The sequence below is a fragment of the Microbispora sp. CA-135349 genome, assembly GCF_050947365.1.
Taxonomy (GTDB): domain Bacteria; phylum Actinomycetota; class Actinomycetes; order Streptosporangiales; family Streptosporangiaceae; genus Microbispora.
This window is the reverse complement of the sequence record NZ_CP192001.1, coordinates 7,114,476-7,169,632: the sequence shown is the minus strand read 5'-3', so window position 1 is coordinate 7,169,632 and position 55,157 is coordinate 7,114,476. Positions and strand designations below refer to the sequence as shown.

At 70.0% G+C, this 55,157-nt stretch carries 57 protein-coding genes and 1 pseudogene (2 of these 58 cut by a window edge); 35 read left to right on the top strand and 23 right to left on the bottom strand.

Features of this window, described 5'->3' with window-relative positions; translation table 11 throughout:
- From rsmD to ftsY, 10 genes are all read left to right on the top strand, one after another.
- Positions 1-198: the end of a 16S rRNA (guanine(966)-N(2))-methyltransferase RsmD gene (gene rsmD / locus ACQPZZ_RS33065; RefSeq protein ID WP_432925561.1), read on the top strand. It extends 372 nt beyond the left edge of the window; only the last 198 of its 570 coding nucleotides appear in the window; its start codon lies beyond the left edge, outside the window; it ends in the stop codon at positions 196-198.
- 16 nt (positions 199-214) lie between these two features.
- Positions 215-691, top strand: a complete 477-nt coding sequence (coaD, locus tag ACQPZZ_RS33060; RefSeq protein WP_432925559.1) for a pantetheine-phosphate adenylyltransferase — start codon at positions 215-217, stop codon at positions 689-691.
- A 70-nt stretch (positions 692-761) separates the two neighbouring features.
- A complete protein-coding gene (locus tag ACQPZZ_RS33055; protein ID WP_363644082.1) occupies positions 762-1,316 on the top strand; it encodes a YceD family protein in 555 nt (184 codons plus the stop codon).
- 1 nt (position 1,317) lies between these two features.
- The gene (gene rpmF, locus ACQPZZ_RS33050) at positions 1,318-1,497 is read left to right on the top strand and encodes a 50S ribosomal protein L32 (protein ID WP_030506036.1); all 180 of its coding nucleotides are present in this window, start codon (positions 1,318-1,320) and stop codon (positions 1,495-1,497) included.
- Positions 1,498-1,775: 278 nt separating this feature from the next.
- Positions 1,776-2,525 carry a ribonuclease III gene (gene rnc, locus ACQPZZ_RS33045; protein ID WP_363644085.1) on the top strand — a complete coding sequence of 250 codons (750 nt, stop codon included), beginning with the start codon at positions 1,776-1,778 and terminating at the stop codon, positions 2,523-2,525.
- A gap of 15 nt (positions 2,526-2,540) precedes the next feature.
- Positions 2,541-3,416, top strand: coding sequence for a bifunctional DNA-formamidopyrimidine glycosylase/DNA-(apurinic or apyrimidinic site) lyase (gene mutM / locus ACQPZZ_RS33040; protein ID WP_432925556.1), 876 nt, complete (start codon positions 2,541-2,543; stop codon positions 3,414-3,416).
- Positions 3,417-3,475: 59 nt separating this feature from the next.
- Complete coding sequence (locus tag ACQPZZ_RS33035; RefSeq protein WP_363644089.1) at positions 3,476-3,736, top strand: acylphosphatase; 261 nt, start codon at positions 3,476-3,478, stop codon at positions 3,734-3,736.
- 188 nt (positions 3,737-3,924) lie between these two features.
- Positions 3,925-4,119 carry a hypothetical protein gene (locus tag ACQPZZ_RS33030; RefSeq protein ID WP_363644091.1) on the top strand — a complete coding sequence of 65 codons (195 nt, stop codon included), beginning with the start codon at positions 3,925-3,927 and terminating at the stop codon, positions 4,117-4,119.
- A 265-nt stretch (positions 4,120-4,384) separates the two neighbouring features.
- A complete protein-coding gene (locus ACQPZZ_RS33025) occupies positions 4,385-8,098 on the top strand; it encodes an AAA family ATPase (RefSeq protein ID WP_432925555.1) in 3,714 nt (1,237 codons plus the stop codon).
- A 51-nt stretch (positions 8,099-8,149) separates the two neighbouring features.
- The gene (ftsY, locus tag ACQPZZ_RS33020; RefSeq protein WP_363644095.1) at positions 8,150-9,331 is read left to right on the top strand and encodes a signal recognition particle-docking protein FtsY; all 1,182 of its coding nucleotides are present in this window, start codon (positions 8,150-8,152) and stop codon (positions 9,329-9,331) included.
- A gap of 71 nt (positions 9,332-9,402) precedes the next feature.
- Here ftsY and ACQPZZ_RS33015 read toward each other — a convergent pair whose 3' ends face one another.
- Positions 9,403-10,473, bottom strand: coding sequence for a PLP-dependent cysteine synthase family protein (locus tag ACQPZZ_RS33015; protein ID WP_432925553.1), 1,071 nt, complete (start codon positions 10,471-10,473; stop codon positions 9,403-9,405).
- A 328-nt stretch (positions 10,474-10,801) separates the two neighbouring features.
- Between ACQPZZ_RS33015 and ACQPZZ_RS33010 the strand changes: the two genes are divergently transcribed.
- Positions 10,802-11,395, top strand: a complete 594-nt coding sequence (locus ACQPZZ_RS33010) for a sigma-70 family RNA polymerase sigma factor (protein ID WP_363644099.1) — start codon at positions 10,802-10,804, stop codon at positions 11,393-11,395.
- A 62-nt stretch (positions 11,396-11,457) separates the two neighbouring features.
- Here ACQPZZ_RS33010 and ACQPZZ_RS33005 read toward each other — a convergent pair whose 3' ends face one another.
- On the bottom strand, positions 11,458-12,309 hold the full coding sequence (locus tag ACQPZZ_RS33005) for a hypothetical protein (protein ID WP_432925551.1): 852 nt from the start codon (positions 12,307-12,309) through the stop codon (positions 11,458-11,460).
- Between the two features lie 167 nt (positions 12,310-12,476).
- Positions 12,477-13,334, bottom strand: a complete 858-nt coding sequence (locus tag ACQPZZ_RS33000; protein ID WP_363644107.1) for a DMT family transporter — start codon at positions 13,332-13,334, stop codon at positions 12,477-12,479.
- Positions 13,335-13,378: 44 nt separating this feature from the next.
- On the opposite strand from ACQPZZ_RS33000, the gene ACQPZZ_RS32995 reads away from it, so the two are divergent.
- From ACQPZZ_RS32995 to ACQPZZ_RS32980, 4 genes are all read left to right on the top strand, one after another.
- Positions 13,379-13,984 carry a helix-turn-helix domain-containing protein gene (locus ACQPZZ_RS32995; protein WP_363644109.1) on the top strand — a complete coding sequence of 202 codons (606 nt, stop codon included), beginning with the start codon at positions 13,379-13,381 and terminating at the stop codon, positions 13,982-13,984.
- Between the two features lie 121 nt (positions 13,985-14,105).
- Positions 14,106-14,411: a hypothetical protein gene (locus tag ACQPZZ_RS32990; RefSeq protein ID WP_079312678.1), complete on the top strand. Its 306-nt coding sequence runs from the start codon at positions 14,106-14,108 to the stop codon at positions 14,409-14,411.
- 34 nt (positions 14,412-14,445) lie between these two features.
- Entirely contained in the window at positions 14,446-15,270 is an 825-nt protein-coding gene (locus ACQPZZ_RS32985) for a polysaccharide deacetylase family protein (RefSeq protein ID WP_432925548.1), read from the top strand.
- Between the two features lie 92 nt (positions 15,271-15,362).
- Positions 15,363-15,989 (top strand): DUF2461 domain-containing protein, encoded by a 627-nt coding sequence (locus ACQPZZ_RS32980; RefSeq protein WP_432925546.1) that lies wholly within the window; start codon positions 15,363-15,365, stop codon positions 15,987-15,989.
- A 145-nt stretch (positions 15,990-16,134) separates the two neighbouring features.
- Here ACQPZZ_RS32980 and ACQPZZ_RS32975 read toward each other — a convergent pair whose 3' ends face one another.
- Together ACQPZZ_RS32975 and ACQPZZ_RS32970 are read right to left on the bottom strand one after the other, a co-directional pair.
- The gene (locus ACQPZZ_RS32975) at positions 16,135-16,836 is read right to left on the bottom strand and encodes a superoxide dismutase family protein (RefSeq protein WP_432925544.1); all 702 of its coding nucleotides are present in this window, start codon (positions 16,834-16,836) and stop codon (positions 16,135-16,137) included.
- A gap of 92 nt (positions 16,837-16,928) precedes the next feature.
- Positions 16,929-17,087 (bottom strand): hypothetical protein, encoded by a 159-nt coding sequence (locus ACQPZZ_RS32970; RefSeq protein ID WP_432925542.1) that lies wholly within the window; start codon positions 17,085-17,087, stop codon positions 16,929-16,931.
- 33 nt (positions 17,088-17,120) lie between these two features.
- Here ACQPZZ_RS32970 and ACQPZZ_RS32965 point away from each other — a divergent pair, with 33 nt between their 5' ends.
- Positions 17,121-17,411, top strand: a complete 291-nt coding sequence (locus tag ACQPZZ_RS32965) for a hypothetical protein (RefSeq protein WP_432925540.1) — start codon at positions 17,121-17,123, stop codon at positions 17,409-17,411.
- Positions 17,412-17,502: 91 nt separating this feature from the next.
- Here ACQPZZ_RS32965 and typA read toward each other — a convergent pair whose 3' ends face one another.
- On the bottom strand, positions 17,503-19,353 hold the full coding sequence (gene typA / locus ACQPZZ_RS32960) for a translational GTPase TypA (RefSeq protein ID WP_432925538.1): 1,851 nt from the start codon (positions 19,351-19,353) through the stop codon (positions 17,503-17,505).
- A 315-nt stretch (positions 19,354-19,668) separates the two neighbouring features.
- Here typA and ACQPZZ_RS32955 point away from each other — a divergent pair, with 315 nt between their 5' ends.
- From ACQPZZ_RS32955 to ACQPZZ_RS32940, 4 genes are all read left to right on the top strand, one after another.
- Positions 19,669-20,112 (top strand): hypothetical protein, encoded by a 444-nt coding sequence (locus ACQPZZ_RS32955; RefSeq protein WP_432925536.1) that lies wholly within the window; start codon positions 19,669-19,671, stop codon positions 20,110-20,112.
- Complete coding sequence (locus ACQPZZ_RS32950) at positions 20,109-21,332, top strand: NRAMP family divalent metal transporter (RefSeq protein ID WP_432925534.1); 1,224 nt, start codon at positions 20,109-20,111, stop codon at positions 21,330-21,332. Before ACQPZZ_RS32955 ends, ACQPZZ_RS32950 begins: the two co-directional genes overlap by 4 nt.
- 135 nt (positions 21,333-21,467) lie before the next feature.
- Entirely contained in the window at positions 21,468-22,274 is an 807-nt protein-coding gene (locus ACQPZZ_RS32945; protein ID WP_432925532.1) for a hypothetical protein, read from the top strand.
- A 66-nt stretch (positions 22,275-22,340) separates the two neighbouring features.
- Positions 22,341-23,111 carry an alpha/beta hydrolase gene (locus ACQPZZ_RS32940; RefSeq protein WP_432925530.1) on the top strand — a complete coding sequence of 257 codons (771 nt, stop codon included), beginning with the start codon at positions 22,341-22,343 and terminating at the stop codon, positions 23,109-23,111.
- A 199-nt stretch (positions 23,112-23,310) separates the two neighbouring features.
- Here ACQPZZ_RS32940 and ACQPZZ_RS32935 read toward each other — a convergent pair whose 3' ends face one another.
- The 5 genes and pseudogenes from ACQPZZ_RS32935 to ACQPZZ_RS32915 form a co-directional block, all read right to left on the bottom strand.
- Complete coding sequence (locus tag ACQPZZ_RS32935; RefSeq protein ID WP_432934630.1) at positions 23,311-24,747, bottom strand: aldehyde dehydrogenase; 1,437 nt, start codon at positions 24,745-24,747, stop codon at positions 23,311-23,313.
- A gap of 258 nt (positions 24,748-25,005) precedes the next feature.
- A pseudogene (locus ACQPZZ_RS32930) lies at positions 25,006-25,293 on the bottom strand (L-lactate permease); the annotation flags it as partial.
- A gap of 37 nt (positions 25,294-25,330) precedes the next feature.
- Positions 25,331-25,612, bottom strand: coding sequence for a hypothetical protein (locus tag ACQPZZ_RS32925; protein WP_432925528.1), 282 nt, complete (start codon positions 25,610-25,612; stop codon positions 25,331-25,333).
- An 8-nt stretch (positions 25,613-25,620) separates the two neighbouring features.
- Positions 25,621-26,346 (bottom strand): L-lactate permease, encoded by a 726-nt coding sequence (locus tag ACQPZZ_RS32920; protein WP_432925526.1) that lies wholly within the window; start codon positions 26,344-26,346, stop codon positions 25,621-25,623.
- Positions 26,347-26,383: 37 nt separating this feature from the next.
- The gene (locus ACQPZZ_RS32915) at positions 26,384-27,466 is read right to left on the bottom strand and encodes a zinc-dependent alcohol dehydrogenase (RefSeq protein ID WP_432925524.1); all 1,083 of its coding nucleotides are present in this window, start codon (positions 27,464-27,466) and stop codon (positions 26,384-26,386) included.
- A gap of 245 nt (positions 27,467-27,711) precedes the next feature.
- Here ACQPZZ_RS32915 and ACQPZZ_RS32910 point away from each other — a divergent pair, with 245 nt between their 5' ends.
- A complete protein-coding gene (locus ACQPZZ_RS32910; RefSeq protein ID WP_363644135.1) occupies positions 27,712-28,602 on the top strand; it encodes a coiled-coil domain-containing protein in 891 nt (296 codons plus the stop codon).
- On the opposite strand, the gene ACQPZZ_RS32905 is transcribed toward ACQPZZ_RS32910, so the two are convergent.
- Positions 28,584-29,864: a GH1 family beta-glucosidase gene (locus tag ACQPZZ_RS32905; RefSeq protein ID WP_432925521.1), complete on the bottom strand. Its 1,281-nt coding sequence runs from the start codon at positions 29,862-29,864 to the stop codon at positions 28,584-28,586. The two genes, ACQPZZ_RS32910 and ACQPZZ_RS32905, sit on opposite strands and share 19 nt — an antisense overlap.
- A 74-nt stretch (positions 29,865-29,938) precedes the next feature.
- On the opposite strand from ACQPZZ_RS32905, the gene ACQPZZ_RS32900 reads away from it, so the two are divergent.
- A complete protein-coding gene (locus ACQPZZ_RS32900; protein ID WP_432925519.1) occupies positions 29,939-30,583 on the top strand; it encodes a TetR family transcriptional regulator in 645 nt (214 codons plus the stop codon).
- 92 nt (positions 30,584-30,675) lie between these two features.
- Here ACQPZZ_RS32900 and ACQPZZ_RS32895 read toward each other — a convergent pair whose 3' ends face one another.
- The 3 genes from ACQPZZ_RS32895 to ACQPZZ_RS32885 form a co-directional block, all read right to left on the bottom strand.
- A complete protein-coding gene (locus ACQPZZ_RS32895; RefSeq protein WP_432925517.1) occupies positions 30,676-30,948 on the bottom strand; it encodes a hypothetical protein in 273 nt (90 codons plus the stop codon).
- 470 nt (positions 30,949-31,418) lie between these two features.
- Complete coding sequence (locus tag ACQPZZ_RS32890; RefSeq protein WP_432925515.1) at positions 31,419-32,330, bottom strand: aldo/keto reductase; 912 nt, start codon at positions 32,328-32,330, stop codon at positions 31,419-31,421.
- A 45-nt stretch (positions 32,331-32,375) separates the two neighbouring features.
- Positions 32,376-34,073: a pentapeptide repeat-containing protein gene (locus ACQPZZ_RS32885; protein WP_432925513.1), complete on the bottom strand. Its 1,698-nt coding sequence runs from the start codon at positions 34,071-34,073 to the stop codon at positions 32,376-32,378.
- 170 nt (positions 34,074-34,243) lie between these two features.
- Here ACQPZZ_RS32885 and ACQPZZ_RS32880 point away from each other — a divergent pair, with 170 nt between their 5' ends.
- Positions 34,244-34,636 (top strand): MerR family transcriptional regulator, encoded by a 393-nt coding sequence (locus ACQPZZ_RS32880; RefSeq protein WP_432925511.1) that lies wholly within the window; start codon positions 34,244-34,246, stop codon positions 34,634-34,636.
- 54 nt (positions 34,637-34,690) lie between these two features.
- Here the strand turns inward: ACQPZZ_RS32880 and ACQPZZ_RS32875 are convergent, their stop codons facing one another.
- Positions 34,691-36,595, bottom strand: coding sequence for an ABC transporter ATP-binding protein (locus ACQPZZ_RS32875; protein ID WP_432925509.1), 1,905 nt, complete (start codon positions 36,593-36,595; stop codon positions 34,691-34,693).
- Positions 36,596-36,825: 230 nt separating this feature from the next.
- Here ACQPZZ_RS32875 and ACQPZZ_RS32870 point away from each other — a divergent pair, with 230 nt between their 5' ends.
- The 3 genes from ACQPZZ_RS32870 (at position 36,826) to ACQPZZ_RS32860 (ending at position 39,965) form a co-directional block, all read left to right on the top strand.
- Positions 36,826-38,109: an ABC transporter substrate-binding protein gene (locus ACQPZZ_RS32870; protein ID WP_432925507.1), complete on the top strand. Its 1,284-nt coding sequence runs from the start codon at positions 36,826-36,828 to the stop codon at positions 38,107-38,109.
- A gap of 81 nt (positions 38,110-38,190) precedes the next feature.
- A complete protein-coding gene (locus ACQPZZ_RS32865; RefSeq protein WP_432925505.1) occupies positions 38,191-39,075 on the top strand; it encodes a carbohydrate ABC transporter permease in 885 nt (294 codons plus the stop codon).
- Positions 39,072-39,965, top strand: coding sequence for a carbohydrate ABC transporter permease (locus tag ACQPZZ_RS32860; RefSeq protein WP_432925503.1), 894 nt, complete (start codon positions 39,072-39,074; stop codon positions 39,963-39,965). The genes ACQPZZ_RS32865 and ACQPZZ_RS32860 overlap by 4 nt, the downstream gene beginning before the upstream one ends.
- A gap of 19 nt (positions 39,966-39,984) precedes the next feature.
- Here ACQPZZ_RS32860 and ACQPZZ_RS32855 read toward each other — a convergent pair whose 3' ends face one another.
- The 3 genes from ACQPZZ_RS32855 to ACQPZZ_RS32845 form a co-directional block, all read right to left on the bottom strand.
- A complete protein-coding gene (locus tag ACQPZZ_RS32855) occupies positions 39,985-41,061 on the bottom strand; it encodes a LacI family DNA-binding transcriptional regulator (protein ID WP_432925501.1) in 1,077 nt (358 codons plus the stop codon).
- 74 nt (positions 41,062-41,135) lie between these two features.
- Positions 41,136-41,942, bottom strand: a complete 807-nt coding sequence (locus tag ACQPZZ_RS32850) for an IclR family transcriptional regulator (protein WP_432925499.1) — start codon at positions 41,940-41,942, stop codon at positions 41,136-41,138.
- Between the two features lie 91 nt (positions 41,943-42,033).
- Positions 42,034-42,672: an MBL fold metallo-hydrolase gene (locus tag ACQPZZ_RS32845; protein ID WP_432925497.1), complete on the bottom strand. Its 639-nt coding sequence runs from the start codon at positions 42,670-42,672 to the stop codon at positions 42,034-42,036.
- On the opposite strand from ACQPZZ_RS32845, the gene ACQPZZ_RS32840 reads away from it, so the two are divergent.
- Together ACQPZZ_RS32840 and ACQPZZ_RS32835 are read left to right on the top strand one after the other, a co-directional pair.
- Entirely contained in the window at positions 42,659-42,991 is a 333-nt protein-coding gene (locus tag ACQPZZ_RS32840; protein WP_432925495.1) for a MarR family winged helix-turn-helix transcriptional regulator, read from the top strand. The two genes, ACQPZZ_RS32845 and ACQPZZ_RS32840, sit on opposite strands and share 14 nt — an antisense overlap.
- A 50-nt stretch (positions 42,992-43,041) precedes the next feature.
- A complete protein-coding gene (locus ACQPZZ_RS32835; RefSeq protein ID WP_432934628.1) occupies positions 43,042-44,241 on the top strand; it encodes an MFS transporter in 1,200 nt (399 codons plus the stop codon).
- On the opposite strand, the gene ACQPZZ_RS32830 is transcribed toward ACQPZZ_RS32835, so the two are convergent.
- The 4 genes from ACQPZZ_RS32830 to ACQPZZ_RS32815 form a co-directional block, all read right to left on the bottom strand.
- Positions 44,242-44,889, bottom strand: a complete 648-nt coding sequence (locus ACQPZZ_RS32830; protein WP_432925493.1) for a Uma2 family endonuclease — start codon at positions 44,887-44,889, stop codon at positions 44,242-44,244. It abuts the gene before it with no gap.
- A 50-nt stretch (positions 44,890-44,939) separates the two neighbouring features.
- Entirely contained in the window at positions 44,940-45,533 is a 594-nt protein-coding gene (locus tag ACQPZZ_RS32825) for a cysteine dioxygenase (RefSeq protein WP_432925490.1), read from the bottom strand.
- Positions 45,530-46,429 (bottom strand): amidohydrolase, encoded by a 900-nt coding sequence (locus ACQPZZ_RS32820; RefSeq protein WP_363644171.1) that lies wholly within the window; start codon positions 46,427-46,429, stop codon positions 45,530-45,532. Before ACQPZZ_RS32820 ends, ACQPZZ_RS32825 begins: the two co-directional genes overlap by 4 nt.
- A 104-nt stretch (positions 46,430-46,533) precedes the next feature.
- The gene (locus ACQPZZ_RS32815; protein ID WP_363644173.1) at positions 46,534-46,908 is read right to left on the bottom strand and encodes a phage holin family protein; all 375 of its coding nucleotides are present in this window, start codon (positions 46,906-46,908) and stop codon (positions 46,534-46,536) included.
- Positions 46,909-47,089: 181 nt separating this feature from the next.
- On the opposite strand from ACQPZZ_RS32815, the gene ACQPZZ_RS32810 reads away from it, so the two are divergent.
- From ACQPZZ_RS32810 to ACQPZZ_RS32780, 7 genes are all read left to right on the top strand, one after another.
- The gene (locus tag ACQPZZ_RS32810) at positions 47,090-47,365 is read left to right on the top strand and encodes a hypothetical protein (RefSeq protein ID WP_432925487.1); all 276 of its coding nucleotides are present in this window, start codon (positions 47,090-47,092) and stop codon (positions 47,363-47,365) included.
- Between the two features lie 52 nt (positions 47,366-47,417).
- Positions 47,418-48,122 (top strand): response regulator transcription factor, encoded by a 705-nt coding sequence (locus tag ACQPZZ_RS32805; protein ID WP_363644177.1) that lies wholly within the window; start codon positions 47,418-47,420, stop codon positions 48,120-48,122.
- Positions 48,119-49,183, top strand: coding sequence for a HAMP domain-containing sensor histidine kinase (locus tag ACQPZZ_RS32800; protein WP_363644179.1), 1,065 nt, complete (start codon positions 48,119-48,121; stop codon positions 49,181-49,183). The genes ACQPZZ_RS32805 and ACQPZZ_RS32800 overlap by 4 nt, the downstream gene beginning before the upstream one ends.
- Before the next feature lie 4 nt (positions 49,184-49,187).
- Entirely contained in the window at positions 49,188-49,574 is a 387-nt protein-coding gene (locus tag ACQPZZ_RS32795; RefSeq protein ID WP_432925484.1) for an OsmC family protein, read from the top strand.
- Positions 49,575-50,925: 1,351 nt separating this feature from the next.
- Complete coding sequence (locus ACQPZZ_RS32790) at positions 50,926-51,153, top strand: MbtH family protein (RefSeq protein ID WP_432925482.1); 228 nt, start codon at positions 50,926-50,928, stop codon at positions 51,151-51,153.
- A 170-nt stretch (positions 51,154-51,323) separates the two neighbouring features.
- Positions 51,324-54,518 (top strand): non-ribosomal peptide synthetase, encoded by a 3,195-nt coding sequence (locus tag ACQPZZ_RS32785; protein WP_432925480.1) that lies wholly within the window; start codon positions 51,324-51,326, stop codon positions 54,516-54,518.
- A 20-nt stretch (positions 54,519-54,538) separates the two neighbouring features.
- Positions 54,539-55,157 carry the 5' portion of an amino acid adenylation domain-containing protein gene (locus ACQPZZ_RS32780; protein WP_432925478.1) on the top strand. Its footprint extends 6,644 nt past the window's final position, so only the first 619 of its 7,263 coding nucleotides appear in the window; the start codon lies at positions 54,539-54,541; the stop codon falls past the right edge of the window.

Below are 55,157 nucleotides of genomic sequence, written 5' to 3'. Positions count from 1 at the left end.
GCCGTCTCGGACGAGGCGGTCTCGCGGGTGCTGCTGGCGCTGCACGACAACGGCTGGCTGGCCGAGGGCGCGCTGGTGGCCGTCGAGCGGGAGTCGAGGGGTAAGGACCTGATGTGGCCCGTGGGCTTCACGGAAGACAGGGTCCGTCGGTACGGTGAGGCGGCCGTTTGGTACGGTCACGCAGCCGGGAACCCGTAGATCATGGGGGTGCGCCTTGCGTCGCGTCGTCTGCCCGGGGTCGTTCGATCCCGTCACCAACGGACATCTGGACATCATCGGCCGGACGTCACGGCTGTACGACGAGGTCGTCGTGGCCGTGCTCATCAACGTCGAGAAGCACAGCCTGTTCACCGTCGACGAGCGCATCGAGATGCTGCAGGCGGTGACGAAGGAGTACGGCAACGTCCGCGTCGAGAAGTTCCACGGCCTGCTGGTCGACTTCTGCAGGCAGCAGGGCATCCCGGCCATCGTGAAGGGTCTGCGGGCGGTCAGCGACTTCGACTACGAGCTGCAGATGGCCCAGCTCAACTATCGGATGTCGGGCGTCGAGACGCTGTTCATGTCCACCAACCCGGAATACTCGTTCCTGTCGTCCAGCAGGCTCAAGGAGATAGCCCGGTACGGCGGGGACGTCTCCGGCCTGGTCCCCGACCTCGTTCGCCAGCTGCTCGTGGAGCGGCTCAGAGGCTGAACCGGGGCTGGTATTCTTGCCTTTCAGCCTTGCACGACGGCGGTGATTCGCCATGCCTAACGAGAGCAGGATGAGTCTGCACAGCCTCGATCCCCGAGCCCCCTGGGTGATCTCCACCCATGACCTGGGGCGCCGACCGGGATCGATGCGCACGCTCAGCCCGGTCCTCCCGGCACCGGCGGACCTCGCGGTCGGAATGATCGGCGTTCCCAAGGACGCCGACGTCGAGCTGGACATCCGGCTCGAGGCGGTGATGGAGGGTGTGCTCGTCACGGGCACGGCGCAGGCTCCCCTGACGGGGGAGTGCTCGCGCTGCCTGGACCCGTTGACCTCGGAGATCGAGGTCGACTTCCAGGAGCTCTACTTCTACTCGGCGGAGGACGCCGGAGAGGACGATCTGCTCCTCGACGGCGAACTGCTCGATCTCGAGCCGGTATTCCGTGACGCGGTGGTGCTCGCACTGCCGCTGAGCCCGGTGTGCGGTGAGGACTGCCCCGGTCTCTGTGCGGAGTGCGGGATCAGGCTGGCGGAGGCCGGCCCTGACCACCGGCACGAAACCGTCGACGCCCGCTGGGCGGCGCTGCAGGGTTTGGTTGTGGAACAGGAAGACGATCAGGAGGGTTGACGTGGCCGTCCCCAAGCGGAAGATGTCGCGGAGCAACACCCGCGCCCGCAGGTCCCAGTGGAAGGCGGCGGCGGTCGCACTCGTGAGCTGCCCGCAGTGCCGCTCGCCCAAGCGCCCGCACGTGGCGTGCCCGACCTGCGGCACCTACAACCGCCGTCAGGTCGTCGAGCCGTCGGCCTGATCGCGCGTAGAGCGTTGCCTCACGCAGCAATCGGAAACGCCGGCCGGATCGTCAAGGCGAGCCGGTCGGCGTTACCGTGCTCTTAAGGAACGTGCGGCTTTCAGGGAACGTGCGGTGGCGGTTGGACGGTACGCACCGACATGCACGCCCGCGGCCGTGGTGGACGCCGGGGCCATCGGCTCCCGGCGGACCGGCGTCCACCACGCCTTCGGGCCTTCGGCCGGTCCACCTGCCTCCCGTGCACGGCCTTGCCTGCACATAGGAGTTGGGAGGATTTCATGGCCGCGCCGTCTGTAAAGCCCGTGCCCGTCGAGGTCGCCAGAGACGAGCTGTTCCAGACTCTGGACGTCCGGCTCAGCACCGGCATCCTTGAGCGGGCGCTGACGCACCGCTCGTACGCCTACGAGAACGGCGGGCTGCCGACGAACGAGCGCCTGGAGTTCCTGGGCGACTCGGTGCTGGGTCTCGTGGTGACGGACACGCTGTTCCGCAACCACCCGGACCTGCCGGAGGGCCAGCTCGCCAAGCTGCGCGCCGCCGTGGTCAACATGCGGGCGCTCGCGGACGTCGCCAGGACGCTCGACCTCGGCAAGTACCTGCGGCTCGGCCGCGGCGAGGAGGGCACGGGCGGCCGGGACAAGTCGTCCATCCTGGCCGACACGCTGGAGGCCCTGATCGGCACCGTGTACGTCGACAAGGGCCTCGACGAGGCGTTCCGGGTCGTCCACCTGCTGTTCGACCCGCTCATCACGCGCTCGGCGTCGCTCGGCGCCGGGCTCGACTGGAAGACGTCCCTGCAGGAGCTCACCGCCGCCGAGATGCTCGGCGTGCCGGAGTATCACGTGGACGAGAGCGGGCCCGACCACGCCAAGTCGTTCTCCGCGATCGTGCGCGTCGGCGGCAAGGAGTACGGCAAGGGCGCGGGGCGCAGCAAGAAGGAGGCCGAGCAGCAGGCGGCGGAGGCGGCCTGGACCGCGATCCGCGCGCTGCGCGACGCCCGCGACGGCGCCGGGCCCGTACGGGCCTGACCCGGGAGACGGCGCATGCCCGAGCTGCCCGAGGTAGAGGTCGTCCGCAGGGGCCTGGAGAGCTGGGTCGCCGGCCGTACGGTGGCCGCGGCCGAGGTTCTGCACCCCAGGGCGGTCCGCCGCAACGCCGGCGACCTGCCCGCCCAGCTCAAGGGCCGCACGCCGGTGTCGGCGGAGCGGCGCGGCAAGTACCTGTGGCTGCCCCTGCGGGACGGCGCCCAGGAGGAGCCGGATGAGGCCCTGATCGCCCACCTCGGCATGAGCGGCCAGCTTCTCGTCGTCGACCCGCTGTCGCCCATCGAGAAGCACCTGCGCGTGCGCATGGGCTTCACCGACGGCGGCCCGGAGTTACGGTTCGTCGACCAGCGCACCTTCGGGCATCTCCTGGTGGCCCCGATGACCTCCGGTCCCGCCCGGCCGGTGCCCGAGCCGATCGCGCACATCGCCGCCGACCCGCTGGAGGACGCCTTCGACGACGAGGAGTTCGCCGTGCGGCTGCGGCTGCGCCGTACGGGGGTCAAGCGGGCGTTGCTCGACCAGTCGCTGATCAGCGGGGTGGGCAACATCTACGCGGACGAGGCGTTGTGGCGGGCACGCCTGCACTGGGCGCGGCCGACCGAGACGCTGACCCGGCCGAAGATCGCCGAACTGCTGGCGGCGATCCGCGCGGTCATGGGCGAGGCGCTGGAGCAGGGCGGCACCTCCTTCGACAGCCTGTACGTGAACGTGAACGGCGAGAGCGGCTACTTCGACCGCTCGCTCGCGGTGTACGGCAGGCGGGACGAGCCCTGCCGCCGCTGCGGGACGCCGGTCCGCCGGGAGGCGTTCATGAACCGGTCCTCCTACAGCTGTCCGAAATGCCAGCCCCGCCCCAGGAACGCACGTCCCTGAGTAGGCACCCCGGCCTGTCGCGGCCGAAATCGATCTGGATACTTGTAGGCGTGGTTCGGATGACGGCATGGGTCCGGGGACGGGTGCAGGGCGTGGGTTTCCGCTGGTGGACCCGGGCCCGCGCACTGGAGCTCGGGCTCGTCGGGTGGGCCTCGAACCTGGCCGACGGGAGGGTCGAGGTCGTCGCCGAGGGCCCGAGGGAGTCGTGCGAGCGGCTCCTGTCGTTGTTACGCGCCGGCGACACGCCCGGCCACGTTGAGGGGGTGGTTGAGCGCTGGAGTGATGCGAAGAGAGGTATCGCCGGGTTTGTAGAGAGGTAGGGCTTCCCTCAAACCCCTCAAATCCGGTATATTTATCTAGCGAGAGTGCCCACCGGCACGTCTGTGCGGAGCGTTCAGCTTGACCGTCTCCAATGCCGGTGCGACTCTTGAGAGGAACCACGCGCACCCCTCCCGCGGCATGAAGTGCGCGAACCAGTCTGGTCACTCAGCGTGGAGGACCCTTTACTATGGCGAAGGCTCTACTCGGCCACGTCGGCGGTCCTGATCCTCGTATGATCTCGGAAATGCGCCGTCTCCAGCAGCGCGTCCGCGACCTCGAGGCAGAACTCACCCGGCTTCAGGCCCAGAACGACGCGCTCACGGCGCAGACTCGTGATGAGGACCTGGTCCGGCTGCAGGATCGCGAGCCGGCTCTCACCTGAGAACCGGCCGGAAGAGAAGGATTGTAGGGACGCCCCGCAAAGGCGTCCCTTGCCATTTCCGCCGCCGTTCCCGGGGAATCGATTCACCGGCTGACCGATCTCAAGGATCGTTCGCCCGCGGAATGAGCGGACTGCCCGGCTTGTCTTATCCCGCTTTCGGTCCAGGCCCCGCCGCGTGGGCCGCCGGTGCCCATCCCCGCGTACCCGGCCTGCCGGAGCTGTAGTCTTTCCCCCCAAACGCCAGGCGGCATCGAGGGGGGCGGACGTGTATCTGAAAACGCTCACCTTACGCGGCTTCAAGTCCTTCGCCTCGGCCACCACCCTCCGATTCGAGCCGGGCATCACCGCCGTGGTGGGCCCCAACGGCTCCGGCAAGTCCAACGTCGTCGACGCGCTCGCGTGGGTCATGGGCGAGCACAGCGCCAAGTCGCTGCGCGGCGGCAAGATGGAGGACGTCATCTTCGCGGGCACCTCCAGCCGCCCGCCGCTCGGCCGCGCCGAGGTCACGCTGACGATCGACAACACCGACGGCGCGCTCCCGATCGACTACACCGAGGTCACGATCAGCCGGCTGATGTTCCGGTCCGGCCAGAGCGAGTACGCCATCAACGGCGACACCTGCCGCCTGCTCGACATCCAGGAGCTGCTGTCCGACTCCGGCATCGGCCGGGAGATGCACGTCATCGTCGGCCAGGGCCAGCTCGACCAGGTGCTGCACGCGGGCCCCGAGGAGCGCAGGGCGTTCATCGAGGAGGCCGCGGGCGTGCTCAAGCACCGCAAGCGCAAGGAGAAGGCGCTCCGCAAGCTCGACGCGATGCAGGCCAACCTCACCCGCGTGCAGGACCTCGTGACCGAGCTGCGCCGCCAGCTCAAACCATTGGGCCGCCAGGCCGAGATCGCCCGCAAGGCGGCCGTCATCCAGGCCGACCTGCGTGACGCGCGGCTTCGCCTGCTCGCCGACGACGTGATCACCCTCCGCGACACGCTGCAGCGGGAGGAGGCCGACGAGGCGGCCGTACAGGCGCGGCGCGCCCGGGTGGAGGCGGAGCTGACCGAGGGCCAGCGGCGGGAGGCCGAGCTGGAGGCGGCCGAGAACGAGGCGCAGCCGCGGCTCAAGGCCGCCCAGGAGACCTTCTACCGTCTCTCCGCCCTGCGGGAGCGGCTGCGCGGCGTGGAGAGCCTCGCGGCAGAACGCCGGCGTCACGCCGCCGACGCCGCGTCGATCGAGCGGCGCGGGCGCGACCCGGAGGACCTGGAACGCGAGGCCGCCGAGGTGCGGGAGCAGGAGCGGGTGCTGGCGGAGGAGCTGGACGAGGCGCGCGAGCGGCTCGCGGCCGCCGTCGAGGTCCGGGCCGAGGCCGAGGAGGCGCTGGCCGCCGAGGAGCGGCGCCTCACCGCCGCCGCCCGCGCCGCGGCCGACCGCCGTGAGGCCCTCGCCCGTCTCCGGGGCCAGGTCGAGTCGGCCAGGAGCCGGGCCAGGGCCGCCGGAGACGAGATCGGCAGGCTCACCAAGGCCGTCGAGGACGCCACCCGGCGCGCGGAGCAGGCCCAGGACGAGCTCGACGCGCAGGCGCTCGACGAACAGCCGGCCGACCCCGAGCTCGCGGCCGAGCTGGAGGCCGCGCAGGAGGGCGTGGACCTCGCTCGCGCCGCGGTGGAGGAGGCCAGGGCCGTGGCCGAGCAGGCCGAGGCCGTGGTGGAGCGGGCGCGGGCCGACCTGGCCGCCCCCAGGGACGCGCTGGCAGCCGCCAGGGCCGCCGTGGGCACGGCCCGCGCCGCCGACCAGGAGTCACAGCGTGCCGTCGCCGCTCTCCAGGCGCGGTGCGAAGCCCTGGAGATGAGCCTCGCCGGGGGAGCGGACGGGGCCGCCGCGCTGCTCGGCGCGGGTCTGCCCGGCGTGCTCGGCCCGATCGCCACACTGCTGGCAGTACGCCCGGGGGCGGAGGCGGCCGTCGCGGCCGTGCTGACCGTGGACGGGGTCGCCGTCGCCTCGCTCACCGCCGCCGTGGCGGCCGTCGAGCACCTGCGCGAGGCCGACGCCGGCCGCGCCGCCCTGTTGATCGCCGGCGACAGGAACGGTGACGGCGGGAGGCCGGAGGTGCCCGTCGCGGGCGCCGAATGGGCCGCCGATCTGGTGACCGTGCCGGACGAGCTGCGCCCCGCCGTGGAGGCGCTGCTGGCCGGCGTGGTCGTGGTGCCCGACCTGCTCACCGCGCGCAAGGTGGTGGACGCCCACCCGGAGCTGCGGGCCGTCACGACGTCGGGCGACCTGCTCGGGGTACACGCCGCGCACGGCGGCTCCGGTGGCGGGGTCTCGCTGCTGCAGATGCGTACGGCCCTGGACGAGGCCGCGGCCGATCTCGCCACCGCCCGGGCCGGGGCCGAACGGCATGCGGAGGCGCTGGCCGAGGCCGTGGCCGCCGAGCGGGAGTGCCAGCTCGCGCTGGAGGCGGCGCAGGCGCGGGTCGCGGAGGCGCAGAGCGGCGTGAGTGCCGCCCAGAGCGGCGTCAACGCCGCGCAGAACGGGCTGAACACGGCGCAGGCCGGGCTCGACCGCCTGCGCGGCAGGCAGCGGGAGGCCGACCAGCGGGCCGCGGCGGCGGCCAGGCAGCTCGCCCGGCTGGAGGCCGCCGTCAAGGCCGCCCAGGACGAGGCGGCCCGGCTGAGCCGGTCGGTGCTCGACGCCCAGGAGGCGCGCGAGCAGGCTCAGGCCATGGTCGTGGAGCTGGAGGAGCAGCTCGCCGAGGCCGAGTACGCCGCCGAGCTGGAGGCGGAGCCGACCACCGACACCCGGGACGAGCTGGCCGCGGCCTGCGGCGTCACCCGGCAGGCCGAGATGGAGGCCCGGCTGACCGTCCGTACGGCCGAGGAGCGGGTGCGGGGCATCGCGGGCCGCGCCGACGCCCTGCTGCGCGCGGCCCAGCGCGAGCGGCAGGACCGGGCCCGGGCCGCGGCCGACCGGGAACGTCGCCGCAGGCAGGCGGAGATCGCCGCGGCGGTGGCCGAGGGCGCCCGGGCCGCTCTGAACGCCCTGGAAGGCTCACTCGCCCGGGCCGCCGGGGAACGTGACGAGGCGGAGCGGGCGCGCGGGCAGATCGACGCCGAGCTCAAGCAGGTGCGCCTGCGCGTACGGGAGCTCAGCTCCGAGCTGGACGCCCTGGTCAACCGCGTCCACGGCAGCGAGATGGCCAGGACGGAGCGCCGGCTGCGCCTGGAGCAGATGGAGCAGCGCGCCCTGGAGGAGTACGGAATCGAGCTCGAACCGCTCATCGCCGAGTATGGGCCGGGCGTGCCGGTGCCCGGCGACCCGCCGGTGCCGTACGTCCGGGAGGAGCAGGAGAAGCGGGCCAGGACGGCCGAGCGGCAGATGACCCAGCTCGGCAAGGTCAACCCGCTGGCGCTTGAGGAGTTCGCCGCGCTCGAGGAGCGGCACGCCTTCCTCACCTCGCAGCTCGAAGACCTCAAGAAGACCCGGCGCGACCTGCTGCTCGTGGTCAAGGAGGTCGACGACCGGGTCGAGCAGGTCTTCGCGGCGGCGTTCGAGGACGTGGCGCGCGAGTTCGGGGAGATCTTCCAGCGGGTCTTCCCCGGCGGGGAGGGCCGCCTGCTGCTGACCGACCCGGAGGACATGCTGACGACGGGCGTCGAGGTCGAGGCCCGGCCGCCCGGCAAGAAGGTCAAGCGCCTGTCGCTGCTGTCCGGCGGCGAGCGGTCGCTCACGGCGGTCGCGTTCCTCGTCTCGATCTTCAAGGCGCGCCCGTCGCCGTTCTACGTGATGGACGAGGTCGAGGCGGCGCTCGACGACACCAACACGCAGCGGCTGCTCACCCTCTTCGAGGAATTGAGACAGACCTCACAGCTCATCGTGATCACGCATCAGAAGCGCACGATGGAGATCGCCGACGCGTTGTACGGCGTGTCCATGCGCGGAGACGGCGTCACGCAGGTCGTCAGCCAGCGCCTCCGGGAGAAAGTCTAGATAGAGCCGCCCTGGCCGGAGTAATGCGGGTGATCTGGGAAACTGCATGGTGTGGACGGTTACCTCGGCATCATCGTGATCGTGGCCATCGTCGCCATATTGGCGGTGGGTGGCCTGTGGCTGCTGTTCCGGCCGAAGGCGAAGGACCTGCCGCCCGCGCCGCCGGCCCCGCCGGAGCCGAAGGCTCCCGTTGTGGAGGAGCCCGCGAAGACGGGGCTCGGTGAGGAAGACGGCGGCACGACGACCACGCTGCCTCCTCCCGCGCCTCCGATCGAAGAGCTGATCAAGGCTCCCGAGATCGAGGTCCCGCCGCCCTCGGCCGGCCGGATGGTGCGGCTGCGCAGCAGACTCGCCCGCTCGCAGAACGTCCTCGGGCGCGGCCTGCTCGAACTGCTGTCGCGCGACCATCTCGACGACGACGTCTGGGACGAGATCGAGGAGACCCTGATCACCGCCGACGTCGGCGTGGCCCCCACCCGCGCCATGGTGGAGGAACTGCGGACGAAGGTGAAGGTGCTCGGCACCCGCACCCCGACCGAGGTGCGCAAGCTGCTGCGCGAGGAGCTGCTCACGCAGATCGCGCCGGACCTCGACCGCACCCTGCACACTACGCCGCACGGGGAGCGGCCCGCGGTCGTCCTCGTCGTCGGCGTCAACGGCACCGGCAAGACCACGACCACGGGCAAGCTCGCCCGGGTCCTGGTCGGCGACGGCGGCAAGGTCGTCCTGGGCGCCGCGGACACCTTCCGCGCGGCGGCCACCGACCAGCTCCAGACGTGGGGTGACCGCGTCGGGGCGGGCGTGGTGCGAGGCCCGGAGGGCGGTGACCCGGCGTCCGTGGCGTTCGACGCCGTGGCCAAGGGCATCGAGGACAAGGCGGACACCGTCATCATCGACACCGCGGGACGCCTGCACACCAAGACCGGCCTGATGGACGAGCTGGGCAAGGTCAAGCGGGTCATCGAGAAGAAGGCGGCGGTGGACGAGGTGCTCCTCGTCCTCGACGCGACCACCGGGCAGAACGGCATGCGCCAGGCGCAGGTCTTCGCCGAGGTGGTCAACGTCACCGGCATCGCCCTCACCAAGCTGGACGGCACCGCCAAGGGCGGCATCGTGATCTCGGTCCAGCGTGAGCTGGGCGTGCCCGTGAAGCTGGTCGGCCTCGGCGAGGGGCCCGACGACCTCGCGCCGTTCGACCCCGAGGTCTTCGTCGACGCCCTGCTCGGCGACTGACGCGAGAAACAAGGAACCACGAGAAAACAAGGAGCACGGTGGCGGGCCGGGACTCCCCGGCTCGCCACTCGTCAGCTCCGGAGGAAGGCGCGTAGTTCCTCCAGGTGAGGGGCGATGTCGATGCCCTGCTCGGACAGCCAGCGCGGGTCGCCGTAGGTGTCGCGGTAACGCTCGGCGCCGTCGCAGATCAGCGTGACCACGCTGCCGCGCTCGCCCCGCTCGCGCATCTCGCGGATGATCTGCACCGCCGCCGCGATGTTGGTGCCGGTCGATCCGCCGACCTCCCGGCGGGCGACCTCCCTGACCCAGTGCATGGCCGCGATCGACATGGCGTCCGGAACCTGGGTCATCCGGTCGATGACCGTCGGCAGGAACGACGGCTCGACCCGTGGCCGGCCGATGCCCTCGATGCGCGATCCGGCGCCGCCGTGCTCCTTGCCCGACACCCAGGACGGGTAGAAGGCCGAGCCCTCGGGATCCGCCACGCACAGCCGGGTCTGGGCGCGGCGGTAGCGGATGTAGCGGCCGATCGTCGCCGAGGTCCCTCCGGTGCCCGCGCCGACCACGATCCACGCGGGTTCCGGGTGCCGTTCGAGCGTCATCTGCTGGAAGACGCTCTCGGCGATGTTGTTGTTGCCCCGCCAGTCCGTCGCCCGTTCGGCGTAGGTGAACTGGTCCATGTAGTGCCCGCCGGTCTCGGCGGCGAGCCGGTGCGACTCGTCGTAGATCGCCCTCGGGTCGTCCACCAGGTGGCACTTGCCGCCGTGGAACTCGATGATCTCCCGCTTCTCCGGTGAGGTGCTCGCCGGCATCACGGCGATGAACGGCAGGCCGAGCAGGCGGGCGAAGTACGCCTCGCTCACCGCGGTGGACCCGCTGGACGCCTCGATGATCGTGGTGGTGGGCCCGATCCAGCCGTTCGCCAGGCCGTACAGGAAGAGGGACCGGGCGAGACGGTGCTTGAGTGAACCGGTCGGGTGCACCGACTCGTCTTTCAGATAGAGGTCGACATCCCAGTGTGAGGGGAGCGGGAAGGCGTGCAGGTGAGTGTCGCAGCTTCGGTTGGCGTCGGCCTCGACGGCCTGGATGGCGTCGGCCACCCAGGCTCTCGTGACCGGATCGTGCCGATCCAGGTGGTTCATCCCGCTACTGTGGCACGCCCTCGGGCATGAACACCAAAGGCTGAGCCGCCGGGGCACGACCGCCGACCGCGTCGGCGGCCAGTGAAATCTGCCACATTTTACTCCGGATTGAGGCTTCAGTGTTACGCTAATGAGACTTGTTCGGCTTGCGCGTGACCTGGCCGCGCGGGCCTGGTCCGGGAGAACGACGGTGCTGACCAGGCCGGACGAATTAACAGCGTGCTTAGGCCCCAAACGGCACGATGTCCTTGGCACAACGATGAACGAGCCACCTCGCATGTGTTCCGGCCGGACGGGTAACGGGGGAGAAGTTCCGTAGGGGGAAGAGATGATCTCGACCGACGAGCAGCGGCAGGCATGGTTCGAGCGTGAGGTCGTGCCGGTGACGAGCCAGCTCTACGCGTCCGCCATGCGTCTGACGCGCAACCCCGCAGACGCCGAGGACCTGGTCCAGGAGACCGTGGCCAAGGCGTTCACGTCATACCACCAGTTCCGTGAGGGCACGAACCTCAAGGCGTGGCTGCACCGCATCCTCACCAACAACTTCATCAACGACTACCGCAAGAAGCAGCGCTCGCCCAAGCTGTCGGCCGCCGAGGAGATCGAGGACTGGCAGCTGGCCGCGGCGGAGTCGCACATGTCGAGCGGGCTGCGCTCGGCCGAGACCGAGGCGCTCGACCAGATCCCGGACAGTGTCGTGATGAACGCCCTGCGCGCGCTGCCGGAGGACTTCCGGGTGGCCGTCTACCTCGCCGACGTCGAGGGCTTCGCGTACAAGGAGATCGCCGACCGGATGGGCACTCCGATCGGCACCGTCATGTCCAGGTTGCACCGGGGCCGCCGGCAGCTCCGGGGCATGCTGGAGGACTACGCCCGCGAGGAGGGCGTCGTACGCGTCCCCGAGCAGGCCTGCGCCGCCTGATCGGCCCGTGAGGAGCCGTGACCGGTCGCCCCTGCCCGGCCGCGCCGGGAACTCAGGGCGGCTCACCTGGATGCCGAGTGCTGCGGCCGGGTTTGTACGGCCATCGCCACCCCGAGGGCGAGGGCGGCGTACGCGCAGGCGACGGTCAGGCCTGCCCATGGCGGGAGCGGGTAGTAGCCTGCGAGCAGTGACGGGCCCACGTCGACGTGCGCGAACGTGGGGATGCTCTGCGTGATCGCGAACCCGGCGGCAGGGGTGATCATCAGCAGCCGTGGCGCCAGACCCGCGGTCGCCAGCAGGTAGGGCACGACGACCAGCGCGATGGCCAGCCCTATCGCGATACCGGCCCGCCTGACCAGCGCGGCGAGGCCCAGGGCCAGCACGGCGGCGGCCGCGGTCAGCGCCGCGTAGCCGACGATCATACGGAGCTCGGTGCTCGAGGTGATCGGCTGAACCTGGTTGTGATTGGCACGCAGTATCGCCAGGCCGACGGGGACCACGACCCCCGAGGACACCAGCGCCGCCACGAACGCGACCGCGCCGACCACCATGGCCTTGGCCGCCAGCAGCCGCACCGGACGCGGCTGCGCCGGTGGGCCGGTCCCGATCAGCCGGCGCCGGTGTTCCGTCATGAAGAACGTGGCCGCCGCCACGAGCACCGGGATCAGCCCCACGGCCCCGCCGATCAGCATGAGGTCGGCGCGTATACCGCCCAGCATCACGGCGGGCCCGATGTCACCACCTCCGGTCACGATGAGCTTGTCGCCGGACTCGACGACCCCGCCCGGGTGATGCGGGGTCTTGCCGTCGGACTCGTAACCGACGCCCACGTCGTCGCGGTGCCACGGACCGTTCGCGCCCTGCAGATCGATCCGGTCGAAAGTGGCGGTGACCTGGGAGAAGGCTACGGCCATGTCCCACAAGGCGCCTGGCGAGGTGGCGAACAGCCCGACTTCGGCCGTCTCGGGCAGCCCGGTCAGCGTGACCGTGCCGACCTCGGTCCACGTCGTGCCGTCGTCCGACTCATCGCCGTGGCGGCCACCGACCGCGCCGCGGATCCAGGCGGAGGACCGGGTGCGGCTCAGGCCGCGGCGATGAGGGCGATCGCGCCGAGCGCGAAGCCGACGCCGGTGATCTGCACCGGGCTCAGCCGCTCGCCCAGGACATACCGGGCGAGCAGCAGGGTGCTCGCCGGATACAGCGACACCAGGACGGCGACCAGGGTGAGCATCCCCCGCTGCGCCGCGAAGAGATAGAGCACGTTGGCGGCCATATCGAGCACCCCGGCCGCGATCGTCACCGTGAGGCTGCCGGGCACAGGGCGCAGGCTCCTGCGCGTGACCAGGGCCAGCAGCACGACCAGGGTGATCGACGCGATCCGCGCCCCCAGCAGAGGCCAGGTGCCGGAGTCGGCGGGGGCCACCTTGAGCAGCACGAAGAATCCGCCGAACCCCGCGCCCGACACCAGGGCGGCGAGGATCGGCCCCGCCTTCGGGCCGCTCGCGCCGCCGCCCGGCTCGCGGCTGACCAGCAGAACGGCGAACAGGCCGAGCGCCACGCCCACGAGTGCCAGAGCGGACGGCCGGTCGCCGGTGAGAAGTCCGAAGAGCACGGGGACGGCCATCGCGGTGGTGGCCGTGGTGGGGGCGATCACGGACATCATCCCGGTGGCCAGGCCACGGTAGAACAGCACGATGCCGAAGGCGCCGGCGACTCCGGAGGCCATCCCCCAGGCCAGCGCGGCCGTGCTCACATGGCCGGGCAGGACCGGGAGCAGTGCGCCGACCAGCAGCAGGCCGCCGAGCTGGGAGAGCACGACGACGGCCAGCACCTTCGAGCGCCTGGTGGCGAGCCCGCCGAAGAAGTCGGCCGTACCGAAGATCACCGCGCATGCCGTCGCGAGCGCCACCGCCGTCACGGATCCCCCAAGAGAACTCATCGATAGTGCAATGAATTGTAGTAGGAGATCACTAGGCTGTACTCATGGCCGATCCTGCGACGATCACCGCGGCCATCGCCGCGAACGTACGGGGCCAGCGGGCCCACCGGGGGCTGACCCTCGACGAGCTCGCGGCCCGGTCGAACGTGAGCCGCGGCATGCTCATCCAGATCGAGCAGGGCCGCACCAACCCGAGCGTCAACACGCTCACCCGGATCGCCGACGCGCTGGGCGTGACCCTCGCGCGGCTGGTGGAGGTCGCCGACACCCCGGTCGTCCGGGTCGTGCACGAGTCCGAGATGGTGACGTTTCGGCACCCCGGGAGGGGCTCGGCCCGCCTGCTCGTGGGCACCGACGCGCCCGCCATTCTGGAGCTGTGGGACTGGTGCCTCGGGCCCGGCGAGCACCACGACGGCGACGCGCACCCCGCCGGCACCCGCGAGATGCTCACCGTCCTGGAGGGGCGGCTCACGCTGACCGTGTACGGCAGGAGCCACGTCGTGGCGTCCGGCGACGCCGTCGTGTTCGGCGCCGACCGTCCGCACCGGTACGCCAACGAGCACGACGAACCGCTGCGGTTCGTGATGGTGGTCACCGAGCCTCCCGTGCCTCCCGACCGGCCCGCGGTCGGAGAACCTGGAGATGACTGACCAGTAAGGGCTGCGTGGTGACGCTTAGTAGTCGATGATTACAGAATGAATCCGCAAGCCCCGCTCCAAGGTTGGGTACATCCCTTTTTGTGCGTGTCTGCTGTGCAGGGGGCGGTGGCCGGTGAGTGAATCGCGAGTCGCGGTGGAAAAACTTCGCGCGGAACTCGCCGCGCTCGGGGTGGCCGACGCCTACGAGATCGGTGACGAGGCTACTCTCTCCGTCTGGATAGGCCTGGTCGTGACCTTTCGTGAGGGCTTTTACCGTTGGCGCGAGGGTGCCGTGAAGTGCCGGCACCTGGGTACGGACCCGGCAGGATGCGCCATCCGGGTGGCTCGCAGATACGCCGAACTCAAGGCGGACGTGCCGCCCTGGTGGGAGGAGCTGGAAAAGGTTCTGCGTGGGGGAGCGGCCGGAGGCTATCCGTAGCGTTCGTGGCCCCCCGCCTGCTCCGGGGGGTCGTATGCGGATCGGATCCGTTCTGCTGTCGTTGCTGTTGCTCGGCGGGTGCGCCCAGGTCCGGTCCGTACCGGCGGGGGAGAACCGGCCGGGGCCGGCGGCCCAGCATCCGCGCTTCGGCACACCGCGGCGGTTCGACGCCGACCTGCTGCGCTGGCGGCTCGCGGGGGCGCAGCGGGGAGTGCCGGGCCCGCGCCTGCCCGCGATCCCGCCGCCGCGGCGTGTCGACTGCCGAACGCACAAATGCGTGGCACTGACGTTCGACGACGGGCCGGCCGAATACACCGGGCACGTCCTCGACCTGCTCGCGGCCCACCACGCCCGGGCCACGTTCTTCCTGCTCGGCCAGATGATCACGAACGAGACGCGCGACTTCGTGTGGCGGATGGCCGCCGAGGGCCACGAGATCGGCAACCACTCCTGGGACCACGCATCCCTGGCGGGGCTGTCGCCCGATGCCCTGCGCCACGAGCTCGACCGGACCCAGGACGCCGTGCGGAAGGTGACCGGCGTGCGGATGCGGCTCATGCGCCCGCCGTACGGTGCGACGAACCAGACGGTGGACAACGAGACGAAGCAGACGGGGCTCGCGCAGATCCTGTGGGCCGTCGACACCCTCGACTGGCTCAACCGCAACCCCACGGTGATCGCCCAGCGCAGCGCCGCCGCCAAACCCGGTGACATCGTGCTCATGCATGACATCCACCCGACCACCGTGCAGGCGCTGCCCCGGCTGCTGGACGAACTCGACCACAAGGGCTTCACGTACGTGACCGTCTCGGAGCTGCTCGGCGACACCGCTCCCGGGAAGAAGTACACGAACAAGTGAATCCGTGACCTCGGTGCGACAACGGCGGCGCCGAGGGCGGCCGAGCCGTCCCGGTCCCGTGACTGTCGGTGGGGCGTGCGAAGGTGGGTGGCATGGGTTTCAGCGGGTTCCCCGATGAGGCGCTCATCTTCTACGAGGGCCTCGTCGCCGACAATTCGAAGGCGTACTGGACGGCCCACAAGGAGTTGTACGAGACCGGGGTCCGGACGCCGATGCTCGCGCTCATGGACGAGCTGGAGCCGGAGTTCGGACCCGCCCACCTGTTCCGGCCGCACCGCGATGTCCGGTTCGCCAGGGACAAGTCGCCGTACAAGACGCATCAGGGGGCCTACTGCGGGGTGGGCGTGGAGGGCGTCGGCTATTACGTGCAGGTGGACGCCGACGGTCTCTACGTGGCGGCGGGCTGGTGGATGCCGGGCGACCAGGTGTCGCGCTACCGCGAGGCCTTGGACGACGACACCGCCGGGCCCCTGCTGGAGGAGATCCTCGCGGCCCTGCCCGGCGATCTCACGGTCGGCGGCGAGCGGCTCAAGACCCGCCCTCGCGGCACGCTGGAGGACCACCCCCGGCTCGAACTCCTGCGGCACAAGACGCTGCACGCCGGGCGGCGGTTCGAGCCGGAGCCGTGGCTGCACACCCCCGAAACCCTCGACCGGGTCCGCTCGACCTGGCGGGCGCTGGTCCCGCTGGTCGACTGGCTGCGCCGCCACCTCTCCTGACACCGCCTCTCCTGACACCGCGTCCCCGCCCCGCCGTGAGTCGTCCGTACGGCGAGGCGGGCAGGCCGCGTACCCCGAAACGGCCCCACGAGCCGTCCGTGCGGTGCGGCGGCGCGTAGTCCGGAACGGCCCCGCACGCGAGGGATCAGGCGTGGAGTTTGACGACGCCGCAGCCGATCCGCGCACCGGCGTCGCCGGTCTTGCGCGTGGTCGCGTCCGGGCCCGTGGCGCCTGCGGCGTCCGGACGATGGAAGTACCTGTCCGGGATGTGCGCGAAGTTGTCCGGCCCGGCGTGCACCACGAACGCGCTTCCGTTGGCGTCGCCGAGTCGCTCCAGGGTGAACCTGTCGGTCACGAAGGACGCGGCGGCGGTGCCGTCCGCGGCCGCGAGCAGCGGCGGCATGTCCCCGGCTCCGTCGCCGTGCTCTCCTGGGCCGAGGTGGCTCCCGGCGCTGGAGAACGCGCTGCCCGTCGCCTTGTCGACCGAACGGGCGTCGCACACGCCGACGGCGTGCACGTGGAAGCCGTGGAACCCGGGAGTGAGCCCCTGCACGCTGACGCTGACCCTCGACTTCTTCGCGTCGTACCGCTCGATCCTCACGGTGCCGAGGACGCGCCCGGCCGCGGTCCTGATGACGGCGGTCGCCGACTCTCCGGCGCGGGCCGGGGTCGCGGCGGCCGCCAGGGTGGCGGTGGCGGTCGCCCCCAACGCCGACAGAGAAGACGGCGCCGACGACGCGGACGGGGCCGCCGGGGCGATCAAGCCGATCGGGGCGGCCGGCACGGCCGCCGCGGCCAGTCCCAGGGTGAGCCCGGCGGCCAGGGCGAAATGGGTTGTGCGGGGCATGATCGCTCCTCCTCAGACACTGCACTGCCTGCGACAGCAGAGCACGGCCGGATAGGGCGAGGAGCGCGGACGACGCCATCTGTGCCCGCCGTTTACCCGCTCTTGCCGCTCCGGGGCCACCTACCGGGCCGTGGCACCCGGGCGCCGGTGATCATGAGCTCGCCGGGGTCGGTGCCCGCCAGCAGCTTCTCGCCCGGGACGTGACCGGCATAGAGATCGCGCAGGCGTGCCGGCCACTCCGCGGCGGGCACGCGGACGACCTCGGCGTAGGTGAGGGGCTCGGTGTGGCCCTGCCCAAACAGGAGTTCCCGCAGTTCCCCGCGGCTCTGTCACACCTGATGATGATCCCGCCGCACGACGCACTGCGGCTGCTGGAACGCCGCGCCGAGCGGCTGGCGGAGACGAGGGCGGGGCTGGAGGCATCCCTGGCGGCGCAGACGGGCGACCTGCCCAGGGTCACCGCCATCGAGAGCGAGTACCTGCTCGCGCTCACCGCGACGGAGGAGCGCTGGCTGCGGTCGGTCGTGGACGACCTGCGCGAGGGGCGGCTGACCTGGCCTGCGAGCGACTCCTGAACGGGGCCGGCGGACGGGGAAAGCCGAAGCCCCCGCCGATCGTCCGGCGGGGGCTTCGGCGCCCGGTCCCCGTACGGGACCGGGGCGGTGGTCAGCTGCGCTTGGCGCGGGCGGCGGCGCGGCCACGGCTGGCCGCGTCGAGGACGACCTTGCGGATGCGCACGGTCTGCGAAGTGATCTCCACGCACTCGTCGTCGCGGATGAACTCCAGGGCCTGCTCCAGGGACAGGACGCGCGGCGGGATCACCTTCTCGGTCTCCTCGCTGGTGGAGGAGCGCATGTTGGTGAGCTTCTTCTCCTTGGTGATGTTCACGTCCATGTCGTCGGAGCGGGAGTTCTCTCCGATGACCATGCCCTCGTACACCTCGGTGCCCGGGGAGACGAACAGCGTGCCACGCTCCTGCAGGTTGAGCATGGCGAACGCGGTGACCTGGCCCGCGCGGTCGGCGACCAGCGAGCCGTTGTTGCGGGTGCGCAGCTCGCCGAACCACGGCTCGTACGTCTCGAACACGTGGTGCACGAGGCCCGTGCCGCGGGTCTCGGTGAGGAACTCGGTGCGGAAGCCGATCAGGCCGCGCGCCGGCACCAGGAACTCCATCCGGATCCAGCCGGTGCCGTGGTTGGTCATGTGCTCCATGCGGCCCTTGCGTACGGCCAGGAGTTGCGTGACCGCGCCCAGGTACTCCTCAGGGCAGTCGACGGTGAGCCGCTCGACCGGCTCGTGCACCTTGCCGTCGACGACCTTGGTCACGACCTGCGGCTTGCCGACCGTGAGCTCGTAGCCCTCGCGGCGCATCTGCTCCACGAGGATCGCCAGGGCCAGCTCGCCACGGCCCTGCACCTCCCAGGCGTCCGGCGTCTCGGTGGGCAGCACGCGCAGCGAGACGTTGCCGACCAGCTCCTTTTCGAGGCGGTCCTTCACGAGGCGGGCGGTGACCTTGGCGCCCTTGACCTTGCCGACCAGCGGGCTGGTGTTGGTGCCGATCGTCATGGAGATCGCCGGCTCGTCGACCGTGATCAGCGGCAGCGGGCGCGGGTCCTCGGGGTCGGCCAGCGTCTCACCGATCATGATGTCCGGGATGCCGGCGATGGCGATGATGTCGCCCGGGCCGGCCTCCTCGGCGGGCTTGCGCTCCAGCGCCTCGGTCATCAGCAGTTCGGAGATCTTGACGCGCTGCACGGTGCCGTCGGTGCGGCACCACGCCACCTGCTGGCCCTTGCGGATCGTGCCCTGGTGGACACGGCACAGCGCGATACGGCCCAGGTAGCTGGACGCGTCGAGGTTGGTGACGTGAGCCTGGAGCGGCGCGGTCGGGTCGTACACCGGCGCCGGGATCGTGTTCTTGATCGTCTCGAACAGCGGCTCCAGGTCGGGGGAGTCCGGCATGCCGCCGTCGGCGGGGCGCTCCAGCGAGGCACGCCCGGCCTTGGCCGAGGCGTACACGATCGGGAAGTCGATCTGGTCCTCGGTGGCGTCGAGGTCCATGAACAGCTCGTACACCTCGTCGACGACCTCGGCGATGCGGGCGTCCGGCCGGTCCACCTTGTTGATGCACAGGATCACCGGCATCTTCGCGGCGAGCGCCTTGCGCAGCACGAAGCGGGTCTGCGGCAGCGGGCCCTCGGAGGCGTCCACGAGCAGCACGACGCCGTCCACCATCGACAGGCCGCGCTCGACCTCGCCGCCGAAGTCGGCGTGGCCGGGGGTGTCGATGATGTTGAGGGTCATGCCGTCGTGCCGGACCGCCGTGTTCTTCGCGAGAATGGTGATCCCCTTCTCGCGCTCCAGGTCGTTGGAGTCCATGACGCGCTCGTCGACGTCCTGGTTGGCACGGAACGCGCCGGACTGCCACAGCATCGCGTCGACCAGCGTGGTCTTGCCGTGGTCGACGTGCGCGATGATCGCGATGTTCCGCAGGTCGTCGCGGGTGTTCATAGGCATAGTGAAGTCTCGCTCTGGTTGGTCGGGGTCTCGTCCGCGTCCCGGGACTGAAGCGAGACGCACATCCGCCGCGTGCACGGCCTACCCATTTTAGTTGATCCCGATCGCCGGCACGTGCCGCCCGCGTAGGGGACCCTCGATGGCAACGCCCCCGCCGCGAGCCGCATTCCTTACCGTCTTGTGGGCCGTATAAAGGCTTTCCGTTAGGGCAGATGAACCGGCTGTGACGGATGAAGGTCTCGTGCTGCTCATCGCCTGGGCGGAGTTTCTCGTGCCGCTCCTCGTCCTCGCCTATCTCCTGCTGCGGCGGCGCACATGACTCCGCCGGCTCGGCTGGCGCCGCTCGCCCTCCTGACGGCACTTGTGCTGTCCGCCTGCGTGAGCCCCGCCTGGGACGACCACGACTACGCGCTCAAGGCGGGGAAGACCGCCGCCTCGGCCGCCTCGGCCGTGCGGTTCGCCCGTTCGGCCGTCGCCTACCGGGACCGGATGACCGGGCCGTACGCCGAGGGGCTGCTGACCGAGGCGGTGCAGGACCTGAGCAGCGTGAACGACCAGTTCGGCGGCGTGCAGCCGCCCTCGGACGCATCCGACGGGATCAGGGACGAGGTGCTGCGCCTCACCGAGAAGGCCGAGAGCGAGGTGGAGGAGCTGCTCATCCAGACGCGCCGCGACGGGGTGAAGGACCCGGTGGCGGCCGCACGAGAGCTGGACGGGCTCGCGAGCGAGCTGAACGACTTCGCGGAGAAGCACAAGTGAAGAAACTGGTCGCGGTCACGCTCGGCATCCTGACGGCCTTCGGCGGCTTCGTGGACATCGGCGACCTCGTCGCCAACGCCGTCGTGGGGTCGAGGTTCGGGATGTCCCTCGCGTGGGTGGTGATCGTCGGCATCGTCGGGATCTGCGTCTTCGCCGAAATGTCCGGAAGGATCGCGGCGGTGTCGCAGCGGCCGGTCTTCGACCTCGTCCGCGAGCGCATGGGCCCCCGCGCCGGGCTGGTCAACCTCGGGGCGTCGTTCTTCATCAACGTGCTCACGCTCGCGGCCGAGATCGGCGGCTCCGCGCTCGCGCTGGAGCTGGTGACAGGGCTCAACTACCTGCTGTGGGTGCCGCCGGTGGCCCTGGTCGCCTGGCTGGTCATGTGGCGGGTGAAGTTCGAGACCATGGAGCGCGTCTTCGGGCTGGCCGGGCTCGCGCTCGTCGTGTTCATCGTCGCGCTGTGGCAGCTCGGGCCCGACTGGGGCGAGCTGACCACGCAGCTCGTCCGGCCGCCGCAGGACGAGGGCGTGCCGACGTACCTCTACTACGCGGTCGCGCTGCTCGGCGGGGCGATGACGCCGTACGAGGTCTTCTTCTTCTCCTCCGGCGGCGTCGAGGAGAAGTGGACGCGCAAGGATCTGGTGACGGCCCGGGCCAACGTGTTCGTCGGTTTCCCCCTCGGCGGCGCGCTGTCGCTGGCGATCGCGGCGTGCGCGGCGACCGTGTTCATGCCCGTCGCGGCCGAGCCCGACTCGCTCGGGCAGATGGTGCTCCCGGTCGCCCAGGGGCTGGGCAAGGTCGGTCTCGGAGTGGTGATCCTGGGGGTGTTCGCGGCGACCTTCGGCGCGACGCTGGAGACCGCCCTGTCGTCGGGCTACTCGCTGAGCCAGTACTTCGGCTGGCAGTGGGGCAAGTACGTGGTGCCTGGCCGCGCCGCCCGGTTCCACGTGACCGTGCTGGCCTCGGTGATCGTCGCGACCGCGCTGATACTCACCACCATCGACCCGATCAAGGTGACCGAGTATTCGCTGGTCTTCTCGGCCGCGGCCCTTCCGCTCACCTACCTGCCGGTCCTCATGATCGCCAACGATCCCGACTACATGGGGGAGAAGGTCAACGGCAGATTCAGCAACGTGCTGGGAAGTTTCTACATGGTGCTGCTTATCGTCGTGGCGCTCGCGGCCATCCCCCTGATGCTCGCGACGAAGGCGGGACAGTGACGGCCCGGCACGAGGAGGTGAGGCATCGATGAGTGAGCGAAGCGAGCGAATCAATGAGCACAGCACAATCTCGCGACGTGCCGACCTGCGCACCTTCGGCACGACGCACGCCCGAGCCGCCAGGCGAGGGGTGGCATGAGTGAGACGGCGCGGGTGCTGCACGCCCGCCTGCACCTGCTCGACCGGCAGGTCGTCAGGGAGAGCGACGACCGCCTGCTCTGCAAGGTGGACGACCTCGAGGTGCGACCGGGCGACCGGCCGTACGTCACCGCGATCCTGTCCGGGCCGCTGGCGCTCGGTCCGCGACTCGGCGGCCTCCCGGGCTGGCTGATGACGCAGACCGACCGGCTCTTCCGGGAAGAGGAGCGGCCGGGGCCGTACCGCATCGAGATGAGTCTGGTGACCGAGATCGGCAGTGCCGTACGGGTGGCCGGCCACCGGCAGGACCTTGCGCTGGAGCGCTGGCTGACCAGGAACGTCGTCGGCCGGATCCCCGGCGCGGTGGGTACGCCCGAGCAAGATGCTCCCGAAAGTACGGCGCAGGAGGCGCCGGAGAAGACCCTCCAGGTGCGGGAGAGGTGGGAGGACAGGCCTGACACCATGCGGCTCGGCGGGCTGCTCGGCCGTGCGGTGCTCGGTCCGTCGGGGGAGGCCGCCGGCGACACGGTGGACGTCCGTCTCGTCCAGGACGGGCCGCTGCTGGCCGAGGTCCATCAGGCGTTCCGGCTCGCCGGCCTGCTGATCGCCCGGCGCCGTGCCGGGCGGCTCTTCGGGTACGAGCGCGGCCCCGGACTGTGGCGGCCGTCGCTGCTCGGCGCCCTCGTTCGGCGCATGCACGGCGAGATCCGGTACGCCGAGTGGGACCAGATCGAGTCGCTCGACGACGGGGAGGTCAGGCTGAAGGCCGCCTGGGACCGGCTGCCTTCGACTGCCGACCTGTGACGGTTCCCGTAGTGCGCGGGGGGCACCTGGGAGTTATGTGACATGGGGGGAAATAAGGTCGGGGGCATGGCTCTCGCTGCTGCTTTCGGAGCGATGCTGCGCACGGCGGACGGTGTCCGCATCGACGCGGCGCACACGCCCAACGGTTCGCTCGGCCCTGCTCGTCTCGATTTGGGGATTGTGGTCGCGCACGGCTTCACCGGCACGTGGAGGGGGCCGGACACGCGGCGCATCGTGCACGTTCTGTCGAAGTTCGGTGGCGTGGTGTCGTTCGACTTCCGGGGGCACGGACACTCCGGCGGCCGGTCCACCGTGGGCGACCTCGAGGTTCTCGACGTGGACGCGGCGGTCAAGTATGCCCGCGCCATCGGCTACCGGCGCATCGCCACGGTCGGCTTCTCGATGGGCGCAGCCGTGGTCGTACGGCACGCCGCGCTGCACCGGGGCGTGGACGGGGTGGTGTCGGTGAGCGGCCCGGCCCGCTGGTACTACCGGGACACCAAACCCATGCGCCAGGTCCACTGGGCCATCGAACGCTGGCACGGGCGGCTCGCGGCCCGGCTGGTCAAACGGACCAGGATCGCGGGCGGCGGCTGGGACCCGGTCCCGCTTCCGCCGTACAAGGCCGCGGCGCTGGTCGCGCCCACGCCCCTGCTGATCGTGCACGGCGACAGCGACCCGTTCTTCCCCACCGAGCACGCCCACCAGTTGTACGAGTGCGCCGCCGAGCCGAAGGAGTTGTGGATCGAGCCCGGGTACGGCCACGCGGAGGCGGCTGCCACCCCTGACCTGGTCCGCAAAATCGGTCACTGGATTTCGCGAACCAAATCCCCGTAAGTGTCGTCTACAAGGGGTGTGCGGAGCTGCTCCTTCCCGCACCGCCGATTGGGGGATCGGCGCACACCCTCACACGGTGTGGCCCAGCGTCGCGGGGGCGCGCTGGGCGGTTTCACCGGCCCGGTACGGCACACAGGCCGTACCGGGCCGGAGGGACGCGTTCAGCCAGGCGTTCAAAGCAGGCGTTCAGGGCACGCGTTCAGCCCAGGCGGGCGATCGACTTGTACTCCAGGTAGGCCGACAGGCCCTCGGGTCCGAGCTCCCGGCCGAGGCCGCTGGCCTTGAAGCCGCCGAACGGCGCGTTCGCGTCAAGCGTGTGCATCATGTTGACGCCGTAGGTGCCGGTGCGCACCCGGCGCGCGACGTCCACTCCGTGATCGGTGTCGGCGGTCCAGACCGAGCCCGACAGGCCGTAGTCGCTGTCGTTGGCGATCCGCACCGCGTCCTCCTCGTCCTCGTACGGGATCACCGTCAGCACCGGGCCGAAGATCTCCTCACGGGCGATGCGCATGTCGTTGGTGGCCCCGGCGAAGACGGTCGGGGCGACGTACCAGCCCCGGTCGTACGGCCGGTCGAGGCCGCCGACGACCGGCTTGGCGCCCTCCTCGATGCCCGACCTGATGTAGCCCTCGACCCGCTCCTGCTGGCGCTTGGCCACCAACGGTCCGATGCCGGTGGCCGGGTCGGCGGGGTCGCCCACCCGCTGGCTCGTCACCATCTCGGCGACGGCCTGGACGACCTCGTCGTACCGGTTGCGGGAGGCGAGGATGCGGGTCTGGGCGACGCACGCCTGGCCGTTGTTCATGAGCGAGGCCATCGACAGGAAGCCCATGGCCGAGGGCAGATCGCAGTCGTCCAGGATGATCGCCGCCGATTTGCCGCCGAGTTCGAGCGTGCAGCGCTTGAGCTGTTCGCCGCAGATCGCCGCGATCCTGCGCCCGGCGGCGGTCGAGCCGGTGAACGCGACCTTGTCGACGTCCGGGTGGGAGACCAGGTGCTCGCCCGCCTCACGGCCGGCCGCGACGATGTTCACGACCCCGGAGGGGATGCCGGCCTCCTGGATCATCTCGGCCAGCAGGTAGGAGTCGAGAGGCGTCTCGGGGGCCGGCTTGACCACCAGGGTGCAGCCCGCGACGAGCGCCGGGGCCAGCTTGGTCATGAGGACGAACTGGGGGACGTTCCAGGGGACGACGGCCGCCACCACGCCGACCGGCTCGCGGCGGACGATCATTGGGCCGAACAGGCCGGGCCGTTCCTCCTCGACGGGGAACGTCGTGCCGAGAGCGGCGAAGTACTTGAGCATGCCCAGCGGCTGCGGCGCCTGGGCGAGCTGGGAGAACGTGATCGGAGAGCCCATCTCCGCCGTGATGATCTCGGCCATCTCGGCCTGGCGCGTCTCGTAGATCTCCGCCAGCCGTCCCACGATCGCCGCGCGCTCGGCCATCGTCATCCGCGGCCAGGGCCCGTTGTCGAAGGCGTCCCTGGCGGCCGCGACGGCCCGGTCCATGTCGGCGGCGGTGCCGTCCGGCACCCGGCCGACGACCTCCTCGCTGTGGGGGGAGATCACCTCGATCGTGCCCGTGCCCGCGGGGGCCACCCAGTCGCCCCCGATGAACAGCGTGTCGTGCTGCAGCATGCCTGCCTCCTGATCGGGCGCGCCTTCGCGCACACAGAGAGACCGAATCACTTTCTGCTCTGCCTTGGCAAGAGCCGCCGGCCGTGGGACGAGCCGGAGGCCGGATGGCTGTCCCCCACATCGCGCGGACCCGCACCGAGGGCCGGCGGCCCGGCGCAGCCGGTGTCCGCTCACCGCACAACCAGCCAGGACAGAGGGCCCGCCGCCATCAGGGTGACCAGGACGGTGAACCCGATGAGCAGCCCGAGGCTCCAAGGTACGGCGGAACAGGGTCGCCTCCCGGACGGCCGTTCCCGCCACCGCCGCCGCCATGGCGAGGTTCTGCGGGCTGATCGGCTTTCCCAGGACGCCCGCCTCGCCGTTGGTCGCCGCGAGCAGTATCGGACTGACCCCGATCTTGCCCGCCCCCGTCACCTGTATGGCGCCGAAGAGCGCGTTCGACGAGGTGTCGGACCCGGTCAGCGCCACCCCGAGCCGGCCGAGCAGCGGAGACAGCAGGATGATGAACGCGCCGCCGGCACCGGCCAGCCAGGTGCCGATGGTCACGACTGGCCCGAATAGTTCATCAGGTAGGCGAGCCCCATCAGCAGGGTGACAGTGACCGCGGCACGGCGGATTCCCGCCAGGGCCATGCCGTACTCGCGCAGGGCGACGCGGCGGGTAGCCGCAGGGCCGCCGTCGAGATGAGCCCGGCCACCAGCACGACCGTTCCGGTGGCGGTGAGCCAGTTGAACTGGAAGACGGCCGGCTTCAGCGGCCTGCCGTCGACGCCGAGAACCTCCACGCCGGGCCAGGGGAACGTGACCGCGAGGCCGTTGGCGAAACGGGCGACGGGATTGTCGATCGCGACCAGGGCAAGGAGCACGATAAGCGTCAGGTAGGGGGAGAACGCGCGCAGTGTGGTCGCCGCCGAACCCGGTGAAGGGTCGAAATCGTGCGATGAACCCCGCGCCGTCCGTCCAGCACCAGCAGGATGACGAAGGGCACGAAGAGCGCCACGACGGCGGACTGGCGCCCGGTCATCCGGCCCAGCTCCTCCGCCGGCAGGCTCGCCGCCTTCGCAAGAGCCGCGATCGGAGTCCCCATCGAGCCGAAGGCGGCGCCTCCGGCGTCGGCGAACATCGCCACGGTCGCGGCGCGGATCGGGGCCAGGCCGAGCGCGAGGAGGATCGCGGCCACCACGACCACGGGCGCGCCGAAACCCGCCGTCGCCTCCAACAGGGCGCCGAAGTAGAACGCCACCACGAGCGCCTGGACCCGCCGGTCGTCTGACAGGCTCGTGAACGTGCGCCGGACGACGGACAGGAGCCCGGAGGCGTCGAGCAGGCGGTTCACCCATACCGCGTTGACCATGATCCAGGCGATGGGGAAGATGCCGAACGCCGCGCCCTGCGCAATACCGCTGAGGAGCGGCGTCGCCGGCAGGCGGTAGGCGAACGCGGCGATCAGCACGGCGGCGAGCAGCCCGCAGGCCGCCGCGACGTCGGCCCGTAGGCGGAGAACGCCGAGCGACACGAGCAGGACGATCAGGGGAGACGACGCCACCGCGGCGGACAGCGCCAAGGAGCCGCCGATCGGGGCGAGGATCTGCTGGTACATCGGCCATCCCCCACGTCGCTGTGATACCCCGCGCCGTTCAGGGGGCGACAACGACCTTCAACGGGTCCCCCTCGCGCTCGCGCAGGGTCCGGAACGCTTCGTTGATCTCCTCCAGGGGATAGCGATGGGTGACCAGTGCACGGCCCTGGACCATGCCCGCGGCCGCCAAGGCGACGGCGCGCCGGACGCTGTCGCCCCCCTCGCCCCGCGAGGTGTACATGGTGATGCCCCTGCGGACCACCGCGCTCAGGTCGAGCCGGACGGCCTCCGGGTAGAACGCGACGAACAGGATCTTGCCGCCGCGCTTGGTCACCTGGGCACACTGCTGGGGCACACCGGGGGACCCGGAGGCGTCGATCGCGAGGTCGACGCCCAGCTCGCCGGTGTGGTCGAGCACCGCCGCGACCGGGTCGGCCTCGGTGGCGTTCACCGTGTGGTCTGCCCCCAGCTCGCGGCCGAGTCGCAGCCGGGACTCCCGAGTGCCGATGAGGATCACCTGGGCAGCGCCCATGCGCTTGCATATCTGCGCCGTCATCAGCCCGACGGGGCCGGGGCCGAAGACCGCGACGTCCTGCCCGACGATGTAGCCGCCGGCGGTGTCCAGGCCGTACAGTCCGGTGCCGGCCGTGGTGGCGAGAACGGCGTCCTCGGCCGTGAGGTGGGCGGGCAGCCGGTAGAGCGCGCTGACGTGGTGGACGGCGTACTCCGCGAAGCCGCCGTTCGTCGTAATCCCGCTCGCCCGGTGCCCCTTGGCGCGGTCGCCGTAGTTGAGGCAGGCGGTGTACTTGCCGGTCAGGCAGTTGCCGCACCGCCCGCATCCGTGGTGTGCCTCGATGCACACCCGGTCACCGGGCGCGAACTCGTCCACCGTCGCACCGCAGGCCGCGACGGTGCCGGTCCACTCGTGGCCCGGGATGTACTCACCGTACGGAGGGGTCTGCGGGAAGTGCCCGTCGAGGATCTTCAGGTCGGTGCCGCAGATCCCGCACATGGCCACCCGGACGAGCACCTCCTCGGCCCGGGGCTCGGGGACGGGACGGTCGACGACCCGCAGGTCCCCCGGCCCGAACAGGACCGCCGCGTGCATCGTGTGCGGGAGAACCGTGGTGAGTCGGCTCATCGCTGAACCTCCCGAGCCGGGGTGCGCCCTCCCGGCTCACGTACCCGTGGACCCGGCGGGCTACGTGGCGCGTCGCGACACATCGGACCGTGATAGTCCGCGGACGCCCGGCGTGATGGCCGACGACCGTTGGGCCGTACGCTTCAGGCTGTTGTCCGCTTTGGGACCAAGCGCTTCACCTGTTCCGGTAGCAGTCCGTAAAGATCCTCTTCTATAGTTTCGAGCCGAATCCGAGTGGAGGTCACGTGCGGCGCTGGGCCAGGCTGGCGGTGGTCACCACCGCGCTGCTCGTCGCACCGTCCGTCTCGGGCGCGATCACCGCCGAGGCCGAGCCGGACCGGCAGGCGAAACTCCGCAAGCTCACCCAGGAGGCCGCCACGCTCCAGAAGGAGTACCGCGGCGAGATCCTCAGCCTGGAGGACGCGAAGCTGGCCGCGCAGAAGGCGTCCGGCAGGGTCAAGAAGCTGAAGGTGGACCTGATCGCGGCTCAGCGGCAGGTGGTGGCGTTCGCCCAGACCTCGTACATGACCGGAGGCATGGACGTGTCCCGGCTCCTATCCCTGTCGGCCGACCCGAGCTCGCTGGCGACGCTGGCCTATCTGGGCACCGCCAGGACCGAGCGGCTCAACAGCATCAAGGACCTGGTCGCCAGGCAGAAGAAGGCGGCCCGCGCGGCCGACGACGAGATCGACAAGCTGCAGGCCCACATCAAGGAACTCAAGGCCAGGCGCGGCGAGATCGAGCGGCTCATGGCGAAGTTCGGCTTCCAGACGCCCGACGCCGGCAGCGGCCTGACCCAGCGGATGATCTCGACCCGCAACGTCATCATGCAGAACTTCCCGATGCCCTTCGGGGTCGGCTGCCTGCGAGCCGGTGACCCGGGTGAGCACGGCAAGGGCCGGGCCTGCGACTTCATGATGAGCAGCGGCGGCCGCATGCCCGACGCCGTGGCCAAGGAGCGCGGCGACGCCCTCGCGCAGTGGTGCATCCAGCACGCGAGCGAGTACGGGATCATGTACATCATCTGGCAGCAGCGCTACTACGACATGCGTACGCGCACCGGGTGGAAGATGATGTCCGACCGCGGCGGCATCACCGCCAACCACTACGACCACGTTCACGTGTCGGTGCTCTGACCTCCGAGGAACGCGCGCAGCCAGTGGTAGGACGCCTTGGGGGTGCGCTCCTGGGTCTCGAAGTCGACATGGACCAGCCCGAACCGCTGGTGGTAGCCCTCGGCCCACTCGAAGTTGTCCAGCAGCGACCAGACGAAGTAGCCCCGCACGTCCGCCTTCGCCTGCTTCATCGCCTGGATGTGGCCGTCGAGGTAGGCGATCCGCTCCTGGTCGTCCAGGCCGTCGTACGAGCAGCCGTTCTCGGTGATGTAGACGGGCGGCAGGGCGTCGCCGTACCGGGCCTCGAGTCCGTCGAGCAGCTCGCGCAGGCCGTCGGGGACGACGGGCCAGCCGAAGGCGGTGAGGGGAACGCCGGTGATCTCCTCGATCCGGAACGGCAGGCCGTCCTCGCCGGGGCCGCCGATCCGGGTGGGGTTGTAGTAGTTGATCCCCAGCCCGTCGAGGGGCTGGGCGATGGTCTCCAGGTCGCCGGACTCAATGGGGATGTCGACGCCGAACGCCGTGATGTCGGGGTAGGCGCCGGTGAGGACCGGCTCGTTGAACAGCCGGTTGTGCAGCATGTCGTACGTCTCGGCCGCGGCGAGATCCTCCGGGGAGTCGGAGGCGGGCCGGACCGGGGTGCAGTTGTTCGTGATCAATACCTGCTCCGCGCCGGCCGCCCGTAGCGCCTGCGTGGCCAGGCCGTGCCCGAGCAACTGATGGTGGGCCGCCGGCAGCGCGTCGAACATGAGCCGCCTGCCCGGGGCGTGCACGCCCAGCCCGTATCCGTACGCCACGTGGACGAAGGGCTCGTTGAGTGTGATCCACATGCGCACGCGGTCGGCCAGCCGCTCGGCCACGACGGAGGCGTATTCCGCGAAATATCGTGAGGTGTCCCGGTTGAGCCAGCCGCCCTCGTCCTCCAGCGCCTGCGGCAGGTCCCAATGGAAGAGCGTCGGCACCGGAGCGATGCCCTTCTCGCAGAGCGTGTCCACCAGGCGGTCGTAGAAGTCGAGCCCGGCCCGGTTGACCGGGCCGCGGCCCGTGGGCAGCACCCGCGGCCAGGCGATGGAGAAGCGGTAGGCGTTGACGCCCAGCCCGGTCATGAGGGCGATGTCCTCGGTGTGACGGTGGTAGTGGTCGCAGGCGACGTCGCCGGTGTGCCCGTCGCGGACCTTGCCGGGCGTGTGGGAGAAGGTGTCCCAGATCGAGAGTCCTCTGCCGTCCTCGGTGACCGCTCCTTCGATCTGGTAGGACGCGGTGGCCGTACCCCAGAGGAACATGATGCCGCCTCTCTCAAAATATGAGGAGAACTCATGTTAACTCGATTGTCCGGGAAGCGGGAGAGAATGGCGGAATGACCACAGGGGGAGCGTTGCGCCGGCGGCCCGCACAGCGGCGCAGCCAGGAGCGGGTCGAGCGCATGCTGGACGAGTGCGCCCGGCTGCTCGACGAGGTGGGGTACGCCGCCCTGACCACCAAGGAGGTCGCTCGCCGGGCCGAGGTGCCGATCGGCACCTTCTATCAGTTCTTCACCGACAAGCAGAGCCTGGTCCGCGCGCTCGCGCTGCGGAACCTGGAGGCGTACCTGGACCGGATCTCCTCCCGGCTGGCCGCCGCGCCGCCATCGGACTGGACCGACGCCGTGGACCTCGTCATCGACGAGTTCGTCCTGATGAAGCGGACCACGCCGGGCTTCGGCGTGGTGGACTTCGGCGAGGTGTACGCCGCTCCCGGCGGCCCCGCCCTGCCCGGCACCCAGCGGATGCTCGACGAGGCGCTGGAGAACAACGTGATCGTGGCCGACCGGCTGCGCTCGCTCGTCGTGGAGTTGCTCGGCGTCGCGCCGGGCGACGGCATGTCACGCGCCTTCGTGGTCGCCGTCGAGGCCGCCGACGCCGTGCTCAAACTGGCCTTCCGTGCCCACCCCGAGGGTGACCCCGACCTCATCGCCGAATGCAAACGCCTCGTCCGCCGCTACCTTTCGGACCATTTGGCCTAGGTACGCGAAAGCCGGGCCACCACCTGCGGAGGTCGGCCCGGCTCCACTTCGTGAGCCCGAGTGGGCCACGCACGTCCGATCGAACAGCCTGCTCAGAGGTCGTCGCTCAGGAGGGCGTCCGCGGACTGGACCGTGGCGGCGGCGCGGATCCACGCGTCCAGCTGATCGAGATCACGACACTTTCTGATTTTGTCGTTGAGCTCGTCGGGCACCTCGATGCCGCGGGCGGCCAGCACGGTCAGGATCGCCTCGGTCTTGCCCTTGGCCTTGCCCTCGGCCATGCCCTTGGCCTGGCCCTCAGCCATGCCCTTGGCGATGTTCTCGCGGGCCCAGTCGCTGAGGTACTCGTAACTCTCTGTCTTCATGTGCCTCTCCAAGTGATCCCAGATCTCTCGGGGGAGCGCCACCTCGCTGAACCTCCACGATCACGGCTATCACCGGCTCGGGGTCGGCACCGGGACGTTTGCGCCGGAACACGATGACCGAGTCGGCGTGATGAGAGGCGGGCGTGACCTCGGTGAGGTCGGCCGACTCCACCGCGGCGTAGTCGAACTCCGGGAGCTGTACATCAAGGGAACGGGCCAGGAGCCCGGCGGCAAGATCGGGCCGTTCCTGGAACAGCCGTATCACCGCTTCGTGTTCAACCGTAATCACGGAGTGACCGTAAAAGTCGAGGCAATCGGATGCCGCTTGTTGTCACTCTTCGTTATATCACTGTGACTCTGAGTAGGTGGTGTGGCACGAGCGCAGAGGCAAACGAACGGGCGGGGCCGGTGACTGTGGGAGGCGAGCCCGGCGGCGGGCGCACGCGCCACCGCCGCCGGGATGCCGGAGGTCAGGCGGGAGCGTCGAGGCGGGCGACCAGCTCGTCGTCGAGCTTGACGTCGACCAGGAGCTCTTCGAGCTGGGCCATCGAGCTGACACCGACGATCGGGATGATGCCCTGCGCCCGCAGCCAGGCCAGCACGACCTGGTTGCGCGTCGCGCCGAGCTCGCCGGCCACCTCGTCCAGCACCGCCAGCCGCCTCGTGGTGCCCGGGTGGTCGTAGTACTCGGGCAGCGGCTTGCTGGTGTACGCGCCCGCCAGCAGCGAGGAGTAGACCCACAGCGTCAGGTCGCCCTCGGAACGCACGTAGTCCAGCATCTCGTCGGAGACCTGAGTGTGACCGCCTTCTGGCAGGTGCACCCAGGGCCGGGGGCGGAGGTAGGAGTGGCGCAGTTGCACGTGGCGATAGCTTGTGCCGCCGCGCGCCGCCGCCAGCGACCGGGCGCGCTCCAGCCGCCACACCGCGTGGTTGCTCGCGCCGACCTCCTTGGCCTTGCCGGCGAGCACCAGTTCGTCGAAGGCGGCGACCGTCTCCTCCAGCGGCGTCGACCTGTCGTCGATGTGGGCCCAGTAGACGTCGACGTGATCGGTGCCGAGACGGCGCAGGCTGCCCTCGATCGCGGCCCGGACCACACCCGCCGACAGGCCCTCCGCGGCGTCGAGCGTACGGGCGCCGGGCACGGACGGGCGGGCGCCGCACTTGGTGCTGATCACCAGCTTGTCCCGGTTACGCCGGGAGGTGAGCCACCGGCCGATGGTGGCCTCGCTTTCGTCGCCGGTCGCGCCGTCCATCCAGAACGGATAGTTGTTGGCCGTGTCGAGCATCGTTCCGCCGCCTTCGACGAAGCGGTCGAGAATGGCGAACGAGGTCGCCTCGTCCACGGTGGTCCCGAAGGGGATCGTTCCCAGAGCGATTCTCATGCCGACCACCTTGCCGCCTGGAGCGCACTCCAGCACAAGCGGCCGTCATCGGCGGTGTGTCAGGGCCGCGCGGCCGCGCGCCACGATGGTCTCCACGTCCTTCAGATCGTCCATGTCGTGGGCCGTCGCCAGCGCCTCCTTCGCCGCGTCGTAGGCGTCCAGGACCGCGTTCCAGTCGACACCGCCGGTTCTGTGCGTCAGGTTGTCGATCTCCTCGCCCAGCCGTGTCACGTTCTCCTCCTGGACGGCCTTGGCGTCTTCGAACCGGACCGCTCTGGCGGCGGCCTGCTCCCTGGCGGCTCTCCTTCGCCGCGCCCTGGCCGTGATCAGTCCGACGGCGATGAAGAGAACGACGAAACCGGCGATGCCGAAGAAGATCAGCCAACCGGCGGACATCCGGCTGGAGGACCCCGTCAGGTCGATGTCCTCGGCGAAGTCCTGCTGAAGCCCGGTGACCTCGGCGTCCTCGAACGTCGCGCCCCGCAGTTGCGCGGAGGACACGTCGGCGTCGGTCAAGGTGGCCTTACGGAAGATCGCGTCCCGATACTTGCCGCTGCGGAGATACGCCCGATCCAGCCTCGCGCCGGTGAAGTCGGCCTGGTCGGCCGTGGCGCTGATCAGCTCCGCATCGCGAAGGTCGGCGCCGAGCAGCTTCGCCTGCGTCAGGTTGGCGCTGCCGAGGGCCGCGCCCGAAAGGTCCGCCCGCGACAGGTTCGCCCCCACGAGGTCGGCGCTGCCGAGCTTGGCCCGCCGCAGCCGTGCACCGCGCAGGTCCGCGCCCTTCGCCGAGCGAAGACTCGCCCCGACGGCGGAGACGTCGCGGAGGATCGCGCGGTTCAGCTTGGTCCCGGTCAGGTCGACGCCGTCCAGTTTGGCGCCGGTCAGATCGGCGCAGCTCAGATCGTCGGGGAAGTCCGTGACCACGGTCAGGTCCCGTTCCCGGTAGTCCTGGCCGCTGCCGGGCTCGCACGACGGATCGGGCGCGGGCAGGAACCTGGGCACGCCCGTGCTCCCGGCCAGCCGGGCGTCCCTGACGTCACGCAGGTCGGCCCCGGCGAGGTCGGCTCCTGTGAAGTCCGCGCCGGTCATCACCGACTCGTACAGTTGCGCGCCGCTGAGATCCGCCTGCCGGAGCACGGTCCTGACCAGGGTGGCGCCGTAGAGTCTGGCCTTCGCCGCCTTGACCCGGCTGAGGTCGGCCCGGCGCATGTCCGCGCCGTAGGCGAAGGCGTCGGTCAGATCGACGCCGACCAGCTTCGCGTCGTCGAACTGCGCGCCGTACGTCTTGGCCCGCGTCATCGTGGCCCCGCTGAGGTCGGCCCCCTCGAAGTGCGCGTAGTACGGCGCGGAGTCGTCCATGGTCGCCCGGCGCAGGTCGCTGCCGCGCAGGTCGGCGTAGTACAGCTCGGCCTCGGAAAGGTCGGCCTCGCGGAGTCTGGCCCCGGCCATCTGGGCGTACCCGAGGTGGGCCCCCTTGAGCGAGGCCCCGGTCAGATCGGCACCGATGAGCACGCTCCGCACGGTCAGGCCGTCCAGTTTGGCGCCGCGGAGGTCCGCACAGGACAGGTCGGCGGGCAGGGGCGACCGGGTGAGGTCCCTGCCGGCGAGATGCGGGCCGCTGCCGGGGCGGCACGGGAGGCGGTCGCCCGGCGTCGCGGCGCCGGCCGGGGTCATCGGGATCGACAGCACGATCGCGGCGGAGAGGGTCACCACACCGGCGATTGAGCGGGGGAAGCCGGGCATTTCTGTCTCACTGTCTATATAAGGGACGCCGCCCAGACGCTCCTTTGGAGCGCGGGCAGATCGTACGTGTCAGGACCCGTTATAAGGCGGCGAGTTGCGCCCCGCTTGCGAGACACCTACAGCTCGTCAGCGCGCCTGCGCCCGAGATCCGATGTGACAGGATCAATGGCGTGGCCGTGTACACACCTGGACAAGTCGTCGAGGAGACCGGGTTCAGCCTCGACACCCTGCGGTACTACGAACGGATCGGGCTGCTGGAGCCGGTCGGCCGTAACGCGGCGGGCCAGCGTCGGTTCACAGAGGACGACGTGAGCTGGCTCGGCATGGTCCGCTGCCTGCGGGACACCGGCATGCCGATCGCGGAGATGCTGCGCTTCGCCCAGCTCGTACGGCAGGGCGAGCACACCATCGAGGCCCGGATCGCCCTGCTGGACGAGCACGACCGGAAGGTCGAGGCCCAGATCGCCGACCTGCGCCAGAAGCAGGGGGCGATCCAGCGGAAGATCCAGTACTACAAGGACGTGCGCACCATGCGCGACATGCTCCCCGAGCAGGCCTCCTGACGGGTCGAGTGCAAGATCAAGGACCGTGAGTGCCGAAGTGGGCACGCCTGGCGTTCAGGTCGTCCGGTATGCCTCCGCCTGGAGGTTGTAGAGCTCGGCGTAGACGCCGTCGAGGGCGATCAGCTCGTCGTGCGTGCCGTGCTCACGGACCTTTCCGTGGTCGAGCACGTAGATGCGGTCGGCGTAACGGACGCTGGCGAGGCGATGGGTGATGAGCAGCACGGTCCGGCCGTCGGCGTGCCGCCGGATCCGCTCGAACAACGCGTGCTCGGCCCTGGCGTCGAGGGCCGCCGTGGGCTCGTCGCAGATCAGCAACGGCGCGTCCCGGTAGAATCCGCGGGCCACCGCGATTCGCTGCCACTGCCCGCCCGACAGCTCGTGGCCGTTCTTGAACCTGCGGTCGAGCAATGTGCGGTAGCCGTACGGGAGTTCGGCGATGACCTGGTCGGCGCCGGCGACCTCGGCGGCGCGGGCCACCTCGGTCTCGCCCTTCTCCATGCCCATCGTGATGTTGTGGCGGGCGGTCAGCGGCCAGCGGGTGTGGTCCTGGGCGATGACCGCGATCCTGCGGCGGAGGCTGCCGGGGTCGACCTCGGCCAGGTCGACGTCGTCCCACAGGACGCGGCCTCCGTCCGGCTCGTACAGCCCGGCGAGGATCTTGGAGAGGGTGGTCTTGCCCGACCCGTTCTCCCCGACGAGGGCCACGACCTCGCCGCGCTCGATGCGAACCGACACCCCGCGCAGGGCCGGGGCCGGCGCGGCGGGATAGGAGAAAGTGACGTCCTCGACCGTGATGCGGCCGAACCCGTCGGGGGCCTGTCGTTCCCGGGCGGCCGGGATGCGGCCCTCGGCGTGCGCGACGAAGTCCAGGAAGTCGGTGAAGTAGAGACCCTCCTCGTAGAGATGGTTCGTCGCGAACATCACATTGGCCAGTGACGTCTGGCCGGAGCGGATCGCCAGCACCGCGGTGCCGGCCACCGCGAGCGGCACGGCACCCGCCGCGAGCAGCAGGCCGAGCGCGACGTAGACCACGCCCTGCCCCAGGCCGCTGAGCGCCTCGCCGAGGACGCGGGCGACCGTCTGCCGCCGCGCGAGGTCGAGCATGACCCGCTGCTCGCTCCGGGCCACCGCGTCGAACATCCGCAGCAGGAAGCCGCGCATGGTGAACGTGCGGACCTCGGCCGCGGTGTCCTTGTCGGCGAGCAACTCCTCGATGATCCACTTGCGGCGCCGGGCCGGGACGAGCACGAGAGACGTCGTGTAGCGCATCCTGGCCGCCCGCACGGCCGCCCAGGCGTCGGGGACGACCGCGAGCAGGAGCAGCGGCAGCAGCACGGGGTGCAGCACGCCCAGCACGCCCGCCGCGGCCACGATGCCGACCAGGCCCGTCAACGTGTCGATGGTCGTGCTCACGACCGCCTCGGCCATCTGCATGCCGCGCATGCGGGCCCGCTGCAGCGCGTCGTGAAACTCGGGATCGTCGAAGCAGACGAGCTCGACCCGGCTGGTCAGCGTGTAAAGACGCTCCTCGGTGATTCGGCTGACCTGGGGTTCGAGCCGGGACTGCGCCCAGTTCGCCCCGGCCTGCAGGGCCGTGCGCGCGGTGGCGGCCAGGCCCACCAGCAGCAGGCTGGGCAGCGCGGCCCGGACCCGATCGGGGGTGGGCCCCGCCTGGAACAGCGCGGTCAGCACGCCCGTGGTGGCGAGCAGGCCGAAGGCGGTGAAGACGCCGCCGAGCATGCTCAGCGTGACCGTGGCCACGGTGTCGCGGCGGCTTGCCTCCCAGGCGATGCCCAGTGCCTGCCGGACCAGCCGGGGCAGCCGTCGCGCGACCGTGAGGAAGCCCAGCCCCGCCATCGTGCCGTAGTGTCGCGCCCATTGCGGAGACTCGACGTCCGCCATGTCCGGCAGGTCGTCCTCCGACAGATGATCAGGTCCCCCCTGTTGTGCGACCGTCATACCTGCAGTGTGAGCGCGTGTGCCGACGATTTCCCGGGGGCGTGTCGCGGCGTTCCTTTTGACGCTTGCCCTTAACGCGTGGCCAGAGTCGGTATGCAGAGACGTTATCGGCCCAAACTTGACGACATACCGGTGGAAGTGGGTTGATGGGGCCAGTCTGACAACGTTGTCAGTCACATCTGTCTTCGGGGGCCCGAAATCCTCCTGAGATGCCTGAAGGGAATGTTGCGATGAGACGACGGTGGATGGCGGCCGTCGCGGTCTCTGTTGCAGGTCTGCTCACTCTTTCCGCCTGTGGCGGCGGTGACAAGCAGGAGAGCGGAGGCGGTCAGGCCGCGAAGAAGGTCGAGGTCTTCTCGTGGTGGACGGGTCCCGGTGAGGCCGACGGCCTCAAGGCGATGCGTGAGATCTTCGCCAAGCAGAACCCGGACTTCGAGTTCTTCGACGCCGCGGTCGCCGGCGGCTCGGGCGACCAGGCCCGCGCGCTGCTGTCGAGCAAGCTGCAGGCCAACCAGCCCCCGGACACCTTCCAGGGCCACGCCGGAGCCGAGCTCCAGGGCTACATCAAGAGCGGCAAGCTGGAGGCGCTGAACTTCCTGTACGACGAGCTGAAGCTCAAGGAAGTCTTCCCGCAGCAGCTCATCGACCAGATCTCGGTGCAGGGCCAGCTGTACTCCGTGCCGGTGAACATCCACCGGTCGAACGTCCTGTGGTTCAACCCCTCGGTCCTGAAGAAGGCCGGCATCGACGGCGCGCCGAAGACCGTCGAGGAGTTCGTCACCGACCTCGAGAAGGTCAAGAAGACCGGGAAGATCCCGCTGTCGATCGGCTCGCAGTGGACCCTGGTGCACCTGCTCGAGTCCGTGCTGCTCGGCTCGCTCGGCACCGACGCCTACAACGCCCTGTGGACGGCCAACGCCGACTGGTCCAACGCCAATGTGACCAAGGCGCTGGAGAACTTCAAGACCATCCTGTCGTACGCGGGCAGCCCGCAGGACGACTGGCAGCCGGCGGCCAAGCAGGTCGCCGACGGCGAGGCGGCCTTCAACATCATGGGCGACTGGGCCTACGGCTACTTCCACAACCCGCCGCAGGGCGGCCTCGGCAAGGAGTCGCACAAGGACTTCGACTGGGCCGCGTCGCCGGGCACGGACGGCACCTTCATGTGGCTGTCGGACAGCTTCACGCTGCCGAAGGGCGCACCCAACCGCGACGGCGCGATCGCGTGGCTGAAGGTGGCCGCCAGCAAGGAGGGCCAGGACGCGTTCAACCCGCTGAAGGGCTCGATCCCGGCCCGCAAGGACGCCGACCAGTCCCTCTACAAGGACTACCTGTCCTGGGACCTGGAGCAGTGGGCGAGCGACAAGCTGGCCGGCTCGATCCAGCACGGCGTGGTCGCCAACGACCAGTGGCGTCAGGCGATCACCGACGCGGTCGGCCTGTTCCAGCAGGACAAGGACGTCGCCAAGTTGCAGCAGGCGCTGGTCGCGGCGGCCAAGAACAGCGGCCAGTGAGCTGATCTCCTCGTACGGCCCACGCCGGAGACCCAACGGCGTGGGCCGTACTTGATCTCCTGAGAGGTACAAGTGACGCGGGTGCGAAGATGGCTGCCCGGGCTACTCCTGGTGTCGCCGTCGATCATCCTCATCGCGGTCTTCGTGTACGGCCTGCTGGGCTGGAACTTCAAGCTCGCCATGACCGACAAGCACGACGAGATCGCGGAGATCCCCGGCAACTTCGTCGGGCTGGAGAACTTCACCTCCATCTGGAGCGAGGAGCGCTGGGGCCTGTCGGTCCGGCACGCGATCGTCTTCACCGTGGTCTTCGTCGGCGGCGCGCTCGTCCTCGGCTGGCTGCTGGCCTTCCTGATGGAGAAGGGCATCCGGGCGGAGAGCGGCTTCCGCGCCGTCTACCTGTTCCCGATGGCCGTCTCCTTCATCGCCACCGGCGTGGTGTGGCGATGGCTGATGAACAGCGCGACGGGTGATCAGGCGGTCGGGCTCAACCGGCTCTTCCACTATGTGGGGCTCGACTTCCTGCAGTGGCAGTGGTTCCGCGATCCCGGGTGGGGCATGGCCGCCATGGCGATCCCGGCGATCTGGCAGATGTCCGGATACATCATGGCGCTGTTCCTCGCCGGGTTCCGGGGCGTGCCCGAGGAACTGCGCGAGGCCGCCCGGGTGGACGGCTGCAGTGAGTGGGGGGTCTACCGGCACGTGGTGCTGCCGATGCTGCGCCCGGTGACGCTGTCCGCTCTGATCATCCTCGGCCACATCTCGCTGAAGGTCTTCGACCTCGTCGTCGCGGTGTCGGGCAAGCAGATCATCACCGACGTGCCCGCGACCTTCATGTGGACGGCGGTCTACGATTCGCACGACCCGGCGAAGGGCGCGACGATCGCCTCCTACATCGTGCTGTCCGTCGCCGTCTTCGTCGTTCCCTACCTGATCTGGGACGCCCGTAAGGGGAAGCGTTCATGACCGCGCACGTCGCCGAGAAGGCCCCGGCCGCCGCGCCCGCCGCCCCGGGCCGCGGGCGGGGCAGGGCCGCCGCGTGGGTGCGGCTCGTCCTGCTGCTGCTGTTCGTCCTGGTCTTCCTGATCCCGGTCTACGTCCTGCTGGTCACGAGCTTCAAGCCGCTCAGCGAGGCCGACCCCACGCAGGCGTGGAACCTCCCGAAGGTGTGGACGACCGAGGCGTGGAGCGTCGCCTGGGAGAAGCTCGAGCCCGGCATCGTCAACAGCTTCCTGCTCGCGATCCCCGGGTCGCTGATCTCCGCCGCCCTCGGATCGCTTAACGGGTACGTGCTGTCCAAATGGCGCTTCCCCGGCGCCGACGTGCTGTTCACGCTGTTCCTTTTCGGCATGTTCATCCCGTACCAGGGCGTGATGATCCCGCTGGTGCAGCTCATGGTGAACGTGGGCGACACGCTCGGCGTGCAGTTGTACGGCGGCATCCCCGGCCTGGTCCTCGCCCACGTGGTGTACGGCATCCCGATCTGCACGCTGATCTTCCGCAACTACTACGTCACGATCCCCGACGAGCTCATCGAGGCGTCCCGCGTCGACGGCGCGGGGATGCTGCGGACGCTCTGGTCGATCGTGCTGCCGGTCTCCGGCCCGGCGTTCGCCGTGGTGATCATCTGGCAGTTCACCTCGATGTGGAACGACTTCCTCTTCGCGGTCTTCCTCACCGGGCCGAGCTCGTGGCCGACGACGGTCATGCTCAACAACATCGCGGGCGCGGTGACGACGCCGTACAGCCAGCAGATGGCGGCGGCGATCCTGGCGTCCATTCCCACGATGGTCGTCTACGTGCTGCTCGGCAGGTTCTTCATGCGCGGTCTCATGGCGGGCGCCCTCAAGGGCTGAGGCCGGGAGCCGAGGCGAATCAGCCCGCCGTACGGTCCCGGAGAGGCAGAGGAGGGCGTTCGCCCGAGCCCCGCGGAACCAGCCGCGTGGTGAGCTCGATCCTGCTGGTCGGCCCGTCGTCCCCGGACAGGCGCATGAACAGCAGGTCGGCTGCCGTACGGCCGAGCCGGGCGGGATCCTGCGCCACAACGGTGATGCCCAGCAGGTCGGCCAGTTCGAAGTCGTCGAACCCCACCAGGGCGAGGCCGCCCGCGGCGCCCGCGTCGGCGGCGTCGGTGAGCGACGCCAGCGCCCGCAGGGTCTCCACGGTGGTGCGGCCGTTGCCGGTCAGCACCGCGGTCGGCGGGTCGAACGCCGTGAGCAGCCGGGTCAGATCAGCCCGCATCCGCGCCGGGTCCGGCGGCCCCATGACCACCAGGCCCTCGTCGTACGGCAGGCCGGCGGCGGCCAGCGCCTGCCGGTAGCCGCGCAGCCGTTCCGAGGCGGTGAATATGTCGGGGGAATCGCCGAGGAAGGCGATGCGGCGGTGGCCGTGCGTGATCAGGTGGGCGGTTCCCGTCCTGGCCCCGCCCACGTTGTCGCACAGGACGGTGTCCGCCTCGCATCCCGCCCCGGGCGGCCGGTCGGCGAAGACCGCCTTGATCCCGGCATCGAACTCGGGTGCCAGGTAGTCGTGGTCTCCCCCGGCCGGCACAATGATCAGCCCGTCCACACGGCGGGCGCAGAAGGCGAGCACGACGTCGCGCTCGCGGGCCGAGTCCTCCCGGGACGACCCGGTGAACAGCAGGTAGCCGTGGTGCAGTGCGGCGTCCTCCACGGCCCGGCTGAGGCTGGAGTAGAAGGCGTCGGCGACGTCCTCGATGACCAGGCCGATGCTCGCCGTACGGCCCCGCCGCAGGATGCGCGCGCTGTCGTTGCGGCGGTAGCCGAGCCGTTCTATGGCCGCCTGCACGCGTTCCGCGGTCGCGGCGTTGACGCCGGCTTCGTTGTTGACGACGCGGGAGACGGTCTTGAGCGCCACACCGGCCGCGGCGGCCACGTCGTTCATGGTCGGACGGCCGCGTCTCATCTCTCCCACGCTGAGATCATCCCCCATTTCACGACGATAGACAACGTTGTCAATTCCATGGTGAGGGATGGTCGCTTCTGTGGAGACGCGGGGGTGCCTGCTCAAGGGCGGCCCGCGCCTCCGGTGGCGGGAAGAACACGGCCCGCGCCTCCGGTGGCACGGAGGTCGGTCTCGATCCTGGCGGCGGTGGCGAGCAGCGGGGGAAGCAGGTCGCGACGGGCCGACTCCACGGTGGTGCGGCTGGCGTGCGAGGAGATGTTGACCGCGGCCGCCACCCGGCCGTCGCGGTCCCTGATCGGCGCCGCGATCGACCGCAGGCCCTCCTCCAGTTCCTGGTCCACCATCGCCCAGCCCTGGGACCGTACGCGGTCGAGCGCGGTGCGCAGGGCGACCGGCGAGGTGGTCGTGTGCGGGGTCAGCCGCTCCAGGCCGGCGCGGGTGAGGTAGGCGTCGAGGTCCTCCGGGGGGAGCCCCGCGAGCAGCACCCGGCCCATGGAGGTGCAGTACGCCGGGAAGCGGGTGCCGATCGCTATCGTCACGCGCATGATCCGGGCCGTCGGTACGCGGGCCACGTAGACGATGTCGGTGTCGTCGAGCACGGAGACCGACGCCGACTCGTGCACCTCGGCGGCGAGCCGTTCCAGGTGCGGCAGCGCGACCTCGGGCAGGGAGAGGCTCGAAAGGTAGGCGTAGCCCAGCTCCAGCACCCGGGGCGACAGGGAGAACAGACGCCCGTCGGTCCGCACGTAACCCAGCTCGGCGAGCGTCAGCAGGAACCTGCGCGCCGCGGCGCGGGTGAGACCGGTCTTGCGGGCCACCTCGCTCAGCGTCAGCTCCGGGCTCGCCGCGTCGAACGCCCGGATCACGGCCAGACCCCGGGCCAGTGACTGGACGTGCTCCTCCGCCATGGCCACCTCCCGACCGAACCCTAGCGCCTGACCTGACGTTCACCGATTCGTACGGCCCCGCACCCGCTCACCCCACCCCGGCCCCCGCCCGTCAGGCGATGGGGACCCAGGCGAAGCGGCCGTCGGGACGGCGTTCGGCGCGTCCGAAGACCACATCGGCGAAGTGGCCGCCGTAGCCCACCGTGCCGGGGCGGCTCAGCTCCTCGACCAGGCGGCGGCGGTGCTCGGCGGACTCGGCGGGGTCGTGGTCGATCCCGCAGGACCATTCGGGGCGGGTGACCTGGACCGGGGAGTGGAGCGCGTCGCCGAACGCGATGAGCCGCCGGTCGCCGGCGCTGATCACATAGGTGGTGTGGCCGACGGTGTGCCCGGCCGCGAACCGGGCACGGACGCCCGGGAAGATCTCCTCGCCGTCCGCGGCGGGGTGGACTCGGGAGGCGAAGGCGGCAAGACGCTCCGCGGTGGCCCCGCCTTCGGCGGCCAGGTCGCGCCGCTCCCACTCGGGCGCCGCGACGAAGTGGGTGGCATGCGCGAACGGCGGGGTGTCCGTGCCGGGCGCGGGGGTCCACGCCCAGCCGAGGTGGCCGGTGTGCAGATGGGTGATGGCGACGGCCTCGATGTGCCGCGGCTCGCGGCCCAGCCGTCGTAGGTTGTCCGGCAGTTCGCCGCCGTACAAGCGGCCGCGCCGCCACGCGGCGTGCGCGCCGCCACGCGGCGTGCGCGCCGCCACCCTCGGCCTGACCGCCGCGCAGGGTGTCGCGCTGCGCGAGCTGACCCGCCCCATGACCCTGCGCGAGCTCGCCGAACGGATGAGCTGCGAGCCGTCCAACGCCACATTCGTCGCCGACCGCCTGGAAGAGCAGGGCTATCTCGAACGCCACCCGCACCCCGGCAACCGCCGTGCCAAGCAGCTCGTCCTGACCCCCGAGGGCGCCGAACTCCGCGAACGCCTCCTCGGCCTGCTCTCCGAGAACTCCCCCCTGGGCTCCCTGGCCCCAGAGGAGCAGGACGTTCTGCGGCGGCTCCTCGCCCGCGCCCTCATCCACTAAGCAGCTCCGACGGGCGCCGAAAGAGACCGGCCGGTAGGGTTTGGCGGGTGATGAGGGGGATTGCGAAACATCGGGGAACCGTGCTGCTGGTGGCCGGGTTCGTCCTGGCGGCGCTGAACCTGAGGCCCGCTCTCGCGGGCGTCTCACCGCTCCTCCCGGCCATCATGCGAGACCTCGGTCTCGGCCCCGCCGGGGGCGGCGCCATCACCACGGTCATGGTGGCGTGCCTCGGCCTGCTCGCCCCGGTCGCGCCCGTGCTGGCCACCCGGGTCGGGCTGGACCGCACGCTGCTGGCCGGCCTGCTCGTCCTGGCCGCCGGTGTCGCGCTGCGCAGCGCGGACGGCGTGCCCGCGCTGTACTGCGGCGCCGCCCTGGCGGGCACGGCCATCGCCGTCATGAACGTCGTCATGCCGGGCCTCGTGAAGCAGCACTTCCCCGGCCGGATCGGGCTCTTCACCGGTCTGTACGTCTCGGTCATGGTGGGCGGGGCCGCCCTGGCCTCGGCGACGATGGTCCCGCTGGCGGGCCGCGTCGGCTGGCGGGTGGCGGCGGGGTCGCCGGCCCTGCTCGCGCTGCTGGCGGCGGTCCTGTGGTGGGCGTCGACATCGATGCGGACGGCGCCGATCGCCGGGCGGTCCGGCGGCGTCCCCGGCCACCGGCCCTATGGAACCCTGCTCCGCACGCCGACGACATGGGCGGTCATGGCGTTCATGGGCCTGCAGTCGCTGACTTTCTATGTCTTGCTGGCCTGGCTGCCCACCGTGTTCCAGGCCGCCGGCCTGCCCGCGGACGAGGCGGGTTACCTGTTGGGCCTGACGAACCTCGTGCAGATCGCCGCGGCGCTGGCCGTTCCCCTGCACGCGGGCCGGGCCCGGTCCCAGGTGCCGCACGTGGTGGTGGCCGCGCTGCTGACCGTCGGTGGATACCTGGGGGTGCTGCTCGCGCCCGCCACCGTGCCGTGGCTGTGGATGATCGTCCTCGGGCTCGGCCAGGGCGCCTCGATCGCGCTCGCCCTGCTGATCATCACGCTGCGGGCGCCCGACCCGGCCTCGGTGACCGCGCTGTCGGCGGTCGCTCAGTCGAGCGGCTATGTGCTGGCCGCGCTCGGGCCGCTCGCGTTCGGCCTGCTCCACGAGCTGTCCGGCGGCTGGACCGTGCCCCTGCTCGCCGGGCTGGGGGCCTGCGCGATCCAACTGGCGTCGGGTGTCCTCGCCGCCCGCCCGACGCCCGGCTGGTCGCCGCGCCGATAGTCAGCGCGGCAGCCGTACGAGATCGATGTCGATGGGAAAGGGGGTGTCCACCGCGAGACGGGTGTGGTGGACGCCGGTCACCTGGTATCCGGCGCCGTCGGCGTCGAGTTCGAAGGAGTAGACGAACGGCCGGCAGTCGCTGCTCTCCACCCGCCAGAAGTGGGGGATGCCGGCCGCCGCGTAGTGCCGCGGCCGCACGTCGCGGTCCGTGACGCCCGCGTCGGGGCCGACGACCTCGATGACCAGCCGCACCTCTTCGGCGAGATAGCAGATCCTCTCGTCGTCGGCGGCGGCGAGGTCGTCCACCAGCGAGACGTCGGGACGGGCGCGCCGCTCCGGCCCCAGCAGGACGTCCATCCGGCTCACCGCCACCAGGTCGCCCGGGACCTGCGCGTTCAGGGCCGTGCGCAGGCCGTAGGTCACACGTTCGTGGAACCGCGTCTGGGGGCCCGTGGGGATGAGGGCGGCGGCGGGGTGATCGGCATCGGGGTGATCGGCGTCGGGGTGGTCGGCATCGGGGTGGTCGGCGCGGTCCTCGCCGTCCCGCCGCTCGCCGGCGGCGGGACGGAGCCGGGAAAGCCGATCGGAGACGCCTCCGGCCCCGCCTCCCGCACGGGGCTGGAGCCAGTCATCGAGCACGCTGGTCATGAGATCAGCCTAGCGTCACCCAACGTGATGGCCGAACTACTCGAATCGCTCTAAGCGGGGTCGACCGGGCGCAATTCGTCCGCGTACCCGACCGAAAGACGGCGCATGGTCCCGTCCTCAGTGATGGAGTACTGCCCCATGCGCCACAGCGGCGGCGAGTACGCGTGGATCGAGACCGAGCCCGGCGCCTCGCCGGTCAGCCGGTGGATGTGGTCGGGCCCGAACGAGAACGCCTCACCCTCCACGACCGACGTCTCCAGGTGGGCGCCTCCGATGCGCGGGTTGCACTCCTTCAGCTCGCCGGCCACCACCTTCACCGCACCCGAGGAGACGTCGTGGTCGTGCCAGCCGGTGTCGTCCCCGGGGCGCCAGCACAGCAGCCACACGTCCACGTACGCGTCGCGGTGCAGCGAGACGTAGTGGCGGCCCCCGTCCTGCGTGCCGTCGAAGTTGAGGTGGTGACGCCACAGGCCGGGCCGCGTGGCCAGGTCCTCCACGAGGGCGAGCAGCTCGCGCCGGTCGAGGGCGCGGGCGGGCAGGCCGCCGAAGGGAGCCGGGTCGGTCAAGGAGGCCGGGTCGGCTGAAGAGGTCAGGTCGGTTGAGGAGGCACAGAGCGCGCCTTCCTGGATCGTGGGCGTGCTCATTGGTGCGACTCCTTCCGGGACAGCAGGCGGCCGGGATTGGCCACGCGGACGGCGTGATCGATGGCTCGTTGTGCGGGGTCGCCGGGGTCGGGCCACACCGACTCGGCGTACGGCTGGTCGCTTCCGGCGACGAGGACGTCGATTCCGAGTTCGCGGATCACCGCGTCGGCGGCCCGGGGGCCGTAGGACGACGTCTCCAGGAACAGGCCGGGGTCCACCAGGCCGCGCCCGGCGGCGCCCCGGCTCAACTGGCGCTCCCTGTGCAGCGGGGCCAGCCCGGCCAGCAGCGCGAAGCACACCTTCAGACGGGGATGCCGGGGCCGGCCGAACGCCTCGAAGGCGTACCAGGCCGCGTGCATCTGCTGCACGTACGGCACGACGGCGGCCCACCACGCCGGGCCCGCCGCCGCGGCGGGGCCCGGGTGGACGAACAGCGGCAGGCCGCGGTCCTCCAGCACGTCGAGCAGCGGGGCGGCCAGGGCCAGCCCCCGGGCGTCCCCGAGTGCGGTCGCCGGAAGCTGCAGTCCGGCCAGCCCGTGATCGAGAGTGCGCGCGAGCCGTACGGGATCGGGATCGGTCACCGGGGCGGCGGCCCAGGCGCCGAACGGCGCGGGCAGCGCGCTCGCGTCGGCGTGGTAGGCGTCGATGAGCGGCCACGCCTCCTCCGGCGGCAGGTGCTCGATCCCGAGTGGACTCGACAGGGAGACGAGGGCGAGGTCGAGGTGGGCGTTGCGCTTGCGCCGGATCTCCACGTCGTGGTCGGCCGGATCCGCGTCGTACGGCGGCTCGCCGTCGAGAACGAGCGTCCACCCGTCCAGGTGAGGCGGGCGGGTGCGCCGGCGGAGCGCGTCGACGAGCGACGGCGTCCACAGGTGCTGATGCACGTCCACACGCATCGTCCGCCCCTTCCAGGAAGCAGGAAGCCCTAATTCCCTACTAACAATACATGCTTTAAGCGCGGGTGTGACCCCGGAGCGCGCATGACGCGCCCCGGGATCGCTCAGTCGTCGTCTCCGAGGATCATGTTGAGGAGCCAGCTGATCACGCCGACGACGATGGCGCCCCAGAAGGCGGCCATGAACCCGTCGACGTGGAAGGGGAGGTTGAGCTGCTCGGCGAGCCAGCTCGTGAGCAGCAGCAGGGCGGCGTTCACCACCAGGGCGAACAACCCGAGCGTGAGCACGTAGAACGCGCAGCCGATCGTCTTGATGACCGGCTTGATGACCGCGTTCACGAGGCCGAAGATCAGCGCGACCGCTAGGAGGGTGCCGATCTGCTTGGCGGTGGAACCGGCGCTGACGGTGATGCCGTCCACCAGCTTGGTGGACGCCCACAGGGCCGCGGCCACCACGATGATCTTGAGTATGACCTTCACTTCTAGGATCCTTCCACGGGACGGCAAAGAGCGCGCGGTTCCCGGATGGCCGTTGAGCGGGCCCGAACCGGCGGCAGTGGAGGAGCGGCAAACAAGCCGTTCGCTTTCGGCGGTCTTTTCTCCGCCTCGGGGGTATAAGGGGCAAACCCGGGGGAAACCCACGAGTTGGGGGTGAGATCGGATGGACGTCAAGGAGCTCGAGTCGCTCCCCGCGAAGGAGCTGCACGACCGCGCCGTGCGCTACGCCGTACGGCACGGCGACCTGGGATTCCTGTGGGATCTGCTCAAGGTCATTCCAGCGGCCGAGGCCGCCAGCGGCAACAGCGACGAGACCGCGAACGACCTCAGCAGGGTCTCGGCGCTGCTCAGCGATGCGATCGGGGCTGGCCACGGCGAGCTCGGCGACGCGCTCCGGCCGGTCTACGTCGACTATCTGTCCAAACACCCCGACGCCTGAACGCGGGGAGCGCGCTCAGCAACCTCTCATCTCCGCACGCCACAATGGCGGCGTGGTCAAGACACAGGTGCTCGTCGTCGACGACGAACCCGAGGTACGCGACGCGATCGCGCGGGCACTGCGCGTCGAGGGGTACGGCGTGGCGACCGCCGGCGACGGCCTGGACGCCCTCGACGTCATCGACGGCGCGGCGCCCGACCTCGTGGTGCTCGACGTGCTCATGCCGGGCATGGACGGCATCGAGGTCTGCCGGGCGTTGCGCGGCGACGGCAACCGCCTGCCGGTGCTCATGCTGACGGCACTGGACGGCATCACCGACAAGGTCGCGGGCCTCGACGCGGGCGCCGACGACTACCTGGTGAAGCCGTTCGCGCTCGAGGAGCTGTTCGCCCGGGTCCGTGCCCTGTTACGGCGCGCCGCGCCGCCTCCGGAAGCAGGCTTCGCCGACCTGGTCCTGCTGCCCGACAGCAGGCAGGCCCGGCGCGGCAGGCGGCTCATCGATCTGACCAGGACCGAGTACGCCCTGCTGGACCTGCTGATCCGCAACGGCGGCCAGGTGCTGACCAGGCAGGTCATCCTCGAGCGGATCTGGGGCTACGGCTTCCGGCCGGGGTCGAACCCCCTGGAGGTCTACATCGGTTACCTGCGCAAGAAGACCGAGTCGGCGGGCGAGCCGCGGCTGATCCACACCGTCCACGGCCTCGGGTACGCGCTCAGGGAGCCCACGGCTTCCCCCACCGCCGGGGAGGAGCGGTGAAGCTGCGCTGGCGGCTCGCGATGGCCTCCGCGCTGGCCGCCGCGGTGAGTGTGATCGTCGTGATCGTGGCCGCCTACGTCATCACCTGCCGCCGGGTGGAGTGGGCGATGAACCACTACGGGACGTACGAGAGGTACGGCGATCGGCCCCCCAACGGCGTGCTGGCCGCCCTCTCCGACGTGGAGGACCTGGGCTGGCCGTTCGTCGCCGTGGCGCTCGGCGGCCTGGTGCTGTCGGGCGCCCTGGGCTGGCTGGCCGCCCGCGCCGCGCTGCGGCCGGTCAACGCGCTCAAGGACGCCGCCGGCCGGGTCGCCACGACCCGGGACCTGACCACCCGGATCGAGGTGGCGGGCGACGACGAGCTGAGCAGCCTGGCACGGAGCTTCAACGCGATGCTCGACGCGCTGGAACGCTCCGCGAAGTCGCAAAAGCGCCTCGTCGCCGACGCCTCCCACGAGCTGCGCACCCCGCTCACCGCCCTGCGGACCAACGTCGAACTGCTGATGCGCGGCGACCTGCCGCAGGAGGTCCACGACGAGGTGAGCCGGGCCGTGGTGAGCGGCCTGGAGGAGCTCACGGCGCTCGTCTCCGACGTGGTGGAGCTGGCCCGCGACGAGGAGCCCGCCGTGCTCGTGGAGAGCGTGCGCCTCGACGAGCTGGTGGAGCGGGAGGTCGCCCGGGCGGCCAGGCACTGGCCGTCGACGGCGTACTCCCTTTCGGTCGAGCCCGCGGTGGTGCGAGGCGTGCCCGACCGGCTCGCGCGGGCCGTCGCCAACCTGCTCGACAACGCGGCCAAGTACAGCCCCGCCGGCGGCCTGGTCGAGGTGTCGCTGCGGGGCGGTGTGCTGACGGTGCGCGACCACGGCCCCGGCATCTCGCAGGCCGATCTGCCGCACGTCTTCGACCGCTTCTACCGCGCGCCCTCTGCGCGGGCCCTGCCCGGCTCGGGGCTGGGCCTGGCCATCGTCGGCCAGGTCGTGGACAGCCACGGCGGCAGTGTGTCGGCCGCGTCCGCTCCCGGCGGAGGCACACTCGTGCGGCTGGCGTTGCCAGTAGGGTGAGGTCATGGGCTCTGTACGCGTCGAGCGGACCGAGGACGGGTTCGTCGCCCGCAACGACCGCGGCGCCGAGATCGCGATGGGCGCCGGTGACGGCCTGTTCAGCCCGGTGGAGCTGCTGCTGGCCGCCGTCGGCGGGTGCAACGTCATGACCGTCGAGCCGCTGACCGCCAAGCGCGGTCACCGGCTCCTCCGGCTGGCCGTCGAGGTCTCCGCCGAGAAGGAGAGCCCGACCCTGCTGCGCTCGGTCACGGTGACGTACGACGTGGAGTTGCCCCCGGAGGACTCCGGCGAGGTGTTCGAGGCCGTCGCCGAGCGGGTCCACGAGCGTCACTGCACGGTGAGCCGGTCGCTGCAGAAGGGCACCGAGGTCAGGCTGGATCTCGGGCGGTAGCACGGGCGGAGTGGGGCCCGTTCGGATGTAGGCCGGAAATCAACCTGCCTTGACGACTTCATGACAGGGCCCCTTGTAGTGTTGAAGCAGGTCCTCAGGAGGGGCCGACAGACCTTCTTGATAAAGGACGCGGATGGGGGAACCGCGTCCGGAAAGCGGGGGACCCGCCGGTGCCTTTGGGGAGGGCATTCCTGGCGGAACCGCTTTGATCCGGAGCCGGGCAGTTGGGGGACTGCCCGGCTCCGGCATTTCCAGGGTCCTGTACCCGTTCTCCCCGTTCTGTTCTCCTCCTGTCCTGCTCTTCCGGTCCGGCGGGTCCCACCGGGGGCAGCAGACGGCCCGGAGACTTGGTGCGGACGACGCGCTTCCCGGGGCCGCGTCCGCGTCGGCGGCGGATGCCGTCACCGTGCTCGGGCCGATCGCGACCGGCGTGATCGAGGGTGCCTGCCGACGACAGACCGCCGGAAGATTCGGACCTCGCCGGGGCAGGCTCGGGCCTTGCCGGGACCGAAGCGGTGTTTGAACTCGGGGCGTTGACCGCCGACGGTCATCTCGACGCTTACCGACGTTGCCGCCCCGCCCGACAACACGAATCGCGTAATTCCGAATAACGAAGCACCCGTTGAGCTGGTGAGATGCGGTAAGTGCACCGAGGCGCCCGTCTCTCCAAGCGCATGACTCGACAGCCGGCGCGCGGGTCGGACGTTCAATCCGCTCAACCAGATGATCCGGAGCAGGTCTTGATTTTTGGTCTCACCCCTGGGCAGAATCCATGTTAAGGGATGGAGGCGCTCCTAGAGAAACGGCGGCCTCCTGGATTCGGTCTTCGTCCGGCTCGGCGCTCCGGCGAAGCTGAATTATTCGGAACGCCGGCCCGGCCGCTCCAGTCGTCGAGGACGGGCTATCTCCGACTAACTGCGTAATCGGCATAAAGGATCGTGGAAGTGCACCGTCCATTTTGCATCCAGTCTGACACACACAAATGCGACGGCAGTATGCGTACCGGGCGGATCATGTTAGGCTGACAAACATGGTTCGCTGGGAGAGCGCGCCGCCGGGCAGGGACGCGGGAATTCTGCCTGACAGCACAAATCGGCGGCCGAGTATCGACCAAACCGTGGGTTCGTCCACAGCATCATTCCGGCGTGGTGCAGTGCCTACCGCAGGGTGCCGGGCTACGTGTCCGCACCTGCCGCCCGGAGGGCGCGGCGCATCCCCGGCAGTCCTTTCGCCGGCGCCCCTCCCGTGGAACCGCCTCTTCTGAGATCCGACGGTTGGATCGCATAGCAGTGGCTCGGTTTTTCTGGGCCCTCTGTGGTGGCCCGAACAATCATTACCCCGGAGGCGAACCATGTCCGGCATTTTCGAGGATGTTGATTCACGCTATTTTGTCCTGGTCAACAGTGAAGAACAGTACTCGCTCTGGCCGTCATCCCTGGAGGTCCCGGTTGGCTGGGCCGTCACGTATGGTGCCGCGATCAGGGAGGAGTGCCTGGAGTTCGTTGAAGAACAGTGGATCGACATGCGTCCTCGGAGCCTGCGTGATGCCATGTCGGCCTCGGATAATGTCTCGACGTGATGACGTTACCGAGTGAAACAACCTCCGGTACGTGCGCGCCCAAGTTCCATGCGTATTCCAGCTCGGGTGTAATGATGGTCCAGGCTCGGCTGTCGACGTCTCACGCCGGCGAGGCAATCACGTCCGATGCTGCGGCGCATGACGATTAAAGGAGAGAATTCATTTTTCCGTTGTCGTTTGCTCAGCGTCGCCTGTGGTTCATGTGGCAGCTTGAGGGGCCGAGCGCGATTTATAACGAGCCGGTGCTGCTGCGATTATCGGGGAAGCTCGACGCGGAGGCTCTGCAGGCGGCGCTCGGTGATCTCGTGGCGCGCCATGAGAGTCTGCGGACGGTGTTCCCGTCGGTGAGCGGGGAGCCTTATCAGCGGGTTCTGCCGGCCGGTGAGGTGAGGGTCCTTGTAGAGCACGTCGAGGTGGCGCCGGGGGAGGCGGGTGCCCTGGCGGCCGAGGCGGCGAGTCACGCGTTCGATCTGGCGCAGGAGATTCCTCTCAGAGCACATCTGTACCGCACTGCTCCTGACGAGCATGTGCTGCTTCTGCTGATGCATCACATCGCCGGTGACGGATGGTCACTGGGTCCGATGCGCCGTGATCTGGCGGAGGCCTACAACGCCCGGCTTGGTGGAGCGGCTCCGCAGTGGGCGCCGCTGCCGGTCCAGTACTCTGACTACACTCTGTGGCAGCGCGAGCTGCTGGGCGACAGGGGTGACGCCGGCAGCGTCGGGGCGCAGCAGTTCGAGTACTGGCGTGCGCAGCTTGCCGGTCTTCCTGAGGAGCTTCCGCTGCCGACGGACCGGCCGCGTCCGGCGGTGGCCAGCCACGCCGGGGGCATTCACGAATTCCGTCTTTCCGCGGACCTGCATGTGCGTCTGGCGCATCTGGCGAATGAGAGCCGGTCGACCATGTTCATGGTGATGCAGGCGGCTTTTGCCGCACTGCTGACCCGGCTGGGCGGCGGCACGGACATCCCGCTCGGGTCCGTGATCGCCGGTCGTACCGACGAGGCCCTGGAAGATCTGATCGGTTTTTTCGTCAACACTCTTGTGCTGCGGACCGATACCTCTGGAGACCCGACCTTCCGCCAACTGCTGGAGCGTGTCCGGTCCACCGATCTGGAGGCCTACGCCAACCAGGACATCCCCTTCGAGCGGCTGGTCGAGGAGCTCAATCCGACCCGCACCACGGCCCGTCACCCCCTCTGCCAAGTCATGTTCACGTTCCAGAACGGCGAAGAGGAGGATCCCGGCTTCGACAATCTCCGCACCACCTGGCAGGACCTCGGTACCGGTACAACGAAGTTCGATCTCGAACTGAGTATGGCCGAGATTTTCACCTCGGACCGGCAGCCGGCCGGTATCAGCGCCCACATCCAATACAGCTCGGATCTTTTCGATCACCCGACGGCGGTGGCTGTCGCGGAGCGGCTGGTTCGCTTTCTGGAGGGGGTCGCCGCCGGTCCGGATCTGGCGATCAGCCGGATTGACGTCCTCGCTCCCGCGGAGCGTGAGCTGCTGTTGCGGGTGTGGAACGACACCGCGGTTGTTCGTGCGGATGAGTTGACGGTGCATGAGCTGGTGGAGCGGCAGGCGGGGCGGACGCCGGATGCGGTTGCGGTGGTGTGTGGGGGGAGCCGGCTGACGTATCGGGTGTTGAACGGCCGGGCGAATCAGCTGGCTCGTCATCTGGTGGCGCGGGGGGTGGGTGCGGGGGATCTGGTCGGGGTGTGTCTGGAGCGCGGGCCGGACATGATCGTCGCGTTGCTCGGTGTTTTGAAGGCGGGTGCGGCCTATGTGCCGATGGATCCTGACTATCCCGGGCAGCGTTTGGAGTTCATGCTGGGCGATACCGGGGCGTCGTTGCTGGTGACGCAGGAGTCGTTGGCGGGGCGTTTCGCGGGCGTGGCTGTCGAGTGTGTGCTGGTGGATCGGGATCGGCCGGTTCTGGATGCCTTGGCGGATGCGGATCTTCGGCTGCGGGTGGGGCCTGATTGTCTGGCTTATGTCATTTACACCTCTGGTTCCACCGGGGTTCCCAAGGGCGTGATGATCGAGCACCGCTCGATGAGTGACCGCCTCCAGGAGATGCGGTGCCGGTACGCCCTGGACGGCAGCGACCGGATCCTCCAGTTCGCCTCGATCAGCTTCGATGCCGCCGCCGAACAGATCTTCCCCGCCCTCATGTCCGGCGGCCGTATCGTCCTGCGTGACAACGACAAGTGGACACCGGCCCGCATCGTCCGGGAAATCCGGGACAACGGCATCACCATCGCTGATCTCACGCCGTCGCTCTGGCAGCAGATCATCCCCCGCATCGAGGCCGGCCGCGGACTGGGCTCAGCTTTCCGCCTCATGGTCCTCGGGGGTGAACAAGTACCGGAAAACCTCCTCGACCAGTGGTTCAAACACACGGCCACCCCCATCCACAACACGTATGGACCGACCGAGACCACTATCACCTCTACCTCTCACCTCATCACCCGGGAAGCGCCTCTATCGCTCATCGGGCGTCCGGTCGCGAACACCGAGGTGTACGTGATGGACGAGTACGGGCAGCTCGCGCCGGTCGGGGTGCCGGGGGAGCTGTGGATCGGCGGGGTCGGTCTCGCTCGTGGTTATCTGAACCGGCCGGAGCTCACCCGGGAGAAGTTCGTCCCGCATCCCTTCTCCGGCGATCCCGATGCCCGCGTGTATCGCACGGGTGATCGGGTTCGCTGGCTTGCCGACGGCACCCTGGAGTTCCTCGGGCGTGTGGATCATCAGGTCAAGGTCCGCGGTCTGCGTATCGAGCTGGGGGAGATCGAGGCGGTGCTGGCCTCTCATGATCAGATCACCGCGGCTGTCGTGGTGGTCCGTGAGGACGGTCCGGGTGACAAGCGTCTGGTGGCCTACGTCGCGCCCGCCGCCGGTGCCGACCCCGGCGCGGCCGCGCTGCGGGAATGGTGCAGGCGTGCTCTTCCCGACTACATGGTCCCGGGGTGGATCGTCAGCCTGCCGGCTCTTCCCCTCACTCCCAACGGCAAGATCGACCGTGATGCCCTGCCCGAGCCTCCCAGCGACCGGCCCGACCTCGCCGACGCCTACACCGCACCCCGCGACGAGATCGAAACCGCCATCGCCGGCATCTGGTCCGACGTCCTCGGCATCGACCGCGTCGGCATCCACGACAACTTCTTCGACCTCGGCGGACACTCACTCCTCGCGACACGAGTCATCAACCAGATCGAGCTCCTCACAGGCCTGAACATTTCCCTGAAGGAGTTTTTCCTGGCTCCGACCGTGGCCTCGCTGATAGGAAAGCTTCTGGAGCTCGTTTCGGATGGTGAAGCAGACGGCGTCAGCAATGACGACGCATCCGAGACCTATTGATGACTGCGGGAGGAGCGGATATGGACAAGGTGACCGCCGAGTCACTCCTACTGTCTCGTATGAAGCGTCACGGCAAGAGTTCGGTCATTTCTCCTCGAGAAGAGTCCGGGCCTGCTCCGCTGTCCTTCGCGCAGCAGCGACTTTGGTTCCTGGATCAACTCAACCCGGGGCGTGCCGACTATGCCATGGCGTTCGCATTCACGCTTCGTGGACAGCTTGCGGTGTCGACCCTCAAAAGCGCTTTTCGGGACCTCGTAGAGCGGCATGAAGCACTGAGAACGCGATTCGAGGTATCCGAGGACGGAACTCCGGTCCAAATCGTGAACATCGCGCCGGACTTTGAGTTCAGCGTGATCGACATGGACTCATCAAAGGATCACGCGTCCCCCGGGGAGGCTTTGGAGCTGGTCCAGGGCGAAGCGCTTCGACCTTTCGACCTGTCTTCCGGGAATCTGTTGCGTGTCAAGGTGGTGCGGATGGCGCCCGATGAGCACCTGCTACTGATGTCGCTGCACCACATCGTTGCCGACGGATGGTCAATCGATGTCCTGCTGAGGGATCTGCGCGCCTTCTATTCTGCCCGTATCCATCGGACCGATAGCGCACTCCCCGATCTCAAAATCCAGTACACGGACTTCG

Excerpts from the sequence above, each read along its gene's own strand:
- ACQPZZ_RS33055 (WP_363644082.1), top strand. The coding sequence starts at position 762 with ATGAGTCTGCACAGCCTCGATCCCCGAGCCCCCTGGGTGATCTCCACC.
- rnc (WP_363644085.1), top strand. The coding sequence starts at position 1,776 with ATGGCCGCGCCGTCTGTAAAGCCCGTGCCCGTCGAGGTCGCCAGAGAC.
- mutM (WP_432925556.1), top strand. The coding sequence starts at position 2,541 with ATGCCCGAGCTGCCCGAGGTAGAGGTCGTCCGCAGGGGCCTGGAGAGC.
- ACQPZZ_RS33035 (WP_363644089.1), top strand. The coding sequence starts at position 3,476 with ATGACGGCATGGGTCCGGGGACGGGTGCAGGGCGTGGGTTTCCGCTGG.
- ACQPZZ_RS33030 (WP_363644091.1), top strand. The coding sequence starts at position 3,925 with ATGGCGAAGGCTCTACTCGGCCACGTCGGCGGTCCTGATCCTCGTATG.
- ACQPZZ_RS33015 (WP_432925553.1), bottom strand. The coding sequence starts at position 10,473 with ATGAACCACCTGGATCGGCACGATCCGGTCACGAGAGCCTGGGTGGCC.
- ACQPZZ_RS33010 (WP_363644099.1), top strand. The coding sequence starts at position 10,802 with ATGATCTCGACCGACGAGCAGCGGCAGGCATGGTTCGAGCGTGAGGTC.
- ACQPZZ_RS33005 (WP_432925551.1), bottom strand. The coding sequence starts at position 12,309 with ATGGCCGTAGCCTTCTCCCAGGTCACCGCCACTTTCGACCGGATCGAT.
- ACQPZZ_RS33000 (WP_363644107.1), bottom strand. The coding sequence starts at position 13,334 with ATGAGTTCTCTTGGGGGATCCGTGACGGCGGTGGCGCTCGCGACGGCA.
- ACQPZZ_RS32995 (WP_363644109.1), top strand. The coding sequence starts at position 13,379 with ATGGCCGATCCTGCGACGATCACCGCGGCCATCGCCGCGAACGTACGG.
- ACQPZZ_RS32985 (WP_432925548.1), top strand. The coding sequence starts at position 14,446 with ATGCGGATCGGATCCGTTCTGCTGTCGTTGCTGTTGCTCGGCGGGTGC.
- ACQPZZ_RS32980 (WP_432925546.1), top strand. The coding sequence starts at position 15,363 with ATGGGTTTCAGCGGGTTCCCCGATGAGGCGCTCATCTTCTACGAGGGC.
- ACQPZZ_RS32975 (WP_432925544.1), bottom strand. The coding sequence starts at position 16,836 with ATGCCCCGCACAACCCATTTCGCCCTGGCCGCCGGGCTCACCCTGGGA.
- typA (WP_432925538.1), bottom strand. The coding sequence starts at position 19,353 with ATGCCTATGAACACCCGCGACGACCTGCGGAACATCGCGATCATCGCG.
- ACQPZZ_RS32955 (WP_432925536.1), top strand. The coding sequence starts at position 19,669 with ATGACTCCGCCGGCTCGGCTGGCGCCGCTCGCCCTCCTGACGGCACTT.
- ACQPZZ_RS32945 (WP_432925532.1), top strand. The coding sequence starts at position 21,468 with ATGAGTGAGACGGCGCGGGTGCTGCACGCCCGCCTGCACCTGCTCGAC.
- ACQPZZ_RS32940 (WP_432925530.1), top strand. The coding sequence starts at position 22,341 with ATGGCTCTCGCTGCTGCTTTCGGAGCGATGCTGCGCACGGCGGACGGT.
- ACQPZZ_RS32935 (WP_432934630.1), bottom strand. The coding sequence starts at position 24,747 with ATGCTGCAGCACGACACGCTGTTCATCGGGGGCGACTGGGTGGCCCCC.
- ACQPZZ_RS32920 (WP_432925526.1), bottom strand. The coding sequence starts at position 26,346 with ATGTACCAGCAGATCCTCGCCCCGATCGGCGGCTCCTTGGCGCTGTCC.
- ACQPZZ_RS32915 (WP_432925524.1), bottom strand. The coding sequence starts at position 27,466 with ATGAGCCGACTCACCACGGTTCTCCCGCACACGATGCACGCGGCGGTC.
- ACQPZZ_RS32905 (WP_432925521.1), bottom strand. The coding sequence starts at position 29,864 with ATGTTCCTCTGGGGTACGGCCACCGCGTCCTACCAGATCGAAGGAGCG.
- ACQPZZ_RS32900 (WP_432925519.1), top strand. The coding sequence starts at position 29,939 with ATGACCACAGGGGGAGCGTTGCGCCGGCGGCCCGCACAGCGGCGCAGC.
- ACQPZZ_RS32895 (WP_432925517.1), bottom strand. The coding sequence starts at position 30,948 with ATGAAGACAGAGAGTTACGAGTACCTCAGCGACTGGGCCCGCGAGAAC.
- ACQPZZ_RS32890 (WP_432925515.1), bottom strand. The coding sequence starts at position 32,330 with ATGAGAATCGCTCTGGGAACGATCCCCTTCGGGACCACCGTGGACGAG.
- ACQPZZ_RS32885 (WP_432925513.1), bottom strand. The coding sequence starts at position 34,073 with ATGCCCGGCTTCCCCCGCTCAATCGCCGGTGTGGTGACCCTCTCCGCC.
- ACQPZZ_RS32875 (WP_432925509.1), bottom strand. The coding sequence starts at position 36,595 with ATGACGGTCGCACAACAGGGGGGACCTGATCATCTGTCGGAGGACGAC.
- ACQPZZ_RS32870 (WP_432925507.1), top strand. The coding sequence starts at position 36,826 with ATGAGACGACGGTGGATGGCGGCCGTCGCGGTCTCTGTTGCAGGTCTG.
- ACQPZZ_RS32860 (WP_432925503.1), top strand. The coding sequence starts at position 39,072 with ATGACCGCGCACGTCGCCGAGAAGGCCCCGGCCGCCGCGCCCGCCGCC.
- ACQPZZ_RS32855 (WP_432925501.1), bottom strand. The coding sequence starts at position 41,061 with ATGGGGGATGATCTCAGCGTGGGAGAGATGAGACGCGGCCGTCCGACC.
- ACQPZZ_RS32850 (WP_432925499.1), bottom strand. The coding sequence starts at position 41,942 with ATGGCGGAGGAGCACGTCCAGTCACTGGCCCGGGGTCTGGCCGTGATC.
- ACQPZZ_RS32835 (WP_432934628.1), top strand. The coding sequence starts at position 43,042 with ATGAGGGGGATTGCGAAACATCGGGGAACCGTGCTGCTGGTGGCCGGG.
- ACQPZZ_RS32830 (WP_432925493.1), bottom strand. The coding sequence starts at position 44,889 with ATGACCAGCGTGCTCGATGACTGGCTCCAGCCCCGTGCGGGAGGCGGG.
- ACQPZZ_RS32825 (WP_432925490.1), bottom strand. The coding sequence starts at position 45,533 with ATGAGCACGCCCACGATCCAGGAAGGCGCGCTCTGTGCCTCCTCAACC.
- ACQPZZ_RS32820 (WP_363644171.1), bottom strand. The coding sequence starts at position 46,429 with ATGCGTGTGGACGTGCATCAGCACCTGTGGACGCCGTCGCTCGTCGAC.
- ACQPZZ_RS32810 (WP_432925487.1), top strand. The coding sequence starts at position 47,090 with ATGGACGTCAAGGAGCTCGAGTCGCTCCCCGCGAAGGAGCTGCACGAC.
- ACQPZZ_RS32795 (WP_432925484.1), top strand. The coding sequence starts at position 49,188 with ATGGGCTCTGTACGCGTCGAGCGGACCGAGGACGGGTTCGTCGCCCGC.
- ACQPZZ_RS32790 (WP_432925482.1), top strand. The coding sequence starts at position 50,926 with ATGTCCGGCATTTTCGAGGATGTTGATTCACGCTATTTTGTCCTGGTC.